This is a genomic window from Paenibacillus xylanexedens (assembly GCF_007680605.1).
GTDB lineage: Bacteria > Bacillota > Bacilli > Paenibacillales > Paenibacillaceae > Paenibacillus > Paenibacillus xylanexedens_B.
Genome location: NZ_VEIO01000002.1, coordinates 173,015 through 230,685, shown reverse-complemented (window position 1 = coordinate 230,685; position 57,671 = coordinate 173,015). Strand labels below are relative to the sequence as shown.

Below are 57,671 nucleotides of genomic sequence, written 5' to 3'. Positions count from 1 at the left end.
CGATTCAGATGCTGAGTGCTGGTTACTTGCACTTTCACTTTTTCCTTCAACGGGGTTATTCTCGTCTTTCTGTACCTTCGAACCTTCAGCAACCTGATCATTTTTCTTACTCTCGTAGCCAAACAGGACCACGCACAAGGCCCCGCCTGCAATCGCAGTCACTACCCCAATAATGTAATACAACATCGGACTCTGGGCTGGCAGTGTGAACACATTAAGGAAGAAATTGAACACAATCAACTTCACGCCGAGATATCCCATCAGACCACCAGCAATGGCTCCAGCGGCTACCAAATAAATCAGTGTTTTGCGATAACGCAGAATGATACCATACAGAATAGGTTCAGTAACTCCGGACAGGATGGCAGAAAGGAAAGACGAACCGCTCAGAGCCTTAAGATCTTTATCCTTTGTTTTCAGGAATACCCCGAGACCGATTCCCATCGAAGCCGCTACAGATGTCGCCGCAAGAGGTGCAATAAGATCGCCGCCAGCGCTCAGATTACCCATAATAATAGGCACCGTCGCCCAGTGTAATCCAAGCAATACAAGAAACGACCACGTTCCCCCCAGAATAATTCCGGCGATGACAGAGTTGCTGTTAATCAGGAAATTAACGATATCCCCAATCCATTGACCTACATACTGTCCGAAAGGACCAATCAACATGGCAGTGAGCGGTACCATAATGACAAGAGAGAAGAACGGGACTGCGAACAACTGCACATTTTTGTGCATGATTTTCTTCAAAAACTTCTCCAGAACCGCGTAGATGCTAACGGCGATAAACATCGGAAAGACCGACGAAGCGTAATTCATTAACGATACAGGTATTCCTAGAAAATGAGTTGTATTTCCTGCAGCTGTCAATGCCGTAAAATTCGGTTCCATCAATGCAGCCCCGATTGCAGCCGCCACATAAGAATTCACATTGAGAACTTTCGCAATCGTGATGCCAAGAAGAATCGGCAGGAAATAGAAGATCGAGTTCCCCGCAGCAGCCAATATAGCGTATGTTCCGCTATCCACGGCAATCCAGCCTGCTCTCTCAAGAACGATTAACAGCGCCTTGACCAGACCAGCTCCCGCAAATACCGGGATTAATGGCGTTAGACTACCCGATATCAGACCAAAGATGGCTGAACGAAGGCTCTTCTTTTCTTTTTCAGAGCCTGCACCGGACCCTGCTCCATCGAATTCCCCTTCGGCAACGATATGTTTGTACACCTCTGACACGTCATTGCCTACAACAACCTGAAATTGACCGCCGCTTTCAACCACCTTCAGGATGCCTGCTGTGTTTTCGAGTGTGTCTGCATCGGCCTTCCGGTTGTCGTTCAAGACGAATCGCAAACGGGTAGCGCAGTGAGTCAGCGATTGGATGTTCTCCCTTCCTCCAACGCGGTCTACAATGTTTTGAGCTAATTTGAGATGATCCATGTTGTTCCCCCCATACTTTGTATAATCCCTACAATTCAGAACTTTACTTCGTCCATTCGCATGACATAATACGATGACAAAATAAAAACCTGAACTGAAGCTTGTCTACTGACCTTAGTCAATACACAAGCCTCAGTTCAGGTTTCGCCTGCCGAACAGTCACAATCCCTAATGTATAAGTTTGTATACGTATTTCTTCATTCTTCCGCCAGATCATACTCACGGTTCGTGACCCGGTGAATGTGGATCATGAAATAAACCATTTCCTCATTCGTTGTTATCTTCTCATAGTTAATCTCCAGATAGTTTCTAATCTTTTTCGCGCACGCGTACGATTCGGGATACTTGTCCTTTACATGATCGTATAAAGAATCTCGATCCTCCGGAATCAGCTCATCATGGAGGATTCGGTACGCAAAATACCGCAAATGTGTGAGGAAACGGCTGTAATTAATCGAGTTTTCGTCCAGTTTGATTCCGAAATGGTATTTCACAATATTCGCCAGATCGTTAACAATCTTCGTCATCTGATAGGTTTGTTTCATATCCTGCCCACGCTGCTGTGCATTCACAAAATGAAGGGCAATGGAACCCGCCTCATCCTCTGGCAACTTCACACCTGTTTTCTGCTCAATAATGTGGAGCGCCTTAAAGGCAACTTCATATTCGGCTGCATAAAATTTTTTGATCTCCCACAGCAAAGCATTCTTTACAATGATGCCTTCAGGGAACCTTCTCAGTGCGAAGCTGATATGATCTGTCAGGGTAATGTAGATGTTGTCACTGAATTTGAGGGCAAGCTGTTGTTCCGCATATTCAATAATTTCGTTCGACAACTCCAGATGTTCGGTTGGAATCTCGCCAATCAGCCCCATCAGTTTGTCAGACGTCGCTTTTTCAACGACGAACTTTTTCTCCACTTGCGAAAAGTCGATAACATCACTGTTATGTTTGTTATACCCGATCCCTTTTCCCATCACGATCATTTCGTGCCCGTTATCATCCGTCAGTAAAATTACATTGTTATTAAAAATTTTCCTAATCTTCATCTGCATCACCCCCAACTCATCATAGGCTCGTCCCGCTATAATATTCCATACAATTCTTCAAAAAATTAAAATCTCCTATAAAAAAAACCTAAATTGAAGCAGTAACATGCACAACACATGTTTACTACGAACAATTTAGGTATCGCCTGCCGAACAGTCACAATCCTGAATATATTCAATTACTACTACATTATCAACAAATGGGTTACTTCTGAACAAAGGATATCATGAATACCCTTTCAGTTCAACATTTAGTTTCTACCCGCCTGTTCCAGCCCGGCGGCCCTGCTTCTACTCCAATTCCTCCGGGTAGCTCCACTGTATTCGCTCCATGGAATCCCGGTATTGAACAGGCGTCTTGCCTGTATATTTTTTGAAAAGCATATGAAAATACTGCCGACTGCCCACACCCACATAGTCTGAAATTTCGGAGATCGGAATATTGGTCTGCTGGAGTAACATTTTGGCCTTCTCCATCCGTAACATCGTCAGATAGTCGGTCGGAGTCCATTGCATATAATTACGGAAAATGCGGTGCAAATACCCTGGATGTAAATTGACTGCTGCCGCGATATCCTTCATCTGAATACTGCGATCCATATTGTGATGCATAAATTCAATCGTACGTTTGACATAGAGCTCTGTCTGATCCAGTGCACTTCGTTCCATCTCGCCTCGCAACCTGGCAATCCGAACGAGCAATTGGATAAAAAGGGTTCGTACCAGCGTTCCCTGCTCCTGTCTCTGCCGTTGCTCCATCAGACCACGCTGATCCAGTTCAAGCACCAGGCTTTTCATGGTGTAATACACCTCTTCCGGGTCAGGTAATACAAGATAAGGCGCCATATGTTTCAGAAAAGCATGAACCGTATCCTCTTCCAGCGCAAGTTGCTTTATGGTAAGTTGTCCAGATGCTGTACGCGCAAAACCGAATTCCACATTGAGCATTCGGCACGGCACGCCGTCCTGCACCATCAGCCGATGGGGAACCCCTGCATCCAGCAGGATGAACTGTCCTTTTTTCAACACCGCCTGTTCCGAGCTTCCGTCTGCCATCATTACATCCACTCGGCACATGCCCGTAATGATATACATAATTTCCGTGGAGTCATGAGTGTGGTAGGACATCTGATAATCATCCCATTGTTTATAATAATAAGCGAAAAAACGCGGCCCCCAATCTTCGGTGCGAAGGCGTTCCTGAAAAAGACTGCCTGAAAAGGATTGTGCATGATTCGTCAACGATCCTGATCCCGTTCCCATCCCTGCAACCCTCCCTTCAAGCGCGATATGGCGTGCAGAAGTATTCGCTCTATTTTTGAATAAACATCGTTAAAATTGACGTTAGATGCTACTAATCCGGTACTGCTCCCCATCCATGACAATAACCTGGGAGTTCGTTATCGGCACGAGAGGCAGTGTGGACTGATACTCATCCATGACCTGAGCTGCCGACTCTACAAATGGGGGACAACCCACATGCGGCACAGGATAAAAATCAATGGCATTCAGCCCTTCGTAACTGGACAAGTCCGGGGCTACCGTGCAATCATCCATAGCTTTCACATATGCAATATCAGGGGCGAGGATGATGGAACCTGCCGACTCTCCGATATATATTTTACCCTCTTGGATGTGAGCCTGTATGTACTTCTCTGCTCCACTTCTGCGAAGCTCCTGTAACAGAAAAAAGGTGTTGCCACCCGACACATAGATCAAGTCACTTTGTTGTAGCTTCGTTGCTACTTCTTCAGAAGATGCCGTGGATACTTCCAACTCTTGTACGATAAGTCCCCACTTCTCAAGCGCCTTTCTGCCCTCGTGTACATATGCATCATATGTCTCGGGAACCGCGGCTGTCGGAATAAAGGTGACGGTTCTTCCGGCTAACGTTGCTTCCAGTGTGTTCAACAAGCTTGCTGTGTCATCAAAAGAAGAAGACAAAAACAATTTTTTCATTTTAATATCCTCCAAATTGTAATGGATCGAAAGGTTAAGTTCCTATAAGCTTAGTATAAAATCATTATATCATGATCTGCCATTTCTAAATCCAATGTTGAAGGAGATTTCATGCGATGAGTACAACCTTTTATCTGGTCAGGCATGGTGTCAAAAAAAGTGATATTGGAGACGTGCCGCTTACTGCCGAGGGTAGCCGTCAGGCCCAATTGACCGCCCGGCATTTCTCGAAAGCTCCATATCCCATCCACCGGATCGTAGCGAGTCCACTCCGGAGAGCACAGGAAACCGCCGAAGCCATTGCTTCCCTTACCGGGTCTGACGTCTCGGAAGATGCACGCTTGCGTGAGCGGGCCAATTGGGGTGATGATCCCGAGCAGACTTTTGAACAATTTGTAGCTTTGTGGGACCAGTGTACCGCAGACCCGGAGTTCATTCCACATGTTGGTGACTCCGCCAAACAGGCAGGTACACGGCTGGCCTCTTTGCTAAGCGAACTGGCAACGCAGGCGCCAACCGGCAGTCATATTGTATTGGCTACACATGGCGGTCTGATTACCGATTTCCTGGTGCAAACTTTTTCCGAACAAGAACTGAACAGATGGCATCCGAATTTCCTGGTTGAGCAGAAACGTCTCGTTCCCGAATGTTCCATCACCAAGTTACTGATTCAGGACGGTCAATACACGCTGGAATCATTCGCTTCCGCAACACACTTGACTGAAGACATCGAGAAGTAGTTGGATGTACAAAAAAGCTCTGGAATGTCTCCGCGTGATCATTACACAGGAGAAATCCCAGAGCTTTTTGCGGTTAGTTTACATCGTTTCTCTTTCTATCTAAGCGGACAGTCTTATTTATCTCCCTTGCCTTTCCCCGGAGTGTAGAATTTCGGCAACGTCACCTTCGACCAATCGATATCGGATGCCATGTAGAAGGAAGGATACGAAGGCTGGTTATACCCGCTGTTCTGCCCGGCAATGCCTACACGGTACATCGCATCGTGCATCAATGTATACAGCTTGCGATCTGTTTTCTCGGTGCTCAGATAGATGCGGATCGCTGAACTGTCGGCTGTACGCACCAACATCTCCTCGCGCCAGTCTCCGAATACATCGGCAACCAGCGATGGCGTCCCTTTTGTGTGGTTATTGGTTAAGGTTCCTGTCGCGGTCAGCACCGTGCCGCGTGTCCAGTCTTTGATCGTAGGCGTGACATCGATGGCACCGTCTACGATTTGGGTGGTCATGTCCGCGGCCCAGCGAATGCTCATATTGGTTCCGGGCGCCTGGTCACTTATTTTTTCACCCTGTGCCGTCCATAATCCGACAGCCCATGTCTCCAGTCCGCGCCGGGTTGGATCGACATCTCCGACCATGCCGCGTCCGGTATCTTTGCCTGTATATCCGCCATAAATGACTTCTCCGGTCTTGGCATCACGCAGGGAATATCCATACGGCGCCCAAGGTCCGCCCTCATGTACCATGAAAATCTCCAGTCCCGGGCGATCCGGGTCGATATCCGCGACATGCAGTGCATCTCCGTGTCCTAGACGGGCAATCGTTCCCGGTGCAGCGCTCTCCGGCGGCATCACATCAGTGGAACTGTATAACACACTACCATCGTGGTCTATGGTAGCCGAACCATAGATGATCTCCTGTTTGCCGTCACCGTCTACATCCGCCACACTGAAATAGTGTGCTCCCTGTGTTGTAATCGAACCGTACTGCGGGTCTGTACCATCTACACCATGCGGCCCGTCATTGAACGGATTTTTCATCGGTGTCCAGCCACTGTCTACCATCCACTCTTTTTTCAGTTTCTTGCCATCCCAGTTGTAGGCAGCCATGGTGGAGCGAGTATAATATCCGCGTGCAAAAATCGCAGACGGTTTCTTGCCATCCAGGTACGCAACTCCGGCCAGAAAACGGTCTACCCGGTTTGCCGGTTCAATGCGTGCCATCGCATAATCTCCCCACATCAGGCCGTCATCATGACGTTCGGGTTCATACGGGATGGTCTGTAATTCTTTTCCCGACTTGCCTTCAAATACGGTAATATACTCCGGCCCGTCCACAATAAACCCTTCGAACTTGCGCAGTTCATTGCGGGCGCTCCGTTGCGGTGCATATACATCTATAAAGTAGTCGGCCAGACTTTCCGCATCCTGCCGGGATAACGGATAGTTGTATTTCTTCTCGATTCCAAATGCCTCTTCCAGTGTCGCAGGCCAGTTTCCTTTTACAACCTCTTCGTGTTTATGCCAGTTCCGGAACATATCGACCACATGGTCATAGTACCCTTCCGCACTGAGGCGATAATCGTCCTCGTGTGTCACCCCCGCCTTGCGATCTTCCTTCGGCAGTGTGATGTACTTTTGTGAGGTTGGTTTGCCCTTTTTGTTGTACTTGATTATTTGTGTGCCCGGGGCAGTCTTGAACATCAGTTCAGCCTTGCCATCTCCGTCAAAATCATAGACAAGCATCTGCGTATAATGTGCTCCCGCACGAATGTTAACCCCGAGATCGATTCGGTACAACAGTTGTCCGTCCAGCGTATAACAATCGACGTAGGTGTTGCCGGTATATCCTTTTTGCGACACGTCCTTGGCGTTGGATGGGTCCCATTTCACAAAAAACTCGTACTGACCATCCCCGTCGACATCACCGACACTCATGTCATTGGCACTGTAGGTGTACGCTTCGCCCGCAGGCGTTACACCGTCAGCCGGCTTTTGCAAAGGAATATCAACATACCCGTTCGCCCAAGGTTTGACGGAGGGACTGCGCTTACTTTCTTTACCTTTGCTATTAACGGCGGCAACTTCATAACGTGACGATGTCGTACCTGTGCTGTCCACATAGTTCGTGCTGTCTGTGACCGTTGCAATTTTTTTGCCATCCCGATAAACGTTGAAATCCGTCCCGGTCAGCCCCTTGTTGCTGTACCCTGTTGCCTCGTCCCCAAGTAATCTCCAGCTTAGAAACACACCTTCGGACGTCGAAGCCGCTACCAGCCCGCGATCCAGCTTCTCCAGTTGAATGCTTTTCCCCTGAGATTGGGGTTGGGATTGTGAAGCATCCGCTCCACTGATCCCGGCGGTTCCGCTAAGAATCAAAGCCAGGCTGAGTGCAGAAGAGAGCACTTTGGCCCCGAGAGGCATGCGTGATCGTTTTGCCCTATGAGTGCTAGTGCTCTTCTTTTGGCTGACATTCGTACTGACATGGGTTCTATCGCCGGTGCTGTTACTATGTTTAATTCGATTATCTTCTACTGAACTTAAGTTCATCAACCTTCACTCTCCCTGGTTAGAATGGGTAATGATACTTCTACCTGAACATGTTGATGGTCTGGTCGGTTTCGTGTTCATACGAAGATCAGATTCATGCTCATGTTAGGTCAGGTTCATTTTCGTACATCAAAGGAAAAATGGTTGCGCTTACATTATGAAGCGAAATGAAATTCAAAAAAGAAATTTAGTGGGTCTGACGTACTTCTTTCTCCAGTTCCTCCGATCCCCCTTCCGCTCTCTTTACATCCTTCGTAGCAAGAGTTACCATCCATCGGGTACTATTATAGACATCCTTACCGCCTAACCATAGGCAAATATCCGTGCAAAACGATCAATATTCAGTGTATATCGGTCAGAGTGTACAACGGTGAATGATGAAAAATGGACCGTCTTCAAAGCCTTATCATTATAGCTCATTCATCCAAACCGTCGGATAGCGCTCCAAGCTCATTCATCCTGTTATGCTTTTTCAACAAACACGTCCTTCTAAAAAATGCTAACGATCTCCACGGAGCCTATTCAGCCGTTTTCAGCCACTTTTGAATTCTAACGATCACCAGTAAGCTTATTCCACGCCAAACAAGGCAAATTACATATAAATCACCGAAATTAATCACAATAGCGTCGCTACGGATCGTTAGAATTTCATCATGCCTCTTTTTCACCAAATAAGCTCTCCTGAGATCGTTAGACAAAAACAGAGCTGCCTCCGGTCAATGGATGACCAGAAAACAGCTCTGTTTTGATAAGTTGTGGGTACACTCACACGTACCTTAGCACTAAATCACCAAATGGATAACCTTTAAGGCTCAATTCCCCATACAAGGCTGCCACCTTGATAGAGTGTGACTTTATTCCAATCCTGATAGGATGTTTTCGTTGGATCATAGGAATAGTCATCGCTCTCGTCAAAGTTGGACCAGTCCGTTTTGAACATACGAAGCTGAATATCGCCTGATTGCCCACCAGCAGCAATGCTTCCTGCTCCAGACTTAAAGCTCAGCTCAACATATCCATCTCCAAAGGTACGGTCGATGTTGGCTGCGCCAACCACTGCCCAGTCAATGGCAGAATCCATTGCCGCCGAACCTTCTTTGGTGAAATAATAACGAAGTTTCAAATCACTCAGATCCACTGCTGTGCTACCCAGGTTTTTGATGTTGAACAACGGTCTGATCTGGTTATCCGTTGCATTGGTATCCCCTGCACGATATTGCACCACCAGATCACTTGTTGGTACAACCACACCCGCTGGTGTTGCAGAGGCTACCGTAGAATTAGCACTTTGCCCGGCTGCATTCACCGCACTCACCACATAATAGTAGGTTGTGCCATTCGTCAGCGAAGTATTAATATACGACGTTGCCGTTACATTGGATGCAACCGTCGTGAATGGACCCGCTGCCGTCAGGGCACGTTTCACGTTATAGCTGGTCGCACCTGCCGATGCCGTCCAGGCCAGACTCACCTGTGCATTGCCAGCTGTTGCTGTCAACGCTGTGGGTGCCGCTGGAGCCGTTGCAACGGCTGCCGGTGTTGCCATAGCAGATGCAGAGTTCACACTCTCGCCTGCTGCATTACTTGCTGTCACGACATAATAGTACGTTGTCCCATTCGTCAAGCCCGTGTTGGTGTAAGTTGTTCCGCTGACATTCGCAGCAACCGTTACAAATGGACCGGATGCTGTCAGGGCACGTTTCACCGTATAACTCGTCGCACCTGTCGATGCCGCCCATGTCAACGTCACTTGAGCATTGCCAGCCGCAGCGGTTAACGTAGCTGGAGCCGCTGGTGCTGTATTTCCACCCGGAGGGTTACCTCCACCATTCTCGGAGAGTACAGGGAAGGAGTTCTTCACCAGTTGTACGAACTGGTCATGGAACCAGTGACCTGATACAGGCGCGTTAGGCAATGCGCCAGTCAGCACGCCATCTTTCGTTGTATACGTTGGATCACACATCCGGTCGAAGCCTTTACCCTCATTATTCGGAATTTCAGAACTGGAGCCATCGGATTCACCTGGCGGTTTCACCCACACATACGCATCCAGATGCGCAGGTCCTGGAGCTGCCTTTGGCGCTTCTCCGATACCTGCTCCGCTTGCATTACACCAGTTACCCCGGTGCTCCCGGCGATCCACACGACCAGAATTCACATAATCATTGATATTGCTGCCCGTAGCCGTAGCTGGACGATTCACCCCGCCCCATCCGTTACGGCTGGTATCAATGAGGAAACCTGTGCTCGCCGGCCATCCTGCCTGTACGAAATCGGCATACAACTTCGCTGTGAAATCGGTTTCGTCAAAGTACGGATTCCATTCATAGAACTTCGCTGAACGGATCGGTTGTCCACCAATGTTCAGATCCGGGTTGGTGAGGTTTGGTTCAGCCAGCGGTGTTGTATTGGCAGTATTCGTAATGAATCCATCCGCACTGCTCAGTCCACCGAGCGTATCCCCTACTACATCGGTATAGAGCGCGACCGCTCCAGAACGGTTGTTATCCCATCCGAGCCAGCCGGAGTGACCGATATCGAGATAGTTGTATACGTTTGGAATCGCATGGAGCTTGTCGAGCGTATATTTAATCCCGGCTTCATAAATCCCCGTTGAAGCCGCTTGACCACAAGCTGGTGTGCTCAGATTGGTTACCAGGTTAGGCAAACTATCTGGCTCAATAACAGCGATAATGCGGATGTCCTGATATTTGGGATCAGCAAAAATATCTGCGATCACGTCAATGTAATCCGTTTTATACGTCTGTAAAGCTGCCTGGGTTAAAGGAAGCTCACCGTTTGAAGCGAGGGCATGGCAGTCCCGACCCGGCAAGTTATAGATGACAAAGGAAGCCGTAATAGGTACGCCTGGCTTCTTCTGAGCGAGAACCGCATCCAGATGCTCTTCCACGCTCTTGCGACCAGCATTCTCGGCCCCGCCGTAGATGGCTGCAATACGGTCAATCCATACCGCGGTAGGGTAAGATTTCACCGTTTCCATCTTCGCTTTCAGCGAAGCATCACTGGTAATTGCAATAGAGGTGTCCACAAGTGCAGAGTAGTCCTCATTGAGATAAGCCGTGGCGCCCACAAAAGGATTGTTCACATGCGCCTCCGCTGCCTGTGTCACACCTGGAGACATGCCGGGGAAAATTCCTGCCGCAAGCAGCGCAGCTGCCATCATTTGTTTTACACCTTTACGCAGCAGCTTCTGGCCTCTTGATTTGGTTTTCAATGTTTTCTTCATAGTTCCACCTTTCCCTTAGATAAGATTGGTCTCGACTCATGTCTGCTGTTCCTCTGTGTAGAAGCAGGATGCATGGCACAAAGTGCATGAAAGAATGTATGGTGTTTCGGTCACCTCCATAATTAAAAGGGCTGAAGTCAAAGAGCAAATAAAAATAAACGTCGGGTGTTTTCAGTAGAATTGCTGTGTGTAAGCTTGTGTGGGGGTTGAATCTTGAGAGTAAACCGTGGTGGAGTAGTTAAATCATCATCTTGGAATTGAAGTGTGAAGAGAACGTTGAATGCAAACTAACTTTGCGTAAGCGCTTTCCATTTAACCTTTAAAAAAATTTGATCTCGCGTATGACTCCTTGTTCACCTCCTTATAGTGTGATTATACGACATGTAAATATTACTGTAAATTGAATTATATAAATTAAATTATATTTTTTTCCACATAAAAAGAAGGAATTTGCTTCTCTCTGTCGCAATAGAAAAAGCTCATTACGGCACAAAACCGCAATAAGCTTTTACCTCCTTCTATGGAATAACAACAACATCCCCTGGCTTCAAACCACTAACAACCTCCGTTTTATCTCCCGATTCCATGCCTGTCTTAACCGCTTGCTGCTCCGTCTGTCCGTTCCCTTTATCCAGTAGCACGTAAGGTTCGGGCTGATCACGCATAATGGCAAGACTCGATACGGCAGTCACCTTGTCCTTGCGCATCGTTTCAATGTCTCCTTCCAGACTGACACCTCCATACATGCGAGCATCCGGCTTCAGATCAATGACAACATCAAACTGAGAGGCCTGCTTCAGATCGGTATCCGTGCTTTTCCGGGCAAATTTGGATACCTTGCTTACTTTTCCGGTAAATTTCAGATCCTTCTGCGCACTCATGCGCACCTGTACTGGCATGCCTTCCTTCAGCTTGAACATCTCTTCCTCACCAACAATAGTATTGAATTTCATTTTGCCCGTGTTCGTGATTGAGCCGATTAACTGCCCTTCCGTAACGGCCCGTGTTTTGTTATCCTGCTCGTTCAACTGAAATATTCCCGTGGTCGCAGCATACACAACTGCCTTGCTCATGACGTCCTGCTTCTTTCGGATCTCCTGCTCTTTGAGAACCAAAGCTTTTCGGCTAAGCTCGTTCGCCAGACGTTTGCTCTCCCGGTCCGCGAATGCTTTTTTACGTTCCTCTTCCGTCACACCTAATGTTTCGGTCATGCCGGCCTGGTCGATGCTGATCTGATTCATCTCCACATCTAACCGGGCTTTATCCAGATCACTCTGCATCTGACTGACTTCTGTCTGCAATGCCGACGTATCGAGCGTGAACAAAACATCCCCTTTGTTCACCTGTTCCCCGTTCTTGACATGCCACTGTTTAATGTTAGAAGTATACGGTGCAAACACATCCGTCTGCTCGGTATAGACCGATTTCCCTTTCACTTGAATGGTCTGTGTCATCGTCTCCTGTGTCACATCAAAGGTGATGGGCGGTGGAATCTCAACAGGCGCTTCGGGCTGGGGTTTGTATTTCTCATACACCCAGTATCCTGCGCCTGCCATAAGTACAATCGTAGTGATGATGCTGATCCATTTCTTCATGCCTATATCCCTTTCACTGATAAGTTTGAGTCTGTTCATATTTCCAAGTGTCCCCACGTTTGGCCCTGCACGCTCGTCTCTCATTGAGCCATCACACATCACATCGATTTAATAACGCTTAGCGCGTTGGTTCGCGATGCACTGATGGCTGGATAGATACCCGATACCACACCGACGAGCACAGCAAAAACAATCCCCAGTGGCAATGCCGATTGCTGAATAATCACCGTCATCGGTCCGCCTGCCTGATCCGCCATCTGACTCGCAAGTAGCTGGTTCACCCCACCGAGTGCGGCAAAGGCAATACCCACACCGGCCACACCGCCAATGAATCCCAGCATGGCAGCCTCCGCAATAAACATCTGACGGATCTGCCACAGGTTGGCGCCAAGCACCTTCATAACCCCGATCTGCTTACGCCGCTGATGCGTGGACATGATCATTGCCACAATAATGGACAGTGAAGCTAGCACCATAATGAAACCGCCAATACCGATGGCCGCTTTCTGATACATCGCAAGCTGTCCTGCCATGGCTTCTTCCTGGAAAAGATTGCTTTGCGTGTTCAACGTCAGCTTTTTGATCTGCTCTTCCACCTGAGCCACATGCCGTTTGTTATCCACTTTCACTAATGCGGAATTGAGACGTTTGAGCGCCGGGCTGTCAGCCTGTTGTAGTCCAAGCTCATCCTGCAAAGCTCGTGCTGTATCCAGCGGCACATAGACTTTCTTGTCATTCTGAGCGCTCATATCATCCAAATTGGATGGTTTGGCTAGTTCACCCGATACACGTATCGTTCCACTCATCCTGGTCTTTCTGCCATTCGTAAAATCCTCATACCGAAATTGTATACGTTGCTGCATCAGTTGATCCTGCTTCATCATCATCTCGTTGTACTGCTGCAAAAGATCATTGTTATAGGGATCGGAATTTAACTGCTCAAACAGCTTCTGAGTTACTTTTGAATCAATAAATCCGTAGGTCGCTCCGTAATTCACAACGGCAACTCGGCCATTGCCAGTTCCGCTGCCCTGTGCATATTTGTATCCGAACCCGCTCAACGTCTGCATCTCGGTTCCAATCACTTCCACGTAGGAGCTGCGTCCATCCGGAAGCACCATATCGAGCGCATCCAGTTTCAGCATAGGAGCCACAGCGACAACATGCGGAAGGCGCTGAATAATCCGAATTTTCTCCATCGTCAGCGCGCCGCGTTCAAACGTACTCTTCGCGCCTCCGCCGCTTCCATTTCCCGTTTTGATTCCCTCGTTCGGGCTGATCGTAATCTCATCCATCTTGTAGTTATCATTTAACGTTTTCTCGCTGTATGTCTGTACCGACTGCCCCACGCTCAGTGCAATAATCATCGCTGCCGAACCGATTGACAGACCGATCATACAGAGTAATGTGACCACTTTGCGCCGAATGATCTGTCCCCAGGCCATGCGCACCACGTCCCGTATTCTCACTGTTCCTCTCCTTTTACGTTAACTCTCATACATGCTGCAACTGGGCAACCTGTTGCTGTTCGACCAATCTTCCCTGCTGTAATGTCAGTACAACCTGCATCTGTTCGGCCACCTCGGCTTCGTGTGTCACAATGACAAAGGTTGTTTTCATCTCTCTGTTCAGTTGCTGCAAAATGGAAAGAATCTCTTCCTCGGTCTCTGTATCCAGATTACCCGTCGGTTCATCTGCAAAGATGACCGAAGGCTCTGTGATGAGAGAGCGGGCGATACTGACCCGTTGCTGCTGACCACCGGATAACTGCGACGGAAAGAGATTCGTCTTGTCGCCGAGTCCCACTTGCTCCAGCAGGCGAAGCGCCTTTTCTTTGCGTTTGGATGGTCTGATTCCCATAAATACCAGAGGCAACTCTACATTTTCCCGGATCGTCAGATTGGACAATAGCTCGTAGGATTGAAAAATAAAGCCAATATGGCTACGCCGAAACTCCGCCAGGCGATTCTCGTTGAAACGCACAATATCTTGTCCCGCGATCCAAATCTTGCCTTGCGTGGGCTTCATTAGACCAGCCATCAGATTCAGCAGCGTGGACTTGCCTGAACCTGAACTACCCAGCAACGCAACCATCTGCCCCTCTTGAATCGTCAGATTAATATCTTGCAGCACGGGAACATCGCCCTGTGCATTGCGGAAGGCATGGGATACCTGTTCAACTTGAAGCATTCGTGCTTGTCTTCCTTTCCATTTCCTGATTATGTATTTCTGTGTATCTCACTTTATTATAGTTCGCAGATGTATCGGGGCAGGACGCAGTTGTATCCAACTTGTAACATGTCAACACAAAAAGCCCTGCGGCAGAGCGTACAACGCTTACCCGCAGGGATATATGTTCTTTCAAATTCAAAACCTACCACGCCTTGAAGCTAAAACGATATAACTCACTCTTGCTGACGGAGCTACTCGCCAGAAACAGTTCTTCCTCAAACCATTTCAGCTTGATAAAGTTGTTGATATTACGGTAGATCACCGTATCGGAGGACAAGCTCTGATCATTCAGGAAGGCAATATGAAGCTCATTTTTCTGATTTTCCAGTGTATTCAGATAAGCAATTCGGGATTCATCCGCGCTCAGATCAAAATTCCAGAATGTGCCCTTGGCCAGCAGGCTCAGCTTATTTTTTTCCGCCTGATATCGATATAGCCCCTGCACCTGATTCACTTCACCCTGAAAGATCATATCCCCGTTTTTCAACAGATGGTATTGCTGAATATCCTTTGATCTCAGGTATAAGGACACGTCCGGATTTTTCTCCAGCGACACGCGATAGACGGCAAAATCATCCTTATGCATGACCAGAACATACGCCTGCTTCATATCCTGACTAATCTCAAAACTGTCAATAACGATGTAATTCTTGCCCGACTTATCCTCATGCGTCTCTACTCCGACTTTCTTCATCATGGCCTCATCGGAAAACAGGATCTCTTCCTTGCCCGTTCTCAGATCGGTCTGAATGAAACCACGTTCATCATGACTGATGGATGTGTCGTTACTGAGAAACTCCCTGAAATAGGAATGTTCCTTGCCCAGTTTGTTTCGTTCGCCACTCTTCATATCGTATATATAAGCCGTGCGCTGGGCTTGTCCCGAGCGATACTGAGCATACATCAGCTTGGTTCGATCCGGGCTCAGTACAACGCCAAAATCGGTGTTGCCACTGATCTCCTTCACCTGGTTATCATCCAGATGCAGTTTGAGCAGCCGCAATCCTGTGTACGAACGTTCGGTACTGTTAACAACAATCGTATTCCGATCCCCGATATCAAAATCATAAATGACAAAATCATTCGGAATCTTAGTCGCTGACTCAATCTGGATTGTACTGCTCGATGGGGGCGCGAGACGACTGTTGAATTGCTCGCCAGGCAATATCACCGTACGTGGTTTAAGGTGACTCATGCTGAACAGACTGCCAATCCCGAATATCCCCCCGACAAAGGCAACGAGTAGCCCGGACAGCATCAGCTTATCGCGATGTTTACGCCAAAAGCCGGTATATTTCATGTGTTTCGATCCCCCGGCAGGCGGATATGGACTTGCGTCCCTTCCCGCATGATGCTTTTCATCTCCACTGTTCCTCCATGACGCTCCACAATGTTTTTCACAATCGACAGCCCCAAGCCTGCGCTGCCTTTTTCGACTCGGTTCACACCCTTATCTTGGTAAAAGGGTTCAAACACATGATTCAGGGCTTCTGCACCAATGCCTTCACCCTGATCTCGAATCATGATGGCAATAGACTGTTCTTCCCGCGAGGACTGCACTTCAATGATCGAATTCACATCACTATACTTGACGGAGTTATCCAGTACGTTCAGGAATACCTCTTTCAGCTTGTCCCGATCCCCCCGTACATATAGCTCTTCTTCAAGTTCATAATGAATGCCGATATTGTACTTGCCTGCCTTGATGGACATGTCCTCACACGCTTCGCGGATAATCTCCGAGACGTCTACCCGTCCGAAGCGATAGTTCTCAATCACTGCCGAAGACACGGACACTTCCAAAATATCCGCAACCATCGTATTCAGACGACGGCTTTCCTTGATGATATAATTCATGCCCTTGTCGAAGAAATCCGGGTCGGTGAATCCATTATCCCGCAAAATCTGTGCATAGCCCAGAATGGTCGTCAGCGGTGTTTTTAATTCATGTGTCACATTGTCAAAAAAAACCTTGCTTCGCGCCTGCACTTGTTTCACTTCGTCCCGTTCTCGCTCAATCACATCAATCTGCTCTCTTACCCGGTCAATCATGACCGTGAAGCTCGCCGCCAGTTCCCCGATCTCATCCTTCGTCGCAATCTGAATATCCGCGTTCAGGCTACCTTGGGCCACTTCGGCAGAACGTTTCGTCAGCACACGAATGGGCTGCGTAATTTTCCGGGAAATAAAAATCGAAGCAATGAAAACAAACACAAATATCGTCGCTGCGAACAGCTTAATCGTATCCTGAAAACGCATATTGCGACGGTAGAGATCCGTATAATCTTTTTCAAGCTGCACAATGCCGACAAGTTGCTGGTCACTCTGAAGCGGGAAAGAGAGGCTTGCTACAACCCGTCCTTGATCGACTTTTGTCGTATAGGCAATGCGGGATTGCATCGCTTCTCTCAAATCTTCTATGTCGGTGTGTTTAACCAGTTTTCCTGCACTCGTACTGGAGCCATACGTGGAGGCATCGGGGCGATAGAGCGTAATGCTTCCACCTACAGCAGAGCCAATCTGCTCTTCCAATTCGCGGCTACCCGCCTCCAGCGAATCTTTGCTGATACGTTTGTTATGGATGAGAAAATACTGATTCAAGGCGATATCCAGATTTTTTTTGGATTGCACCATATCCTCTCGCACTTCACGGTACATATTCTCTTGAGCGACCTTGTTGGACAGAATTAGCAGTGCCGAGAAACCGATAAACACGATCACCGAGAACAGCACAACCATTTTGAACTGAATCGTCCATTTCATGTCTGCACCTGAATATTCAGCTTGTAGCCTACGCCAAATACCGTTTCAATCATCGATATGCCTTGATCACCGCTGTCCAGCTTTTTGCGAATGCGCTGCACATGGATGTCCACGGTACGCGTATCTCCTGCAAAATCAAATCCCCACACTTTGTCCAGCAGCTCCGAACGTGTATGTACTTTGCGGTGGTGGTTCACAAGGAATAGCAACAGGTCATACTCCTTGTTCGTGAGCCCTGCCCGTTCTCCGTCCTTCCACACCTCGCGCTCATCTTTACGGATCTCGATATGTTTGCCTAACCTAACGACTTCGTATGACTGGTTCTCCAGCGTTTCGCTGATGAGATCGATCCGGCGGAAAATCGCCCGGATGCGGGCAACCACTTCGCGGATATCAAAAGGCTTGGTAATGTAATCGTCAGCCCCCAGCTCCATGCCAAGCACCTTGTCCAGCATATCGGACTTTGCCGTAATCATGATTACCGGGATTTTGGAATTCACAGACAACTGCCTGCACACGTCGAAGCCGCTCATATCAGGCAACATCAGATCCAGCAGAATCAGATCGGGCTTGGACTCGCGAAGCAGATTCAATCCTTCCCTGCCCGAAGCCGCCTCTTTGATCTCGAATCCTTCCTTGCGAAGCGAATAGGACAATATATCGCGAATGGACTCTTCATCTTCGATGATCAATATCTCTTTTGGTCTCATAATACATTCGTAATCTCCCTGCTCTATGAATTTCATCTGTCTATATTCTGTATCCCAAGCCGTCTGCTTGAACAGAGGAAATCAAGAAATGTTACAACTCCGATACAACTCTGAACCTTTTGGAAACAACCTCCCGCTATACTGGCATTAATAGAACGCCAAACGGACCGGAACCAAGGCTTGATCCATATCCAAGGGGGATTCACATCTTATGAACCACTCACAAATTAACGATGCTTACATTAACTATAAATCAGAAATCACCAGGTATCTATCCCAAATCGTCAAACAGCCGCAGGATGCGGAAGACTTGGCACAAGATTGTTTTATTCGTCTCATGAACGTCACTGTCCATATCCCTGAAGACCGAATTCTCTACTATCTCAAACGCATCGCCCGTAACCTGGCTATGGACAGCTTTCGCAGACGTACGCGCACTTTACGCCGTGACAGCAGGCTCGAATCCCCTTCATACCATGTTGATACCCCTGAGATGGAGATTAATGAAGGGGTTAACGAAATCGTCTCCCATATCCACAACACCGAACATCGCCAAATTTTGGAACTGCGCCTGATCCATGGGTATTCCATCAAAGAAACAGCCCAGATGGTGAACCGCAGTGAAGGCATGATCAAATCTTCCGTTTTCCACGCCGTCAATCGTATTCGTGCCAAAGTCATCTCGTAGAGATGGCTTTTTTATTTTTACTTTTAAGCCTTTTAATCGTACATATTTAGGCTATATAAGTTGAACTAAAGATTTTACACAGTCCACTCCGATGACAGAAGAACCTGGAGAGTAGCGGTTATCCCCAGATTTTTTTGATTCCCTTTTCCAAAGGGAAAAATCCAGTGATAAAGGCGCTAAGCTTATGCTTCCGATGTAGCTTTCTTTCAGAAAGCTTTTAGTCGCTTTTCCAGGTTTTTTCTGTCCTCTCCGTTATTGTGTAAAAGAAGTGTTCAACTTTTATAGTACTTATTTTTACTCTTATGTACTCTTACTTCGTACCCTTGCTTTCCACGACATTATTATTTCCATTCCTGTAATAATCAATAATCCAAATGACCTATTCGTATGCCAAAATGCCTAATTTTACAAAGTTCGATCTAATTTTTACAAATTGTTATGACTATGTGAGATTTTCATGTGGTAGAATATGGACGAACTTATGAATCAACTAATATTTGGGAGGGATTTGGTTGGGTAAAATGAAACGTTTACGGGGAGTCTGGTTAAAATCGCTCCTGGCATTATCCGTGGCTTTGCCACTTCAAGTCGGATTATGGAACGGAGATGCTTCGGTTCATGCGGAAGGACCGACAGACCCGGCTCCATTCATTCAAGCCAAGGTCGTTAACGAGAACGCTGGCAAGAAAGTGTTGTTCGACAATTCGCACGGTCAGACTGCCGGAGCAGCCGACTGGGTCATTGATGGCGGTTTCTCCGACTTTGCCAACGCTTTGGCAAACGACGGTTATTATGTGAAGGAGCTGCGCAAAGCGACACCGTTTACCTATGATGATCTGAAAGAATACAACGTATTCGTCATTGCTGAACCTCAAATTCCTTTCAAAACGTCTGAACAGGCAGCTTTAAAACAATATGTAGAATCCGGCGGCAGCATCTTCTTCGTTGGAGATCACTACAACGCCGACCGTAACAAAAACCGCTGGGATGGCTCGGAAGTCATTAACGGCTATCGCCGCGGTGCATATGAAGACCCAACCAAAGGCATGAGCGCAGATGAGCGCAATTCAGCGGCCATGCAAGATGTAACCAGCACGGACTGGTTGTCGGATAACTTCGGCGTACGTTTCCGTTATAACGCACTCGGCGATATTAACGCCAATATCATCGTACCTGCGGATCAAGCATTCGGCATTACGGAAGGCGTCTCTGCTGTAGCGATGCACGCAGGCTCCACGCTGGCGATCACAGACCCGGAGAAAGCCAAAGGTATTGTGTACTTGCCAAAAACGAATGCCAAATGGAATAATGCCGTAGACCAAGGTGTATATAACGGCGGCGGGATCGAAGAAGGTCCATATGTGGCTGTATCCAAACTGGGTGCAGGTAAAGCGGCCTTCATCGGTGACTCTTCCCCGGTGGAAGATGCATCCCCGAAATATTTGCGCGAAGAAACAGGCACACGCAAAACAACATATGACGGCTTCAAAGAAGTCGATGATGCGGTATTGCTCGTCAATACGGTAAACTGGCTGGCGACACAAGAAAACTATACTAAACTGTCCGAAGTAAACGGCCTTACATTGGATACAGCTACAGCGCTGTTGCCTTTCGAGGAGCCAGCGGCTTCGACTGAACCGCAAGCTGAACCTTGGGCTGCCCCGGCTGCCGGATACAAGTGGTATGATCGTTCCACGTTCAAGCCAGGCTCTTATGGCGGCCCTGCGTCCAGTGCTAACGCGGCTTACAGCTTCGTGAAGCAAGATACGCTGCCTAACGCAGAAGACTTCCAGATTCGTGTGGTTGTAGAAAATATGGCTCCCAACACTACCGTTTCCGGTTACAGCGCCGGTATTTATCTGACAGGTGGAACACAGGTAGCAATGATCCAGAATGATAGTGGAACATGGCCAACTTCATACGGATACAGCTCGGCGTTTAGCGTAACATCGGATAGCAACGGACGCGGGATCAAAGATCTGAATGTACGCATCAAACCAGGCACGAATGGTAACGCCAGCCTGCGTCTGCGCCTGAACGGAAGCAACCTGATTACTAATGCGGTAAGCATTGCTAACGTACCTGCGGAGCCACTGCCAGAAGAACAAGGTCCAATTCCAGCAACCATTAGCGTAGCCGAAGCGCGCACCAAAGCGGTTGGCGCTACAGTTACTGTTGAAGGTGTTGTCACAACCAAACCGGGTTCTTTCGGCGGACAAGCCTTCTATCTTCAGGATGATACAGCGGGAATCTACGTGTTCCAGCACACGAGCGGATTCGATGTAGGTGACAAAGTGAAAGTGACCGCACCAACAACGATCTACAACAGCGAGTTCGAGTTAACCGATGTGGTTGCGATTGAGAAAACAGGAACCGCTTCTGTTCCGGCTCCAGCACTGGTTACAGCCATTAACGATACCAACCAAGGTCAACTCGTCAAATTGAAAAATGTAACGGTGCAGAATATCATCAGCGCTACGCCTGCCGGTTCATTTGAATTTGATGCGGTGGCTGCGGACGGAACAAGTACACACGTGCGTGTGGATACGCGTACCGGTGTGAGTGAAATGACTTTCCCTTATGTTGCTGGTGACAAGATTGATATCACAGGTGTGTCTGCCATTTTCAAAGATGTCTATCAATTGAAACCAAGAAGCTTGGGTGACATTGTAGCTTCGGAAGAACAAGGTGGAGGCGAGAACCCTTCCACTCCAGCCGAAGGAGCGCCGGGTAAACCGGTGCTTTCTTCCGATAACGGACATACCACCGGGCTGTCTGACGGTTCGTTCAACGTTAGCATGAATCTGTGGTGGGGCGAGAATGCAACCGAGTACAAGCTGTACGAGAACGGTGTCCTCGTAGACACGCAAAAGTTAACGGCGGCTTCTCCTTCTTCACAGTTTGCTAAAACGGCTATTAAAGACAAGGCTAACGGAACCTATACGTATGTTGCCGAGCTGATCAACGACAAAGGCGCTACTCGCAGCGATGAGTTAACGGTTCAAATTGCGAACGCGGCTCCAGGTAAAGCCGTTTTGTCTCAAAACAACTGGGACGGCGATGGTAACTACACCGTAACGATGAACCTCTGGTGGGGAACCAACGCAACCGAGTATCGCCTCTATGAAAATGATGTACTGATTGATACGCAAGCATTGAACGCCGCTACACCATCTGCTCAAACGGCGAAAACCGACCTTAGCGGTCGTGCGAACGGAACGTACACGTATCGTGCCGAGCTTGTCAATGCCGCAGGTGTGACCAGTACGGAAACCGTTACGGTACAAGTGAGCAAAGCAGCTTTGCCTTTGGCGAGCTAGGATAAACTAAGATCAGGATTAGATGTAGATGCAGGAATAGAGTAGGCGCAAGTGCCGAACCGAAGTAGCAATATAAGTAGAAGTAAACACATCGAAAATGAACAAAAACTTAGGCATAACGTAGATCAAACCGAATATAGTAACCACCGATAGAAACGAATCCGGGAACGGAAGTAATTAATACCGTAAGTAGAAATCAAACAGTCACGAAAGTAGCAACGTAAACAATAACGAAAAACCGAAACCAACCCAACGGCCAGGAAAGAGGCTGAGGTGATTTCGGTTTTTTGTAGTCTTTTTTAGATCCTTGTAGTTTATGGAATGTTCTATTGTAGTTTTATTATGGTTACATGGTGTTTTCATTTCTAACGTATCATTGAACCAACCATTGAACCCCCACTCCCTCAGCGCTAACGATCCTGAGAGAGCTTATTCCCCCCTTTTTGCCACATTTGAAATTCTAACGATCACCAGCGACGCTATTTTGCTATTTTTCAATATTTGGAGGGATAAATCGGGCTAATTGCAACAAATAACGTCTGTGCGGATCGTTAGAATTTTAATGTATACTTTTTCGGCTAAATAAGGCTTCTGGTGATCGTTAGCGATTCAAGCTAGGTTCAACAGTACCCTGCACCCTCAATCCATTAGAGATAACTTACCTACTTGTACACATATCTCTACACATTCCCTACACGTAACGTCAATCGGTTCATCTCAGTCGAGGTTTCTCATAACCTTCTCTTACAAAAAGAATGCTGTTCCACACCCCACTATATGCCGCTAAGGCCATGATACCAATAACAAAAATGAGGTTCATCTGCGTAAATGAATAGCCGCTCCCCGTAAAAATTATCAGAATCGCGCTGAGTCCGATATTCTCCCGGTTATGTTTTTTAAACTTCTGAAAGATCATTCGGTACAGCAATATAAGCACCATAAAGACGATCCATACCAAATAAAATTTTTCCATAGAATAGGTCTCCCCTCAAATCCCTTTAATTCCTTTTAATCCTTATAAATTTCGATCATTTCGATCTCCAGCAAACTCTACTTAATCTCGATAACTGCTACAAGTGTAACACAGATAACACTCTAATTTTACCAATATACTAATTTTATGGATAATGAATGGAGTCTGAGTATTTAAAAACAACAGAAAAAAGACTACCTCATGCCGTATCATCCAGCAAAAGATAGTCCTTATCTCTACCGCTTCATTCCGTTAGCTACACCAGCTTCTTTCGAATATACCCCGAGATCAGGTCAATGATCGTGATCATCACGATAATGCCGAGCAGGATAATGCCGACACGCGGCCAGTTGCGTGTGCTGAGTGCAAAGATCAGCGGTGTCCCGATACCACCTGCGCCGATCACACCGAGGATCGTGGCAGAACGAACATTAATTTCGAACCGATACAACGTATAGTTAAGGAAGCCCGGGATGACCTGCGGCAAGATGGCAAACCAGAGTTGCTGCAGCCGGGTTGCTCCGGAAGCCAGTAACGCTTCGGACGGGCCGTAGTCAATATTTTCAACCTCATCCGCGTACAGTTTACCCAGCATCCCGATCGAGTGAAGTCCAAGGGCTAACACCCCCGCGAATGATCCGGGGCCTACGGCCTTAATGAACAACAGAGCCATGATAATTTCAGGAAATGTACGGATGAAACTAAGCATCATTTTACCCGCACCCGAGATCGCCCGATGTCCACTCATATTCCGTGCAGACCAGAAGGCAAACGGGATACAGAGCACAGCAGAGATTACAGTACCTAGCACAGAGATCGCCAGAGTATCCAGCAGTCCGCGCAACAAATCCTCGCCTTCAGGCAAATAAACGAAATTCCAGTCGGGCGAGAAAATACCCGCAATAATAGCTTTCATGATCTGTCCCGCAGTTTCCTTGAATCCGGTAAAGGGTACGCCCGCAAGCGCCCACGCATAGACCAGAATTAACAGCAGAATGATAAGCCAGCGCAGCGGATTTTTCCGTGGCTTGGGTCTTGGCCGAATACGGCTCGCTTCATTTTTCATCATAACAATTTCTCCCGCAGCTTAGTGCTCACATAGTCGATAATCAGAACGATGGCCAGTGTGAAAATAATAATGGTATTCGTCTTGTCATACTCCAGGAATCCAAGTGTCGCTTCGTAATAAAGTCCGATACCACCCGCTCCAACGAGTCCAAGGATGGCGGCGGCACGTACGTTAATTTCGAAGGCATACAGTACATAGGACGTGAACTGGGCTGCCAGTTGCGGCACCACACCATAGACAATAAGCTGAATACGGTTCATGCCCACAGCAGTCATCGCTTCAAGCGGCCCTTTGTCAATCGTCTCCAGCGTTTCATAGGTGAGCTTGGCGATCAGACCTACCGAGAATACAGCCAGCGCAAGAATACCCGGAACCGGCCCCAGTCCAAATACAGCAACGAACAACGCAGCCAGCAACAAGTCCGGAACCGTCCGAATCAGATTCAGCAGAAAGCGTGCCGGATAATAGATCCAGCGACTTGGCATGAGATTCCCCGCACAGATGATGGAGATCGGAATGGCAAGAATCGCACCAATCGTTGTTCCGATCAAAGCCATCCGGATCGTCTCCAGCATGCCCTGCACGATATTGTCAAAATAACTCCAGCGCGGCGGAAACATCTCCTTCAGCAGCTTCCACATCTCCGGGCCACCGGTGAACAGTTCTGCAAAGCTCGCATCCGTCTGCTTGGCACTCGCCCACAACAGTAGCACAATGATGACTAGCGTCAGCAGATGTTTGGTCTTCCCCGGTGGTTTGGGGCGATTCACGATCTGCTTCGGGCTTGAGCCAGGTTCCTTGCCTGCGCCTGCACGCCCTTCATGTTCAAGTGAAACGTTGGTTTGTCCTTTCATACCAGTACTTCTCCCTGCTCATGCACTGCCTGCTTGTCCAGCAATTCATCCGCCAGAATCGGTCTGCCGTAAATTTCAGCAAAACGCTCATCCGTTGCCTCTTCCACCGGACCGTCGAATACAACTTCGCCTGCCCGCAAACCAACAATACGTGTCGCATACTCTCTCGCCAGATCAATAAAGTGCAAATTAACAATCGTGGTAATCCCAAGATCCTGATTAATCCGTTTCAGGTCATCCATGACCTGTTTCGTTGTCAGTGGATCGAGTGAGGCCACCGGTTCATCGGCCAAAATAATTTTTGCTTCCTGAGCGAGTACACGGGCAATCGCCACACGCTGCTGCTGTCCACCAGACAACTGATCTGCACGAGAGTAAGCCTTCTCCGAGATATTCACCCGATCCAATGCATCAAAGGCCAGTTCTACATCCTCTTTTGGAAAACGACCTATTATGGTACGAAGTGTAGAATGGTATCCCACCCGACCAGCCAGTACATTGCGTAATACGCTGGATCGTTTCACCAGATTGAAGCTCTGGAAGATCATGCCGATATCCCGGCGGATCAGACGCAGGCGTTTGCCTTGTGCCTTGGTAATGGAGCTGCCGTTAATCAGAATTTCACCTTCACTAATATCATGCAGCCGGTTGATCGACCGCAGCAATGTGGATTTGCCTGCACCAGACAATCCAACCACCGCGATGAATTCTCCCTGCTTGAATTGCAAATTTATGTTATTGAGGCCTTTCGTGCCGTTTGCGTACGTTTTGGTCACGTTATGAAGCTCAATCATCGCGTTAATCCTTCTTTCATCCATAATATTTATCGATATAAGTTGAACTAAAGGTTGATTTACACAGGCACCTCGATCGCAGAATAATGTGTAAATTAAAAGTTCAACTTATATTGTTTTCGCTGCTTCTATATAAATTGAACTATTCATTTACACTTGAACGGAGAGGACAGAAAAAACCTGGAAAAGCGGAGCTAAAAGCTTTCTGAAAGAAAGCTAGCATCGTGAGCATACGCTTCGCCTTTATCACCGGATTTTCCCTTTTCGAAAAGGGAATCAAAAAAATCTGGGGATAACAGCTACTCTCCAGGTTATTCTGTCATCGGAGTGGATTGTGTAAAAATTTTCACTTCAGCTTATATAGTTGAAACTTATAATAACGGCACAAGCCAGAACAGCGTCAATTACGCTGAACTGGCCTGTTCACTGTGCAAAGTCATGAATTGCTTTTGGAACGAAAAACTACTCGGTTTTCACTTTCTCGTTATACTGGCGAACGATATCGAACTTGCTGTCATCGGACTCCACATAACCTTCGTGCGTGTAGATTTCTTTGATGATCTTGTGACCTTCCGTATCTTTACCGATATCGATGAAGGCTTGTTTGATCTTCGCTGTCCAATCTGCGTTCATGTCGGTACGAACGGCGATCGTATCGTTAGGAATAGGCTCAGTGAAGGCAAGAACGCGTGTGTCTTTGAATACATTCGGGTAGTCTTTAGATACTGTGTTACGGGCATCCTGGAAAATAGCGGCTGCATCGACGTCACCGTTCAACACGGCCAGAACAGCTTGGTCATGACCTTTAACGGTCACAGGCTGTACATCCTTGAGCGGATCAATGCCGCGATCCAGCAACAAGGCTGCCGGCCATACATAACCAGCGGAAGACGTTACGTTCTGGTAAGCCATTTTCTTGCCTTTCAGATCCTCGACCGATTGGATCGGGGAGTCTTTTTTGACAATAATCATCGATTTATACGAATCTGCCAGTTGCTCTGTCGGAGCGCCAGTCTCATCATTCACACCGAAACGTTGTGCTTGCAAAATCACTTGTGCTGCTCCTTTTTCTTTCGCAAGTACATAAGCTGTCGGAGGCAAGAAACCTACATCTACTTTTTTGGAAGCCATCGCTTCGATAATCGTGTTGTAGTCCGTGGATACGCTGACTTTTACCGGGATACCCAGCTTGTCGCCAAGCAGTTTTTCCAGCGGTTTTGCTTTTGCTTCAAGGGTGTCTGCATTCTGTGAAGGAACGAATTGCACCGTCAGTTCCGTAGGGACATAACCTTCAGCGGTTTTGTCTTTCTCTGCTGTGTCGGTTGATGTGCCGGACGCGCTTGAATTGGCTTCAGCGCCATTTGACGAATTGGATGTAGCGTTAGACCCACATGCACTCAGGAACAGTACCAAAATCAACAATGGTAAAAATAAAGCAGACTTCTTCAATCGAACACCCTCCAAAAGTTTTTCTGATTTTCAATACTTGTCTACTATAATTGGCAAATATTTGCGCGATGTGAAACGAAATTTGGAGTTTTGTAAAGTTTCCTGGCAGGCTGTCAGCGTCACATTCTTCTGTTAAAATAGGCTCATTATGGTCGATGAATTCAGAGGAAATACGCCTGGATTAAGGCTTATCACCTGTTGTTAAGACGGTTTCTTCTGCTTCTTTCTGCGGTTCAAGCCATATATCTAAACTTATATATTAGAGGAGATTGTAAAATGACACGCATTCCCCCTACGACAAACTTCGATATCCTGTTCACCAGTGACCTTCACGGAGCGATTCGCCCGATCCATTACAATACCAACGCATATCGTCATGCGGGTCTTGCTTTGCTGGCTTCCCTGATTCGGCAGGAACGTGAACGGTCGCCCGAATTGCTATTAATCGATAATGGAGACTTGCTGCAAGGCTCCCCTCTGGCTTCATACGCAGCTTCTCATGCACCCCAAGCGCAGTCGCATCCTTTTATTCACGTCTTAAATGAGCTTGGATACGATGCGGCTGTGATGGGCAATCATGAGTTTAACTATGGTCAGGAGTTGCTACGCGGCGCGGTGGAAGGTTCCTCCTTTCCTTGGCTGTCTGCCAATATTCTGATGAAACGGGAAAAGCAACAAATTGTAGGACTGCCGCTTGCCCCTGAAGGAGCAGGTATTCCGGCTTTTGGCGAACCGTATCTGATCAAGACGCTCTCGACTGGCGTAAAAATCGCCTTGCTCGGCGCAACCACACATTACATCCCGAACTGGGAGCATCCCAAAAATATTGAAGGACTTCATTTCATGGATGCACTGGATACGGTTCGTACGTGGGTGAAATATATACGGGAATATGAACAACCCGACGTACTGGTGGTCAGTTATCATGGGGGATTTGAGTGTGATCTGGAAACGGGTGAACCCGCGGAGCGTTTGACTGGAGAAAATCAGGCATATGCCATCTGCCGAGAGATTGATGGCATTGACGTACTACTGACGGGTCATCAGCATCGCCAATTGACGGGCGAAATCCATGGGGTAACTGTAATTCAGCCAGGGTTTAATGGCAGTGGATTAGGTCAAGTGTCCGTGCAACTTCAGCAATCGCCGGACACGGGCAAATGGGTGGTAACGGAGAAAAAAGCGAAGCTGCTGTTGCTTGAGGATTACCCCGATCTAAAGCCTGATCCAGTAGTAATGAAGTTAACCACTGAGCTGGAGGCTTCGGCACAATCGTGGCTGGATCAGCCTATAGGCGAAGTAGCCGGAGACGGGGATCTATCGATTTCCAGCGCGACACAGTTGCGGCTTCAAGCGCATCCTTTTATTGACTTTGTACATCAGGTTCAGATCGAAGCGACAGGGGCACAGCTTTCCAATACCGCAATGCTTAGTGAAGAAGCCCGTGGATTCGGCCACCAGATTACGGTGCGTGATGTGTTGTCCAACTTCATTTACCCCAATACCCTGACTGTGCTCGAACTGAGCGGTAGGGATATTCAGGAAGCTTTGGAGCAAACGGCACGATATTTCGAACTGGACACCTCCGGCAAAGTAGTCGTTAACCCGGCGTATATGCACCCTAAACCTCAGCACTATAACTACGACATGTGGGCTGGCATCGATTATGAACTAAACATCTCACAGCCTGTAGGTAGCCGTGTGGTGAAGCTGGAACGCGAAGGCAAGCCGCTGGAGATGGACGGTACATACTCTGTCGTGATGAACAGTTACCGCGCGGCAGGCGGCGGAGATTATGCGATGTATCCCGGCAAAAAGGTGCTGCACGAAGGCGCCACAGACATGGCCGCTCTGGTGGAAGATTTCATTCGCAGGCACCATCCGTTACAAGTTCGGGAAGTGAATAACTGGAAGGTCACCAACTAAAGTTGGGATTAAGAGAACACGAGAAATTAAACGAGTACGTGAAAAAGGACGGAGCCGGGTTTATCCGGTTTCGCCCTTTTAAAACAATGAATCCGAGAGAAGCAGTACAATAAGAAAAGCCCCTAACCAAACTAGAAACAAATTCGCAGTGAGGGTAGCCCATTTGCTTTTGCCCGAATGATAGAACGCCCAGCATACGAAGGAAAATAACACACCCATGGGATATGTCGCCATAAGGATTGCTGCTATCGTATCTAACAAGGGGTGGCCGCCAGACTCCCGATCGGCATAAAAAAACAAACTCATGATCAGTACATACGGATAGGCTATAAGAGTTAATCCATAAATAATATTGAAGAATATAAGCCGATGTGCAAGTTTTGGATTTTTCAAAACAGATGAACAACCTCCTTGTGAACACCAAACTCATTTCAGTATATCCACCTGTTTCTATCGTGTAATGGTATAATTTTCCATTAATTAATCAGTACATATCCACGTATATCTCCTTTCAAACAGCAACCTGTTTGTGCATTCTATTGATGCGTCTGTAGTGGTAAGCGAACAGGATCAGTCCCAGCGCACTTGTAATGATCTCTGTTACTGTCATAGACCAGATAATGCCTGTAAGACCGTAGAATTGATGAAACACGATAATCACCGGAATAAACAGCGTGCCTTGGCATATTGCCATCACATTGGTCGGGATGCCTTCTCCTGCCGCTTTGAAAATACCCGTAAACAGTCCTGTTAATCCAGTGAACAGAGCAGAGATCAACATGGCCACCAGAATCGAACTTCCCGCCTCCAGTACGGCTATATCCGAAGAGAATAACCGAATGACAGATTCCTTGAACATATAAACGATGCCTATGAAAAGAACACCAATACCGATGATATACAGCGAAGCCTGCTTATACGTAGCCTTTAAACGCCCAAATTTCTTACTCGCGAAACTGTGTGCCACCAGTGGGATAATCCCCATAAAGATACCCATCGCCAGAAATTCGGGAAGCTGCACAACCCGTAAAGCAATACCGAATCCAGCGACTACGCTTTCTCCATAGATCATGGCATAATGGTTCAGTAGCAGCGTAGATACGATTAGAAACGAGGTCTGCAACAACTCGGAAACTCCAATTTTGAATACTTCCATCTGGTCTTTGACTCGAAGTTTCCAATGTCCCAGAAACCCTCTCAAATTCTCGCTGCGGCGGGACAGAAACCAAACATAATAGGCTGCGGAACAAGCATTCGCTAATACAATGGATAATGCGGCTCCAATCACATGCCAATTCAATACCAGGATCAACAGCACATCCAGAACGATGCTGGCTGCGATGCTAATAAACATGCCGATCATGGATTCTTTCGAAGCCCCCTCCGACCGAACGAGCTGTTCCAGCGCAAAATTAAGAATAACGATAGCCCCGCCTGCCAAAAGTGTAATGGCATATTGACTGGTGTATTCATATACAGCCTGATCCGCTCCCAGTCCCTGAACGATGGGTGTGATGAATAACCAGGCAATCAGGGCAATGAGCAAACCGATTCCCAAGCTTGAATAAAAGGAATACCCTGCGACCCGTTTTGCTTTTTGCTTCTCTCCCGTTGCCGCCAAGCGTGTAATGAATGTGCCACCGCCCACCCCGAACATATTGCCAAAAGCCATTAATACCGTAAAAATCGGCAGTCCCAGCGTGATAGCGCTAAACATGCCCGTATCATGAACCAGACCGATAAAAAACGCATTGATAAGGTTATACAATGTCCCCGCAGACATACCAAGCATCATCGGAATGGACAGATGCATAATCGACTTGTGGACAGGCGCTTTGTCCAGATAATAGGAGTTTGAATGTTTTTCTTTCATGGTAACCTCCACCTTTCTTAACCACTTAACAATTAGATTTCTAAGTATTACCGCAAAAAAACACCAAGTTAAATTCATCATCATCTGCAAGGGAAATGAAAGCTTGATACACTTAATTCCATAATTCCATGATTACATGTAGAACTACGGCCACAATTACAGCTATATTTACAGTTTGATTAATAGAACACTAATAGTTCGAATTCTAAGTTTTTACCTAAGAGCAGTTCATCTGCTCTATATATCCCCAGTCATCGTAATCAGCCTTATAAATTCTGATTAACCTTGGTCAGCAAACGCATCAATGTTGCCTGCTCTTCCTCTGACAGGCTTTTCACGATCTCGTTCTCCACGGTCGAAAACATCTGCTCTATATCCTGAATCACTTTCTCGCCCTTCGGCAATACATACAGATTCTTTTGCCGCTCATTATTCGCTGGAATTTTACGAACGATATAACCGTTCTTCTCTAGTCCTTTTAACATACTTGTAATCGTTGCATCTCTGCGGTTGAATACGTCAGCCAGATTTTTCTGAATTAATCCTTCGTCCTGGTGCTCGTAGATATATCCAATGATTCTTCCTTGCTGTGCGTTCAATCCCAGTTCGTTCACCTGCTCATCCGCTTTGCGTTTGATCTTGATTCCGATCGTTTGAAACAGATCCGAATACGGCGTATTTTCGCGCATAATTCTCTCCTTCCTGTTCTGCTTCCTCTCTAATTTGTTTCATCACTGTTCTCTTACTTACTCAATCCCTCACTCAGACTCAGACTCAAATCTAAATGTTAGACATCTAACTATTCGCAAACTAAATATACAACTGTGGCTTCCTCTCTGTCAAGAATCAATTTTTCTTTCTTTACTGCACATATCAACATATCAAAAAAGGATTGAAGCCCCCTTCCGGGCTCCAATCCTTCCGCAGTTACACCGCTAGCCTGAGTCTGCATTACCGTCTTTACACCGGAAGGAACAGTCCCCCTCCTCGCTTCCTACGACTCTCCTGTTTGCTTCAAGCTACCCGCACTCTATTGCGCCTTCTTCCGTAGTTGACTGTTATACAGCTCACTATAAAATCCACCCTGTTTCAGCAGTTCATCATGTGAACCCTGCTCCAGTAGTTTCCCGTCCTTAAGTACCAGAATCCGGTCGGCCTGACGGATCGTATTCAGCCTGTGGGCAATGACAAAGCTGGTGCGGCCATGCATCAGACGTTCCAATCCCTCCTGAATTTTGATCTCAGTCACCGTATCAATGCTGCTGGTCGCCTCGTCCAATACCAGAATGGACGGATCAGCCAGGATGGCCCTGGCAATAGCAAGCAATTGCTTTTGTCCTTGGCTAATACCGCTCCCATCCGCCTGAAGCACCCGGTCATACCCGTTCTTCATTCGCATAATAAAGGAATGTGCATTCGCCAGCTTGGAGGCAATCTCCACTTCTTCATCGGTTGCATCCAGACGTCCGAACCGGATATTTTCACGAATCGTTCCCTGGAATAAAAATGAATCCTGCAATACAAACGCCATGTGCGACCGCAGGTTTTCCCGCCGAATGGTTGTCATCTTGTGCCCATCGACGGTAATTGTTCCACTTGTCGGATCATAAAAGCGGGACAGAAGCTGAATCAGCGTTGTTTTGCCTGCTCCTGTTGGACCGACCAGCGCGATCATCTCGCCCGGCTTCGCTTCAAAACTTATATCGCGCAGAATGTCACGACCCTCATCATATCCAAAGGACACCTCATCGAACCGAACGTTGCCCTGAATGTTATCCAAGGCAATGGCAGCCCCTTCATCCTTGGATTCCTCATCCTCATCCAGCACCTCGAACACCCGCTCTGCCCCCGCGATCGCAGACAACAGCGTGTTCCACTGATTCGCCAGATCATTCAACGGACGTGTGAATTGACGCGCATACTCCACAAAAATAATGATAACCCCGACCGTAACCGACCCCTGAATCGCCAAAATGCCACCGATACCCGCTACGATTGCAAAGCTCAGGTTGTTGAGTCCGTTCATCAGTTTCGGGATGAAACCCGAAATCGTCTGTGCCCAGAATGCGGAAATACGGATACGCATATTACGCTCCTCAAAGCCGCGGATGACCCGCTCTTCCTGAGAAAATGCCTTGATGATCCGCTGCCCGGATAACGTTTCCTCAATATAACCGTTGAGTTCACCCAGATTGCGTTGCCGCTCTTTGAAAAGCGGACCCGTTCTGCGCGTTATCCAGCGCATCCCCACAGCCATTAGAGGTACAACAATAAAGGTGAGTAACGTGAGCAACGGACTGAGCCACAACATCACGCCTAATGTGCCGATTAGCGTTAACACACTCGAAAAAATCTGAATTGCCGAGCTGTTCAGCGTACTGCTGACGTTCTCAATATCGTTGGTGACCCGGCTCATAATCTCACCTTGCTGACGCTTGCCAAAGAACGGGATCGGCAGCTTATGCAGATGAGCAAACAGATCATAACGCATACGGAATACCGTCTCCTGAGCAATCTCAATCATCCAAATATTCTGGAGCCAGGATGTAAGCGAAAAGAGTACATACACCGCTACCAGTCCGAGTAGAAACCAGGTCCAGCTTGAACTGGTCGACTCTCCTGCGATAAATTGGTCAACGGCTACACCGACCATATAAGGTCCAAGCAGAGCAAGGGCTGAGCTGGCAAATACCATCAGTAACACAAGTGAAAGCTTGATTTTGCGGCGTGAGAGGTAACTCCAGATCCGACCAAGCGTGCCTGACCAGTTTTTGGCTCTCGCTTTCGGCTTACGCTGGCCCCCTGAACGGAGTGACTCGGAATCCAGAACGGGCCGTGGCTGACGGAAAGGCTCAATGAGTGCTTTGAACATATTGTGCGCCCTCCCCATATTGTGATTCATGAATTCGGCGGTATAACTCCGACGACTCCATCAAGTCTTCGTGTTTTCCCTGTCCAATCAAGCGTCCATCATCCAGAAGCAGAATCAGATCGGCCGAAGTGGTTGAACTGATCTTCTGTGTAATCAGAAACGTCGTGCAGGAGAGGTCTTCCAGTGCACCTAGAAGCCTGCCTTCAGTAGCTACATCGAGAGCACTTGTACTGTCATCCAGAATAAGAATGCTTGGACGGCGTACCAAAGCTCTCGCAATGGAGAGGCGTTGCTTTTGTCCACCCGAAAGGTTAACACCCCTTTGACCGAGCAACGTATCGTATCCGTTCGGCAACTGCTCAATGGTCTCGTGAATCTGAGCCCGTTTTGCCGCTTCCACAATCTCTTCCATCGTGGCATCTTCTCGTCCCCAAGCAATGTTTTCACGCACAGAGCCCGTGAACAGTACGACTTCCTGAGGAACATAACCAATGGCTTTACGAAGGGTCGGCAGATCCAGCTCGGATGCATCTGTAGCATCAATACGCACCTCACCTTGTTCTTCCGTATACAGGCGTGGAATGAGTTGCACCAGAGAGGATTTTCCTGATCCGGTAGCCCCCATAATAGCAATTCTCTCACCTGCTTTTGCCGAGAACGTGATATCTTCGAGCACTTTAATCTCACTGTTGGGATAACTGAATCCTACACTGCGGAACTCCACTTCACCTTGTACGGTACGTTGGTCCTGCTCATGCACATGCTGTATGGAACCAGAACTATGCAAAGGAGCCAACGAACTTTGGGTATCCGTATCCGTATGTCCGGCCTGTTCCCGCTGACCCGTACGCTCCGTCTCTGACGTATCCTCGGTTTCAAACACTTCATTCAGACGCTGTGCTGAAGCACTCGCCCGTGAAAATGTAACCAAAATCCAGGAAAGCGCCGACATCGCCCCAATGGTACGCAATAGATAGTTAATCACCGCAACGACTTCACCAACGGTTGCCGAGCCTGATACGATGTCCTTCCGGCCAAACCAAAGTACGGCGATAATACAACCGTTCATCATCAGTAGCATGAATGGCATCGTGGTCTCCGTCAGGCGCAGCGCGGAGATCGTGCCTTTCATCAGCTTGCCGCTGAAGCTGGCAAAGCGTTCAATCTCATGGCCCATCCGTACAAAAACACGGATCAGCCGGATGCCTGTCAGATTCTCCTGGATGACACCATTCACGGCATCCAGCCTGCGCTGCACATTACGGAACAGCAGCGCTGCCTTTTTAATCATCCAGATCACAACAACCAGCAACACCGGCACCATAACAACAAGCAACAATCCCAGCCTCGGACTGACCACCACTGCCATGATCATGCTTCCAATCACCACGAGCGGAACACGGGTCATGAAGCGCAGACTCATAAAGATGGTATCCTGCACCTGGGTCACATCCCCGGTTAACCGGGTGATTAGCGATGAGGTCGCGAAGCGATTAAACACCGCATAGGAAAACGTTTGCATCTTGTCATACAGCTTCTCTCGCAGATCATACCCGAATCCAAGACTCGCATGCGAGGCAAAAAACGAACTTGCAATCCCGGCGGCAAATGCGATGACCGCACTGCCAACCAGCACGCCCCCCCACATCCATACGACGGCCAGGTCTCCCTGCTGGATGCCATTATCAATGATTTTCGAGATCAGATAAGGCTGAGCCAGCTCCACTGTTAATTCAATCAGCATCATAACTAACGCTGCAATGGCGGCGACCCGGTACTTTTTCAAGTGAACGAACAGCTTGAGCATTCCCATTCCTCCGGCCCGGAGCACGTTACTGGCGGTACCGCATTACAATCACACCATCAGCTCCGTTATTCTCTTTCTTTAAAGCTATGTAAAATTTCACGTAACCAATACGACTATTATATCGCATTTTCCATCTGCACACCGTTATGTTCTTCTCATTCTTAGTATTAACCTCAAATTACAACCTGCAATCGACTGCTCAAAAACATGCTATATTCCCTTTTTCAAGGGGAAAATCCGGCGAAGCTTGTGCTTACGATGTAGCTTTCTTTCAGAAAGCTTTCAGGCGAGCGCTTCGCTTTTCCAGGTTTTTTCTGTCCTCTTCGTTAATGTGTAAAAAGAATAGTTCAACTTATATAACTTATTAAAATAAAATACCCGAGGCAGCGTCGCCCGTTGCCTGGGCATCCTTTTACAGCTGTTTCAACGCGCTGCCCACGTACTCACGGCGCTCTTTCACATACGTGCGAATCTTCTCCGGTTCATTCAGAAAGACATTCATGGGCCACTTCATATAAGGGTCGTTCCCTACATCTTCCCGAATTCCATCGTGTAATCTATATACTAGCGGCATGATTCTTTTCTCCGTGAAGGCACGCTCCAGATGCTGTTTCATCAGTCTTTTATACTGCTCACGAAACGTACGAAATGCGAGTATTCGCCCCGTAAGTTTATTGTACCCCTGAATGCGAACCAGATTCGGATTGACCTTGGCCCCGTAACAGTTCCTACCCCAGGTTCCTTCGTAATCCCAAGGCAGAATGCCATATTTTCCACTTTTCACTTTTTCGTACCATGTATAGTTCTGATGAAATCCGTCAAAATTGCCTGTCAGCACAGCTCCGCTCAACCAGCGCAAATAGTTGTCAATATCCACCCGTGATTGTAAAAAACGAAACAGATCCATCTTGGACTTCATATTCAATTGTTGAATAAACCTGCGTAGTCTTTGGCGGTCCTCCACATTGCCGCGAATCAGGCTGTATCCGGACAACTGGCTGTTTTCTAAATGAGTTGATCCGGTTGATAATGCAAAATTGGCGTTGTCGTTGACGGCGTAGAAAATACTCCGGACAGGCATTCTCCGCTGGCGAAAATAAGAAGACTTCACGCCTTCGATTCTTACATACACCCCCGCGAGTTGATCATTGAGATACAGCACACAGTGGCGCGTAGCAGGCGCCGGAACTCGAATGGATTCAAAGAACTGAAATGAAAGTGCGTTCCGTAGCAGTGAAGGGTCATCATATTCCGCATTGAAGTGGAACGTACGGCTTGCCGTGCGAATCTCGAATGATTTTTTCTCATAAGCGCGTGTATGTCCACCCCGGTACCGAATTCGAATGGGAAGCTGCTTGCCGTCCATCTGCATCGTGCCGTTCACAAACGTTTCTGACCATATGTTCGATGTTAATCGCTGGTATTCATTCGTCGACACATGGATGTGGTAGACAGGTAGAGTCATTTCCATCCGCCTTTCGGTCACCTGTGAGTTAAGCCCGTAGGCTATTACATCATCCTATGCACAAGCACAGCAGGCCGTAAGGGCGAATGCACAGCCCATTTATGGAACCATCCGCGAAGTCACAATGTAAATTTGCTGAAAATATATCACACTAATCTATAAATCACCATTTTTCTCATAGATTACTGCCAATTTGCTATACAAATGGTTGTCTGCTGGTTCCTCAGATGCTAGGTACACATATGATTAAACTACAGACAGACTCCAATGACGAGTGGCAGGGATTCAACGAACATCAACGAACAACCGTCAGCGGCCTATCTGAACTTATATCTGGGAAGGGGCAAAATACAATGTCTATGAATGGTCAGGGAATGAGAGGTTTGGTTGGAAGAGAAGTCAAGATTAATCGCGGTGGACCCGATTCAATCCAAGGCACATTAATGGATGTACGCTGGGACTACATGGCTGTGAGCTGCAAAGAAGGTATGGTGTATGTGAATGATGCTCATGTCAAAAGTATTACTGACACAGGTCGTTCCGGCGGAGCCAGAGGACCTATGGGGAATCCGATTCCGGCGAACACATTCCTTGGCGTGATGCAGGCACTTCGCTTCCGTCCTGTACAGATCAACCGCGGAGGCCCGGAAAAAGTGGAAGGCATCCTGGCCGATGCCAACCAGAGCCAATTGATTCTGACTTTGAAAAATCAGGAGATCATCCGCATTCCTTTACAGCATGTGAAATCCGTCTCCCTGGTTCGCGGAAGCAGCAACAACAATAGCAATAACAACGGCAACAACGGTAAAAACACAAGCCAAGGGAATAAAACACAAAATACGCAGTCCGGCGGCAATCGTTCCCAAGGGAATCGCAGTGCAGGCAACCAAGCGTGCGGAAACAAATCACAGGGAAACAAATCGGGCAACAACAAGTCGCGTGGCAATCAGTCACACGGGAATAAATCGGGTGGTAACAAATCTCGGGGAAATAAGTCCGGAGGCAGACGGTAATTTGTAAACAACAACAAACGAAGCTACTACCAGTTTAAAGGGGGGAATGATCATGCTGATCTTTATCGCAATCGTCTTGACAGGTGTGCCTTTGTATTGGATTGTTATGCCGGGAAGGCCCACTTCGACTCATGAACATCTGAAACAGTCTTCACAAGGACTTCTCCCCCTGGGAGGTGAATCACAGTAAATGCCTGATTACCAGTTGTGGTTAACCTTCGGGGTATTTATCATCACAGTCATTTTCCTGATGTGGCGGCCTGGCGGATTAAATGAATCGATTCCCACTTCGCTTGGGGCGCTGCTTCTTATCCTGACCGGTGTAAGCAGTTTGGGACATATCCTGGGCATTTTCGAAATTGTATCCGGCGCAGCGATTACGATTCTCTCCACCATTGTCATGTCCATTATTCTGGATAGCATCGGCTTCTTTCGCTGGATCGCTGTGAACATGATTGAAAAGGCAAGAGGTTCCGGCTTCCAATTGTTCTGGCTTATTCTATTACTTTGTTTTCTCATGACCATCTTCTTCAACAACGACGGCAGCATACTGATCACTACCCCCATCATCATTCGAATCTGTTCCATGTTACGTCTGAAAATCCACCAGCAGTTGCCCTACCTAATCTCCGGTGCACTCATTGCTACGGCTTCCAGCGCTCCGATCGGACTCAGTAATCTCGCTAACCTGATCGCCTTAAAAATGGTTGGATTAAACCTAAACACCTACACTCAGATGATGTTTGTGCCATCCATGCTCGGAATTATCGCCATGACTTTGCTGTTACTCTATTATTTTCGCAGAAGCATACCCAAGGTTATTCACCAGTTCCCCGTATCCATGCAAAGTTCATCTGGATCAAGTTATCACCCACTGAAGACAACAGAATCCGAATCGGATAACTCCAAAACGAATGTAGACTGGTGGTTGTTCCGTGTCTGTATCGGGATTGTTGTATTGATCCGGGCAGGATATTTTCTCGCTGAACAAATCGGTGTACACATGGAGATTGTCGCCATTACCGGTGTGGTTCTGATGCTTGCTGTACGGTGGTATCGTACACGATCCGGACTGAAAGATGTCGTCACACAGACGCCGTGGCATATTCTTCTCTTTGCCTTCAGCATTTATATTATTGTGGACAGTCTTCACCGAGCCGGGATGACCACATGGATTACCGAATTTACAGGCCCGATTGCCGAAAGAGGCAATGCCAGTCTGATTGCCGTATCCGGGTTATTACTAACGGTGCTGTCTAATTTGTTCAACAACTTGCCCTCGGTCATGATCGGAACATTCGCCGTTACTGATCTTCATTTGAGTGATACTCAACTTCATCTGGCATATCTCGCTAATATACTAGGCAGTGACATCGGAGCATTATTGACACCCATAGGCACACTTGCCACCTTAATCTGGATGTATATATTACGGACCCACCATATTCGGGTCTCATGGAAACAGTATATGAAAGTAACCTTCATTGTGATACCCATCAGTTTAATTATCAGCCTATTTTCCTTATATATTTGGGTGGCTATGCTTTATTGAGAGGAGGTATACTGTGAAATCTGCAACGACGTGGTTAGGTAAAACGATAGAGTTTGAATTATCCGGCTGTAAACTACCGATCCAAGGCGAGGTTATTGATGCAGGAGAGGACATTATAGTGGTTTATGGTAATCAACGCTACATTTATGTGCCGCTTCACCATATTCAAACGATGCATTTTACGAAATCAGAGGAAACTTCAACTAGCCCGGACGTGCCTGCACCTGATCCCGAAATGGACCATGACAACATCTCTTATCGAAAAGTACTCATGAATGCCCGCGGAAGATTTAGTGAAATTTCCATTGGTGGGCGAACGCTACACGGTTATATTACCAGCATCATGAACGATTATTTTATCTTCTATTCTCCGTTGCACCATTCGGTCTATGTCTCCATCCATCATCTGAAATATATTATCCCTTCTCCCTCCAATAGCAGACCGTATGCGATGGAACATCAACATTTCCCCATACAGCCATCATCCATCTCACTCTCTCGCACACTCGATCAACAGCTGCAAAAAATGGCCGGAGAACTCGTCATCTTAAATCTGGGTTACAAGCCCGAACAGACAGGATTGCTCAAAAGTATCAACGACAAGTTGCTTGAAGTCATTGATGCTGAAGGTCGTGCACGGTTCATGCACACCAGCCATGTTCAAACGCTTCATTTACCGTAATGGTTAAAATAGAACGCAAACAGGGATATTCCGGGGATTGGCATTGCGACCTGGAATATCCCTGTTTCATTTGTCTAGTGACTCATTATTCCATTCTTCCGCTCGCATCTTTACTTGTTGATCTGCGTCCTTGCGGTTTGATTTTTCATAAATTCCCTATTTAATTCCTTTAGCTTTCGCCATATGCTCGGCCCGAATCTGATGATCCGTTGAATTCACTGTGTTCAGCATGTTCCAGATCGCCTGAGTGTCCTGTTCTTGATACAAGGTCTCCGGAAGTTCTGTCTCCAGTCGTTCTGTTTTGCGCTGAATGGTCTCCACCAATTCATGATCATAAATAATCATTTCATCGGAATTGACATACCTTACGGCGGGATCAACACTAATCCGGCAACGATTCGTGAACGTCACCATGGAAACCAGCCGAACACGCTTGTAATCCCCAAGATGTGCCTGAATCGCTTCAACATGGGCACGATGCTGCATGAGCGGATTATACATTTTGACCCTGCTGCTGCTCACGGACCAATTTGCTTCGCGGCGGCCCCCGCGAATCTCTCCTGTTGTCAGGTTTCGGGTTTCGATGACAAATATCGCCCGCGGGCCAACGACGACATGATCAATCTGGGAATATCCCGAACGTGATTTCGGATTGGTAACCAGCAGATCGTTCAACACTTTATATTCACTGGGCAAACCAAGCAGTAATTCGGCGGTTGTAGGTTCTTGCGGCGTGCTGATCCAATCGGGTTCGGACTTCTTCTTTTTGCGCCGACTACGGGCCAGACGCGGAGGAATTGCTGTAACTGGCGGCAGAGCCGGAGCTGCAACAGAATCGGTAAGCGGGCTCACAAGCTCTGGCTGCGTCTTGAACAGAGACCAAATTTTCTTGAACATGGGCAAGCTCCGTTCTATTGGGAATGGGTACATTAAATATGATTTATGCATTATGAATTATGTAGGTGTTTAATCCTTTTAGATGAAAACTTCTATACCTTATGTCGGATAAAGTCGAACAAAAATAAAGAGACATTGCTCAAATTCATTGTTTCGTTAAATGCGCACGACAGTATATACCCAAACCCGAGACTTTAGACGCACATCAAACCCACAATAAGTCCATATCCAATCCATACCCAGTTCATTTCAATACCATTATATATAGAAAAAGCAGCATTCCCTTTTCCCTAAGCAAAAGAGTCCGCTGCCGTCTTCCCATGTTCATCTTCTAAGCCTGGAGATAGTATGTGTACAGCACTTGCGTACCTTTCTCATCCAAGCCATTCTTCGATATTTCCTGATAGAGCGACTCCGCCAGAGCCAGTCCCGGCGTGTTCATGCCCATCGCTTGAGCAGACTCCAGTGCAATTCCCATGTCTTTGATAAAATGTTTCACATAGAATCCAGGCTCATAGTCGCCTGCGATCATGCGCGGACCCAAGTTGCTGAGGGACCAGCTTCCGGCTGCGCCGGTCGCAATACTCTTCAGCACATTCTCCGCGTCCAGTCCCGACGTCTTGGCATAGGCGAGTGCTTCGCATACGCCGAGCATGCCAGAGGCGATAGCAATCTGGTTGCACATTTTGGTATGCTGTCCGGCGCCCGGCTTGCCTTGTAGCACAATGTTGGTGCCCATCTGTTCAAAAATCGGACGCACCGCTTCAAAAGCTTGCGCGTCACCACCCACCATAATGGACAGCCTGCCGTCCCGTGCGCCGATATCGCCGCCGGATACAGGCGCGTCCAGAGCATGCAAACCTTTAGCCTCCGCAGCTTCGGCAATGCGCGCAGCCAGCAGCGGGCTGGAAGTGGTCATGTCAATCAGTGTTGAACCTGGTTTGGCATGAGCAACAAGCCCGCCTTCTCCGAGATATATCTCCTCGACATCCTTCGGATAACCGACCATGGTGATGATTACATCACAAGCAGCAGCGAGTTCCGCAGGCGTTTCATGCCAGACAGCTCCTTCCTTTACGAGCGCTTCTGCCTTAGCGGCAGTGCGCGTGTAAACATGAAGCGGATAGCCTGCACGCTGAATGTGACCAGCCATGCTTTTTCCCATAACGCCTGTTCCAATAAAGCCTACATGAATCTCTTCAGGTGATTTAGTTGATTGTGTCATCGCAAGTTTCCTCCCTTTTATCTTGAGTGATCCATAGTGAATTTGATTGATCGATAGTGATATTTAGTGCTGTATAGTTTATTTGAGTGCTACATAGTTCATTTGAGTGCTACATAGCGTTGTTGAGTGATGCAAGTGCTTGTCCATACTCTGTTGAAGAGAATGTAGATACGGAGTCGAGTGCGGATAGGGACACCGATGTGGGCGAGTAAGTGGATACTGATGCTACCATTCGCTAACGATCACCAGGAACGCTATTTGAGCAGAATCACACCTTTTTATACTCTAACGATCTCAGGAAAGCTTATTTTCGGGAATTGGTTCAAAAACGGGCGTTAATCTTCTCTTTTCAGTAAAATAAGGCTTCTGGTGATCGTTAGAATTCCAAAACTCCCCATTTCGCTTAAATAAGCTCATCTGAGATCGTTAGAATATTTAAGTGGTGAGCGAGTGCTCACTTCTCATACCTTCTACCCCATACCTTGACCAATACATTATATCGTATATGTTATATCTTTCTTTCCCCTCCGTCCATCTCGGGCGGCTTTTTCTGTGAAAAAAACTGAAAAACGAATCATTTTCTCATAGACTGTACAATCTAACGAAAACACATTGAATGGGGAGGGGATGGACATGGGGCAGGAAAAAGGACAGATCACTATCTGGTTATCCATCTCCATTATTTTGCTAAGTGCCGGACTGGTCTGTCATGTCTTGTCTGTCCCCGCCATTCTGGATGTGGCCGGAAGGGATGGCTGGCTCTCTGTTCTCGCGGCAGCGCCATTGTTCCTGTTGTTCCTGGGTATGATGTACATCATCATCCGGCGTATTCGCGGACAGCGACTGACCGATTGGATTACCCGTGAGTTTGGCTTGGTGCCCTCCTGGATCTTTCGCATGACTGCGGTCTTGTTGCTCTTCTCGCTAGGTACACACACCTTATATGAAACAACCAATTGGACGGTATCCACCTATCTCCCTTTTACACCGACCTATGTGCTAGCTGGAGGAGGTGCATTGGTAGCTGCCTGGTCGGCAGCCAAGGGCATTCGCTCGATTGCGATGACTTCCAGCATCCTGTTGCCTCTGGTCATTCTGCTTGGCTACTTTGTCATGTCAGCCAATATGAAATACAAAGATTACAGTCAGCTCTTTCCCATCATGGAACACGGCTGGGCTCCCGTTGTCCGAGGAATGATCTACTCTCTAGCCGGACTCATGGAGATTTGGGTGCTGATGCTCTTCCAACATGACATTAAAGGCAAACTACGCTGGTGGCATGTGTTGTTGCTTGGCCTCTTCATGATCAGCATGGCGCTGGGACCTACCCTCGGAGCCATTGTCGAATTCGGGCCAGAAGAAGCGGCGAAACAGCGGAATAGTCCATACGAACAGTGGAAACTCGTCAATATCGGCAAGCTCTTTCAGCACGTTGATTTTCTCTCGATCTACCAATGGCTCAGTGGTTCCTTTGCGCGTGTCGCTATCTCCATGTATCTGATGGTTGATCTGCTGGATATTCGAAAACCCAAAAAGAGATACATTGCTATCCTCTGTCTCACGCTGATCATGTGTGCTTTTGCTATTCAGTGGTGGCGTATTGATTACGTTGATTATTATGTCGATCACATTCAATTTCCGGCCATGCTCGCTTATGTGGCAACCATCACCACTCTTCTGACACTGGCCGCTCTTATTCATAAAAAGGACAAGGAGGCTCCTGCTCATGGTTCAGACGCCGCGAACGATACCACCCCGTCCAGGAACTAAACCGTTCCGTATCGATCAGCATCATCTGGAAACCTATTTCGCAGGCTCCGATGATGTTATTATCGACAGCCACCGGCTTGGTGACGGACAGATGAAGCTCGTTGTCGCTTATTGCAGTGGCATGGTCGATACACAGATTATCCATGACATCATCTTGCCGGAAATGAAACGAACCTACGAAATCACACATTTCATTCACAAGCCTGACATTGAAAAAAATATTAACCTGCAATGGAACAACGTTGACCTTAATGATGCGCAGTATGGAACGGAGCTAATATCGCTTCGTGTTTTTGAAGGGCATCTGCTCCTATGCCTCCCCTCTCTGCAGAGCATGTGGAGCGTCGATATCTCCAACATGGCTACACGAACACCAGAAGAATCAACGACAGAGGTCTCGATCCGCGGAGCAAGGGATGGTTTTATTGAACCACTCGCTGTCAATGTATCCTTGATCCGTAGCCGTTTGCGCACTGCCGAACTTGCATGCAGCATCGAACTCATCGGATCACGTTCAGCAACCAAAGTGGCTCTGATGTATATGAAGAACATTGCCAATCCAGAGTTAATCAAAGATATAAAACATCGTCTGAGTGTAATCCAAACCGAACGCCTTATGACGGCAAATGATCTGGAAGAGTTGCTATCACCCGCCAAAATCACCTTGTTTCCCTTAACGCATTACACGGGTAGACCGGATTTTGCATCGGAATGCTTGCTGAGCGGTCGATTTGTTCTAATCGTAGATGGCAACCCCAGCGTGATCATTGGCCCTGTGAATCTGTTTCTGCTACTCAAGTCACCAGAGGATGCCAGCTTTCCCTTCCTTCCGGTGAACATGGGGCGCTTGCTTCGATTCATCGGTCTATTTGTCACTATATTTCTGCCCGGTTTCTATATCGCTCTGACATCTTTCCATATGGATCAAATTCCGTTTCCACTCGTCGCAACGATATCTGTCGGTCGCATGGGACTTCCCATGGAGTCTGGCATTGAGATGTTTCTCATTATGCTGCTCATGGAGCTGTTCCGGGAAGCAGGCGTCCGTTTGCCCAGCGCCATTGGACAGACGTTAACCGTGGTCGGTGGTCTGATTATCGGAGATGCCGCCATAAGGGCCGGTATGGTCTCTCCGCTCATGATTGTCGTCATCGCCGTCACTGTTGTAGCCGGAGCAACCATTGTCAATCAAGTCATGACCAGTTCTATACTCATTTTGCGCTTTCTTTGCTTTATCTTGGGAGCGACACTGGGGATTTACGGGTTCATCCTGTCCATGATCCTGTTCCTGATCTATCTGACGGACTTGAAATCGTTTGGCATCCCTTATCTTACGCCCTTAACACCGCTGAATTTTAAACAAGCCATTGCCTCTCTGTTCAAAGTCCCGACGGGTTTGGGGAAACGCAGACCTGTCTACCTGGAGACACAAAAACCGCGCAAGGATGGCAAAGGTCGATGAGCCGCTTACTACACCGCTGGTTGCTAGGTGTGTTAAGTCTGGTATTTTGCCTTATGACCACGGGGTGCTGGAGTGCATATGAGATCCAGCAGGTGGATTATGCGAAGGCGATTGGTATTGAATATAAAGACGGCATGTATCATATTTACGTGCAAACTCTTGATTTTTCAAGTATAGCCAAAACGGATAATTCAGGGAAAACAGCCGAATCCCCTCCCATCTGGGTCGGACATGCTCAAGGGAAAACGATGAGCCTTGCCATGAACGAGTTATGGCGTGCATCACAGCTCCACATTGCCTGGGGGCATGTGACAGCCATCGTTATGGCAGAGAGCGTGCTGAACAACCAGCACATCAAGGATGTGTTCGACATGCTCGGACGATTTCCGGAAGCACGATATACGACATGGGTATACGGTACGCGGGAGCCTTTGCTGGACATTCTGAGCACCGCTTCGATCTATAACCTGTCTCCACTGGACAGCATCCTGCATAATCCGTTGCCCAGCTACCTGGAGAATTCGCTGTTTGCACCTGTGCTCAGCTTCGAACTGATTGCCAAGCATAATGATCCTGCAACTACGACGTATCTGCCTGTCATTGCCTTAAACAAGGACTTATGGCTGCAAAATAAAAAAGAACATGACTTGTTCCTGATTGAAGGAGCTTATTTTGAAAAAATGGGAGAGAAGTTTAAATTTTTGTCGCGAGACGAATTGTCCGGCTATCATTGGTTGATCAAAGGTATGCGCCGGGCTCCTCTATTGGTTCAAAAAAACGGTGTAATCTACGGGGCACTCAGTGTCGGTCTGCCCACAATAAAAATAGAACCGATCATCCGCGGAGAGAAAGTTACCTTCAAAATTGACGCCAAATATCTGACCGCCCTGTATGAATATCTCGTTCCCATGTCATATGACGAAATGACCCGAGTAAGCGAGGATACGCTTAAAGAGCAGATCATGGAAACTTATCGAAATGGATTACAACGGGGAGTGGATGTCTATGGTCTACAAGAAAAACTGTATCGCAAAAATCCAAAACTGTGGCACAAGTTATCCGGAGATGGGGAAAACCTCATTCTTACGGAGGATTCCATTGAAACTTTAAATATTCACCTGACCATTCCGTATACTGGGAAATACAAAAGGAAAGTGTAAAGGAAGAAACCCTTCTGCCGATAACAAAACATGTTCAGCAGGAGGGCTTTTAGGCATCTTTTTTTCAGATCAGATGGTTACGAAAGCAGGTTTACCGCAACCAAGCGCTGCAATCTGACAAGTAGTAAAATGTTGCTATCAGGCCTTGGAATTGGTGCGTAATCGATGCACCTGCTCCAGCACCCAACCGATGATGACTGCGAAAGATACGCCAAACAGCAAAATCGGGAAGTTGTAGTATAACGTATTCGTATATTGGTTCAGCCAGCCAAAACGATACACTGCCGATTCCGGGTCATGTGTATAACCGTTAAGCTGCACACGCAGGTCTTCAAAGATGTAGATTTCCCAGAAGACAGATAATACACACAACGCTGCAGCAACAATACTGACCGCCGCATTGCCCCATTTGCCCCAGTACTCGCGTTGGTCATAGAACCACCATTTCGTGACATATGCCGTCCAGAAACATAAGATCAGAAAAGTAAGCACGGATGGAAATAAAGCAAGAATGCCCAAATTGCCATTCCCAGATACCCCTTTCCCCATTTCATGCTTGATCGTCATTCCATCTACGGCAAAAACCATGAGCACATTCCATATCAGGAAGATCAGATACGGCTTGTTAATGCGTTTGATTGCCTTCATTTTACCCTCTCCTCTCCTATCCCGACTCACTTCCAATAATAGTCCATCACTCGTAATCGAGTAACGAGAATCATAAGTTGTGGGATAAACACAAAGGCAATATACACCAGAATAATTAACCACAGATGGGCGGCAAAATGTTCAGCACCAAACGATGGCTTTGGTCGCTCCACAAAGTACCACCATATTGGAATAGCCACGACCCATGTTAAGGATGTCGAAGCCAGCATGTCCTTCACACCACTCCAGAGAAAGCAAAATAACGTAGCAAATAAGATTGGAACCGTCCATGAGTTCAATATAGGGCCCCAGCTCTGAAAATAGAAAATGATGGCGGGATACAGAAGAATAGTCGTCCATCTCCAGATTGGATTTTTATAAATCCTCATATTTGACCTTCCTCCTTGTTTAACCTATGTTTAACATCGATGCCCTCATGCCCCGCCTTGTTACTTCCTAATCATTCCGAATAGGGATGCATCGCATCCTTAAAAGTCAGGCATGTTTTTGGAAAAAATAGCTCATACTACCTTCAGGAAAATATTGAAGGAGTGACAACATGAGTTTAAAACGTATCGTTGCTATTGGAGCGATTCTGGCATGTACATCTCTAGTTTGGGGATGCGGTAACGGCAACAACAGCAATAACATGCCTACTGCCGAGCAAACGAACCCGAGCGAACAACAAACCCGAAGCTGGGGAGATCCCAAACGGTTAGAAGCTTCTCACCTGGAAGCTCTGGAAAGAATGGAGAAGGATCATATCCATCGCATGGTTTCTCTGAGCGTCAACACGGATGGCGATCAGGTCATGACAACGCTGGAGCGTTCAAGTCAAAAACTTGAAGAGATGAGACCACTCGCCGAGATGCTCCAATATGAAGGCCACCCTGCTTTGTTACAACGAATTCAGGAAATGTCAGGAGATATTGAGGGCTCCAAAAATGCAGTCACCGAAATGAAAAACAATCCTCCGTCCGGAAAAATTAAAATCCAGTCTGCAAAAACAGATGCCCTGCAACACATCAACAGCTTTCGTGACTACCATGAATATGTACAAGGTCAGGTCAAGGTGATGAATAAGTAACAACAAGCCTCTGTTATCTCAGGCCAACCACATATATTATAAATAGTTAGACTCGGAGCCTTTGATCTGCCGATTCTAACTATTTCTTCGTTATCGTCATATCTATTCTATGGTAATTGAGACATACGCCTTGCTTTGCGATCTTCCCGATCTGCTTCCTCCATCTTACGAATATATCGTTTAAGTTCCTCTTTATGGGCTTCAAGTTCGGCAAGTTTAGTGGAGGCTCCTTTTACGAAGGAATGCATTTTGGAGGTCAGCTCTGTTGCTGACGTGCCAACCCAATCCTGCTGCAATCTTCCATGGATCGTTCGCATTTTCTGCTCCTGTTGCATAAGCCGTTGTTGTAACTGTTCACATTGCTGAACTGCTCTTCTTAAGTCTGATAAGGATACGGAAATTCTGCCCATGTCCTTCCTCCTGTTAGTCTGAATAAGATGCCTTGTGCTTTACTGCTGGTCTGCAATGACAAAATCTTCTCGCTTACGCTCAATGTAATCTGCAATCTCACTAATCGATTCCTGGTACCAACGATTGATCCGTTGCAGAGTCGCTGTCGCGTTATAAGCAATCGGAGTAAAAGACTGACTTTCGCTTGTGGAAATATGCGTCTGAAACATCTGAATCGAAGCTTGCGCATCGCTGGAAAACCCAGTTAGACTCATTCTCATTTCACGAGCAGACTGTGCTAACTCTTCCGGTGTTAATTGTATCTTTCCTCCGCCTAGTCCCCCTTGGTTGCCAGCAATAGCAGATATCAAAGTGCCTACTGCTCCTGAGGTAATTTTAGAGAAGGCAGCAAGAGCCTCTTGGTGTGCAGTCCATCTTGGAGAGATATCCAGGGTAGCCCCTGTTTTCCGATCAATTAATGGACCAATCAAATTCCCTTGTTCATCAAAACGATATTGTTTCATGGAGTGATATCCTTTCCCCTCATCCTTGGAAAAAGAATCCATGAGTCTGACAATGTTGCCCATTTGCAGTTTATCCAGATCAAAACCGAGTTTTAAATCATGCACCAGCATCGGTGATCCAGCCCCCAGAGGTTGAAACGGGATTTTCAGCTGTAATTGGAATTTCCAGTTTTGATACATCGCGTTGGCCGTCTCGAAATCCTGCCCTTTATATACGGTAACACCGACATGTCTGTCATATTCACTTAATCCGCCCGCACCTACAGAGTCATTGGGATGAACGACATTAAGTATTTTGTTGTCGAAGTGGCCTTCATTGACTTTAGCAATACTGGCATCATCCAGCAGATTCATCACACTTGGGGCACTGTAGGTCATCCCGGATACATCATTCCGAGCGGCAACATATTGAGCCAAGCCACCACCAAGAGAATGACCTGTTACCGTAATATCGGAGTCAGGATATGCCTTCTGTACCACCTCATATAGTTCCTCGGCTTGGTGAAACTGGTTGTTCTCCCAAGACATTTTATCCATAAGAAGTTTGAAGGGACTATTTTTAAAAATGTTATGGCGTTCCGGGTCAGTTACTGCATCTTCGAGTCTTCTAGTTCTGCCACCTAAAACATCGAAGGCATCTGTTTCCCAATCTGCAGCCTTATCTGTAAGCTTGCCTGCCGGTTCTGTACCACGATAACCTATAACAATCTGGTCTGTATGATCATTCTTCAAAACGACAGCATCAAATCCGGATCTACTATGAAGTTTGGCTCCATCCGGTTCAATCACTTTCCAGTTCCCCGAGTCAACTGTGTCCGGGTAATCTCCTGCTTTCATATTAAGATAAGCCAGCTCCGAAATTTCCTTATAGGTTTTATCACTGATATATGTATCCATTAGCTTCTCCTTCCTGTGTTTACTGATTTCAAAAGTTAAAGTATATTATTAAGTGTCAAGTTCACATATATAGGGGGTTGAAGAATATTTTTAAAAAAATTAAATATATATCAACTTTATTAATCATCTTGGCCTTTATAGTCGGTGGATGTAATACAGTGCCGAATCAAGAGCAAGTTATTGAAAAAGCCACACAAGTGGGGCATCAATATTTCATTGACCATTACAATACAGAAGTACATTTCACAGATCATAAATTTATGCCTAAGGATCTTAGTCACAATCTGAATTTGAGTGGATATGTTACAGCTAATAAAGAAGTATCGATCAGTATACTTATTGATTACGATACGTTTGAGGTACAAACAGCTGTTGTACCCAAAGAACTTTTAGATAAGAAAATCAAGTAAACAATCTATTCAACGTTTAAGAGGCTCTAAAATTTATAACAGGAAGCTGATGCTAGAAATGCACTCTTATCGTTTTCGCCCTTATTTACGGCTACTCCTCACGTTCCTGAGTCTCACCATAATTTGTGGTTGTATGTCCAGCGAAAAAAAGGAGATTATCCAAAAGGCCGAGGAAGTAAGCTTGGCTTATTTCAAAGAAACCTACGACATTGACGTTGTGTTTACAGATCATAAGTTCATCCCCGCGGATCTATCTCATACAGTTTCACTGACAGGGTATGTACAAGGACACAAAGATCAGGAAATTTTTGCAATGGTTGATTATGATACGTATACGGTAAAGACCAGGTCAGTACCTGATGAGATCAAATCTGCTAAATAGAATATAATGTCACCAGCTTGATCCTGCGTAAGAGCCTGATACTCCATCAGGCTCTTTTTCGTATAAACGTATAGGATTGAAGCTATCCTGCATTTTCCAAAGAAGTAGAATCATTATAGATCATCTAATACATATCGTGTATAACAACGCCCATAAATGAGTAAAAGGTCATTATGCACATCCTAATCTAAACCTAGTTTATTTGGTTTATCCATAGGACGTTGTTACCAGAATATTAATATCATATTGCATCTTTACACGTGCTCTATCAATACTTCTTCATCGACCACATCTTGCGCTTCACTCCACCCAAAGCGATGCCCAGATTAATAAGCAGAAAAATACAACGGGAGCCAGCGCTCCAGCGGCAATCCAGATCCATAACTTAACTGGCCTAGCGTCCCTCCAATACTGCTTTAGCCCATTCAAACGTGCATTGCGCCAGTTGGCGGACTTTAACTGACGAATCATTCGCCGCATCGCTTGCTCTCGTTCTTTCCCTTGCGGTATGCCTTGCAATGCACGACGAAGCTCCTCATATAAACGAGTCTCTTCCTGACTTGTTTCTTCTATATGTGGATTACTCATCTTCTAACCTCCCCAAATCATGGTCCCTATACCTACTCAACATACGAACCCAGCCTAAAGTTTGGTCCATTTCATAAAAAAGACAAGTGAATGACACTAAATCCAACATTAAAAAAAGAAAAAAGCCCAAGTGTTCCTGGGCTTGTTCACTTCTTCTCAGGCATATTGAAATTTTAGCAAATCCAAGTTAATTCACATTTGGTTCTACCATCTCTTGCGCGGATGATCTCCAAAATGATGACCGTTAATATCACCCAGACTTTCAATGGTATCTTTATAGATCTTAATGAGAGACTGAACCTTGCGAAAGTCAGGATCTTCAGGCCCAATTCCCTCCATAAACATTCTCTGAATGATCTGTTGAAAAAAGTCCACCCTTGCACCCAGCTGCTGTTTCTCTAGTTCAAGCACCTCTTCAAAACTATGATTCTCTATGTAATCCATTAACTCATCGTTCTGTGATGACCGATCATCCCACCGATGATCCCTCTCGAACTCTTCCGAATCATCTGGTTGAAGATTAACCGTGGTTCGCAGACGCGATAATACGATTTTTTCTTTGGCAAGCATCACATGAAAGTCCTTGTTTTGTAACAGATCCGAAACGATCAGGCGACACATCTCCCGATTCTCAATCAGAATGCCATCAAACGGATGCAGCTTCCATTCTCCATTGGAACAGAACAGATTAAAGTTAAAAAACTGACTACCATACTTGTATTGAATGTTAATTTTGGCCTCGTCAATGATTTCGAAAGTAAACTCCAGCATGTTAGGCGGCTCCTTCTTCGACTTCCAAAGTTTACCTTCATCTTATCAAAGACTTCCCGGAAAATACAGCATATTAACGTTCATTTAATTCCGCAACAGACTCTGCCTTTTCACTGCTTGCTACGACGATCAGAACACCCACGATACCGGCAACAATGAGAGATAACATGTCCTGCCTGCCCCCTTCACGATGAAGATGTACATGTACACAGTGTATGCAACAAACTTCAATCTATGCCCAGTATCGTCCGCTAGAGATTCGAATAAACCTGTGCCAATTTCGGACTTGAGAGTTTCTACTCTTCGATGCAACTACAGAAAAGCAAAAAGAGACGCCACGGCGCCTCCTTCTTACAAACTATGATAAATACATAAGCTAACTTACTAAATAAGTTGAACTATTCTTTTATACATTAACGGAGAGGACAGAAAAAACCTGGAAAAGCGAAGCGCTCGCCTAAAAGCTTTCTGCAAGAAAGCTACATCGGAAGCATACGCTTATCACCGGATTTTTCCCTAAGGAAAAGGGAATCGAGAAAATCTGGGGATAACCGCTACTCTCCAGGTTATTCTGGCATCGGAGTGCCTCGTATAAAAACCTTTAGTTCAATTATTTTAATCCAGATAAGAGCTTAACGCGTTCGCATCCGGTTGCTTTTTAGTCTGAATACTTCCGGCTTTGGGAGACTCCAGACCTAACCGTTCACTCATGCCTGCATTGAGCGCAGTCATCTTGGCTGTATAATCATTGCAACTTTCGATAATACGGCGGTTCGACTGCTCCGAGAGATCCAGAGCAGACATCAAATCTCCAATAGCCTGATTAACCGATTCCATCGACATCGCCGGTTTGGCTAACAGATCATTTGTCTTTTCGGTCGTGGTGCGTAGCAATCTTGCATTCTCCTTGAACTGTTCCTCAATCGTTCTATTGGTAGCTTCCACAGCCGAAATGACCTTTTCCTGATCATTCAACGCCATCGCAATCATGGCCGATACCGTGATCAGATTTGCCGTTTTATCAATCGCATTGTTTACGGAATCGATCAGTTTATCGTTGTTATCATTAATAATATCGGTAGCTGCAATGGCCTGATTATAGAGCATAATCATCTCGGTCATGGATTGCGTACGCGTAACGACCTTTCGCAATCCACGCTCCAGGTGAGCCTTACGGTTCTCATTTTCCGGCTTGGCAATCTCTGCCTCGAATAGTTCCTTCAACTGATTACCAAAAGCAATTTTGGTTTGCAAGTTATAGATTTCCTGAATCGAAGAGCGTTTTAATTGACGCATGCTTACAATGCTCTCTTCCAGATTGTCCTTACCATCTCTCAACCCATTAATGATACTATCAATGTTGGTTCTGACAGACTGGTAGCGATAGACATAGTTTTTCAGAGGACTTTTGCGCAGTAATCGTCCTACAAAACTCACATTTTTGCTCTGTTGCAAGCTTTCACACTCATCACGTAGCTTCAAGATCATCGTTGACACTTCTGCACGGTTACCAGACATCAGATCATTGACAGGTCGGTCCAGCATTTTTAGCGTTTGGCCCGCTTTTTCTTGCGTTTTGACACCCAGTTTGCCGATATCGTCCATTAACAGATCCAGCTGGACAACATCCGTCTGTGACACCTTCTGGATTAATTGGCTTGCTTCCTGGTTAATTCGCTGCTGATCATCCTGCTTCAGTTGAATATATTCCGTTGCCATCTCTGACCATCCCTCCTATAATTCGGAGCTACTATACCTCTGATGAATAAGCTCCGCTTTATTCTGAAGCTCCATTAAATCCTTATGTTCAATGGTAGATACAATCTCTGAAACTTTGGAATCTACATCCTTCAAACCATTTAACAACATCCGGCGATTATTACGCTTCGCTTCTCCACTCAAACGCAGGAAGGGATTAATAAATCCATTGAGATCTTTCAAAATCAATCTGCGCATCGTATGGTTAATATCACCGTTGTTTAACTCTTTCAGTGCCGGAATGACTCGTTGCAATCTGGCAAACAAAGCTAACGACTTCTCTACAATTTCATTGTCCAGTTCATTCTTTTGCCCTTCGGAGATCACCATATCCTCGAGCACCTCAAGATACTCAATGACCGGCCCAAAAACAGGGTCCATATCCGTGTGTTTATGCTTTGAACTGACTTCGGAAGCGCTGGTCGTCTCTGCTTGTCCGGTTGTTGGATGGATTCGCTGATTAGACGAACGCTCAACACGTTCAACTGTCCCCTGTTCACTGGATGCATTATTCAACGCCGAAGGTTCAGGGTATCGATTTGAATCCAATGTCTTTACTACGGGCTCATGCGGCCTGGATGGAATCAAGGCACCGACCATTGTCGCCAAAGCCGGGATGGCCCAGGTTACAAATTCAGGGACAAAAAAGCTGCTTATAGCGGCGAGTCCATACCCGATCAGTGCACCTAATCCGATTTTTGTTTTGCGTAACATCTGCTTTCCTCCTGCCTGTAACAACACTATCGTATACAATGAACAAATGAAGATTACACTTGATCACTTCGCTGCGGTGTACCTCTCAAGATCATCTATATAATCGTATTGTAAAAAAATCAGTCAGAAGGTGTCAATCTTTGGAAACGGTTCTTTAATGATTCCTAACCTTCTGCTCATCCATAATGAGTGGCTGCTCTACATGACTTCCCAGTATGCCATACTGTGGGTGTAGTGGCCCCACCTCATAACCTAAAGCTAGCTTTACAGCCAGATAAGGGAAATTGATTCCTGAAAGACAAGACACATGTAGCCCTCCGGACATCCTTGGATTAATCTCTAGCAGTTTGGGCGTTTCATTCTGATACTTCATCTGAATATTAAAGTTATATGGAATGCGATATGCGCTAGCCACCTCACTCGCGATGTTCAACAGGTCTGCATTTTCCTCAAGTTTTCTTAAACGCCCGCCTGCTTTGCGGCGAGGCACAGCTGCCAGCAGATTCCCTTCGCTGTCAGCCAGACAATCGATACTGTACTCATATCCCTGAAGTCTCTCCATAACCATAAGATTCGGAAAAGATTCTACAGAGGAAAACGCTCGAAATGCGTCTTCAAATGATATACGATTCTGCGTATGTCCAGACAGTTCTTCCAGCGGATTACGACTATTATCAATCACCCTAAATCCCATACCGCCCTCACCGTTACACGGTTTGAAGCATACTTCATGTCCTGCGTTAGTGAGCGCTTCATAAGCATGTTTGAATTGAGAGGCATTGCTGACCGTAAAGTAATCTGGAATGCTCATGATTCCAAGTTCACGAACAGATTCGTAGAAGTGATCCTTCTCCATTAACTGTTCCATTAATTCTGTATCTCTGCAAACCAAGACCTTGGTTCCAACCTCCTTAAAGAGGTGTATATTCCGGCTGATATCCAGCATGTGGAGACGTGGGATAAATAGATCAATCCGATGTCTGCGGCAAAAATCAACACAGAAATCGATATACTCTTTTCCTGTCACCTTCGGCTCCAGCTCTGCATGATCACATGCCTGAAGCGCCATGTTATTCGGATCAGAATGTGTGCCATAGATTTCGAACTGCATCCCGTCTTCGTTGTTTCGAATCATATTCATATAGTGATATGCCACCGAAAACCAGCGATTAAAATATATACGAGTCTTGGTCATGAGACAACATCTCCTATCGCAGCGTGGTGTATAGAGCGAACATAGTTTAATATCTCGTCAGCGGCAAAAATACCGGATTTTTCGGTGAACTGGTAGTGAACTGCATCAGGATTCCGCTGTTTCTCGCGGTATAACTCTCCATGGCGTGGAGCAATCGCATAAGCTGCATAATCGAGCAGACAACGATCCAGTAAAGAATCACCGGATGCAACAACGGGTACATCGCCGATTTGATGGCGAATATGTTCTACCGCAGCTCGTTTATTCACCGCCGAAGGAACCAGATATAACTTGCGTCCTTGAACGGAAGCCTCCCAGCCCAGGGATTCCACAAGCTTGATCTTTTCTGTAACCTCTTCTACCGGCATGCGATCACGATGGATGACAAAAGCAAAAAACAACTCATCACATAGTCGCTCTCCTACAACCCATTCCTTGTTCAGTACACCGTCAAATATCTGGCGCACCTCGGCAGCCGTTGCTGAATGCTCTTGAAGCTTGGAACGAACATGTTCGTTCCAAAAGGGATCAACCTTGCCATTCATCAGAATGTTGCCACCATTGCTAGTTATCGCATAAAACGGAATAACCTCTTGCTGAAAGATCTGTATCCGCTGATACTGCGCCACTGTCCGTGTCGTTACAGGAATAAACAGGATATCCTTGGGGAGTGTCATCAGTTGATTCAACGTCTCGGCTGACATAAAGGCAGACAACTCACCACGGATCCATTCTGCAGGAACCAACCCGGGCGCATCCTCGGCAACGCCCATAGAACGGCGAGAATAGACCAGTGTCTGATCCAAATCACTTGCGTAGATCATTCGCCGCCCCCCTTTACAGATCGAATAATGCCACAACATGAATAACTTAGCCCAGGGAATACCTCAACGGGAACTCCACGATCTTGAGCAAGTAACATGATATGTTTCAGGTTCGGATTGTTCGGACGGTCAATCAGTATTTTCCAAGGCACACGGCGCAGCAGTACCCGCGTCGTCTCTCCAATTCCTGGTTTGATCAGATTTACATCCTGGATATCAAACGCCTGTTGAATGGATTGAATATCCTTCATTCCCTGCCATGTGACTTCCGGAGGATCGGCTAGTGCATCCTTTGCTTGAAGCGAGGCCTGCGCTTCAACTGTGGTAAAATATTCTGAAATCTTGTCT

Annotated in this window: 50 protein-coding genes (2 of these 50 running past the window's edge); 14 read left to right on the top strand and 36 right to left on the bottom strand. The window is 46.8% G+C overall.

Features of this window, described 5'->3' with window-relative positions; genetic code table 11:
- The 4 genes from FS818_RS15670 to FS818_RS15655 form a co-directional block, all read right to left on the bottom strand.
- On the bottom strand, positions 1-1,440 hold the 5' portion of the coding sequence (locus FS818_RS15670) for a beta-glucoside-specific PTS transporter subunit IIABC (RefSeq protein ID WP_145333093.1). 510 nt of this gene lie to the left of the window's left edge; 1,440 of the gene's 1,950 nt are visible here — the first part of the coding sequence; it begins with the start codon at positions 1,438-1,440; the stop codon falls past the left edge of the window.
- A 197-nt stretch (positions 1,441-1,637) separates the two neighbouring features.
- Complete coding sequence (gene licT / locus FS818_RS15665; RefSeq protein ID WP_145333092.1) at positions 1,638-2,489, bottom strand: BglG family transcription antiterminator LicT; 852 nt, start codon at positions 2,487-2,489, stop codon at positions 1,638-1,640.
- A gap of 291 nt (positions 2,490-2,780) precedes the next feature.
- On the bottom strand, positions 2,781-3,752 hold the full coding sequence (locus FS818_RS15660) for an AraC family transcriptional regulator (RefSeq protein WP_145333091.1): 972 nt from the start codon (positions 3,750-3,752) through the stop codon (positions 2,781-2,783).
- Positions 3,753-3,833: 81 nt separating this feature from the next.
- Positions 3,834-4,448, bottom strand: a complete 615-nt coding sequence (locus tag FS818_RS15655; protein ID WP_145333090.1) for a Type 1 glutamine amidotransferase-like domain-containing protein — start codon at positions 4,446-4,448, stop codon at positions 3,834-3,836.
- A 116-nt stretch (positions 4,449-4,564) separates the two neighbouring features.
- Between FS818_RS15655 and FS818_RS15650 the strand changes: the two genes are divergently transcribed.
- Entirely contained in the window at positions 4,565-5,188 is a 624-nt protein-coding gene (locus FS818_RS15650; protein WP_145333089.1) for a histidine phosphatase family protein, read from the top strand.
- 113 nt (positions 5,189-5,301) lie between these two features.
- Here the strand turns inward: FS818_RS15650 and FS818_RS15645 are convergent, their stop codons facing one another.
- The 8 genes from FS818_RS15645 to FS818_RS15610 all read right to left on the bottom strand — a co-directional run bounded on the left by FS818_RS15645 (position 5,302) and on the right by FS818_RS15610 (position 18,284).
- Entirely contained in the window at positions 5,302-7,611 is a 2,310-nt protein-coding gene (locus FS818_RS15645; protein WP_145333479.1) for a rhamnogalacturonan lyase, read from the bottom strand.
- A 931-nt stretch (positions 7,612-8,542) separates the two neighbouring features.
- Entirely contained in the window at positions 8,543-10,984 is a 2,442-nt protein-coding gene (locus tag FS818_RS15640) for a glycoside hydrolase family 6 protein (RefSeq protein ID WP_186375507.1), read from the bottom strand.
- Between the two features lie 518 nt (positions 10,985-11,502).
- Entirely contained in the window at positions 11,503-12,663 is a 1,161-nt protein-coding gene (locus FS818_RS15635) for an efflux RND transporter periplasmic adaptor subunit (RefSeq protein ID WP_222128822.1), read from the bottom strand.
- Positions 12,664-12,677: 14 nt separating this feature from the next.
- Positions 12,678-14,048 (bottom strand): ABC transporter permease, encoded by a 1,371-nt coding sequence (locus tag FS818_RS15630; protein WP_145333087.1) that lies wholly within the window; start codon positions 14,046-14,048, stop codon positions 12,678-12,680.
- Positions 14,049-14,073: 25 nt separating this feature from the next.
- A complete protein-coding gene (locus FS818_RS15625; protein WP_145333086.1) occupies positions 14,074-14,769 on the bottom strand; it encodes an ABC transporter ATP-binding protein in 696 nt (231 codons plus the stop codon).
- A gap of 184 nt (positions 14,770-14,953) precedes the next feature.
- Positions 14,954-16,111, bottom strand: a complete 1,158-nt coding sequence (locus tag FS818_RS15620) for a hypothetical protein (protein WP_145333085.1) — start codon at positions 16,109-16,111, stop codon at positions 14,954-14,956.
- Positions 16,108-17,574, bottom strand: coding sequence for a sensor histidine kinase (locus FS818_RS15615; RefSeq protein WP_145333084.1), 1,467 nt, complete (start codon positions 17,572-17,574; stop codon positions 16,108-16,110). Before FS818_RS15615 ends, FS818_RS15620 begins: the two co-directional genes overlap by 4 nt.
- Positions 17,571-18,284 (bottom strand): response regulator transcription factor, encoded by a 714-nt coding sequence (locus tag FS818_RS15610; protein ID WP_145333083.1) that lies wholly within the window; start codon positions 18,282-18,284, stop codon positions 17,571-17,573. Before FS818_RS15610 ends, FS818_RS15615 begins: the two co-directional genes overlap by 4 nt.
- A 211-nt stretch (positions 18,285-18,495) precedes the next feature.
- On the opposite strand from FS818_RS15610, the gene FS818_RS15605 reads away from it, so the two are divergent.
- Entirely contained in the window at positions 18,496-18,972 is a 477-nt protein-coding gene (locus FS818_RS15605; RefSeq protein ID WP_145333082.1) for an RNA polymerase sigma factor, read from the top strand.
- A gap of 521 nt (positions 18,973-19,493) precedes the next feature.
- A complete protein-coding gene (locus FS818_RS15600) occupies positions 19,494-22,292 on the top strand; it encodes a chitinase N-terminal domain-containing protein (protein WP_145333477.1) in 2,799 nt (932 codons plus the stop codon).
- Between the two features lie 712 nt (positions 22,293-23,004).
- Here FS818_RS15600 and FS818_RS15595 read toward each other — a convergent pair.
- The 5 genes from FS818_RS15595 to FS818_RS15575 form a co-directional block, all read right to left on the bottom strand.
- On the bottom strand, positions 23,005-23,265 hold the full coding sequence (locus FS818_RS15595; protein WP_145333081.1) for a hypothetical protein: 261 nt from the start codon (positions 23,263-23,265) through the stop codon (positions 23,005-23,007).
- Positions 23,266-23,521: 256 nt separating this feature from the next.
- Positions 23,522-24,334, bottom strand: coding sequence for a phosphonate ABC transporter, permease protein PhnE (gene phnE, locus FS818_RS15590; RefSeq protein ID WP_090917666.1), 813 nt, complete (start codon positions 24,332-24,334; stop codon positions 23,522-23,524).
- Entirely contained in the window at positions 24,331-25,188 is an 858-nt protein-coding gene (gene phnE / locus FS818_RS15585; protein WP_260984857.1) for a phosphonate ABC transporter, permease protein PhnE, read from the bottom strand. Before phnE (FS818_RS15585) ends, phnE (FS818_RS15590) begins: the two co-directional genes overlap by 4 nt.
- Positions 25,185-25,982, bottom strand: coding sequence for a phosphonate ABC transporter ATP-binding protein (phnC, locus tag FS818_RS15580; protein WP_145333475.1), 798 nt, complete (start codon positions 25,980-25,982; stop codon positions 25,185-25,187). Before phnC ends, phnE (FS818_RS15585) begins: the two co-directional genes overlap by 4 nt.
- 462 nt (positions 25,983-26,444) lie before the next feature.
- Complete coding sequence (locus tag FS818_RS15575; RefSeq protein WP_090917662.1) at positions 26,445-27,431, bottom strand: phosphate/phosphite/phosphonate ABC transporter substrate-binding protein; 987 nt, start codon at positions 27,429-27,431, stop codon at positions 26,445-26,447.
- 276 nt (positions 27,432-27,707) lie between these two features.
- On the opposite strand from FS818_RS15575, the gene FS818_RS15570 reads away from it, so the two are divergent.
- Complete coding sequence (locus FS818_RS15570) at positions 27,708-29,357, top strand: bifunctional metallophosphatase/5'-nucleotidase (protein ID WP_145333080.1); 1,650 nt, start codon at positions 27,708-27,710, stop codon at positions 29,355-29,357.
- Positions 29,358-29,435: 78 nt separating this feature from the next.
- Here the strand turns inward: FS818_RS15570 and FS818_RS15565 are convergent, their stop codons facing one another.
- The 6 genes from FS818_RS15565 to FS818_RS15540 all read right to left on the bottom strand — a co-directional run bounded on the left by FS818_RS15565 (position 29,436) and on the right by FS818_RS15540 (position 37,374).
- Positions 29,436-29,663 carry a hypothetical protein gene (locus FS818_RS15565; protein ID WP_186375505.1) on the bottom strand — a complete coding sequence of 76 codons (228 nt, stop codon included), beginning with the start codon at positions 29,661-29,663 and terminating at the stop codon, positions 29,436-29,438.
- A gap of 205 nt (positions 29,664-29,868) precedes the next feature.
- Positions 29,869-31,230: an MATE family efflux transporter gene (locus FS818_RS15560; protein WP_145333078.1), complete on the bottom strand. Its 1,362-nt coding sequence runs from the start codon at positions 31,228-31,230 to the stop codon at positions 29,869-29,871.
- A gap of 266 nt (positions 31,231-31,496) precedes the next feature.
- Positions 31,497-31,919, bottom strand: a complete 423-nt coding sequence (locus FS818_RS15555; RefSeq protein WP_145333077.1) for a MarR family winged helix-turn-helix transcriptional regulator — start codon at positions 31,917-31,919, stop codon at positions 31,497-31,499.
- 341 nt (positions 31,920-32,260) lie between these two features.
- A complete protein-coding gene (locus FS818_RS15550) occupies positions 32,261-34,102 on the bottom strand; it encodes an ABC transporter ATP-binding protein (RefSeq protein ID WP_145333076.1) in 1,842 nt (613 codons plus the stop codon).
- The gene (locus FS818_RS15545) at positions 34,083-35,915 is read right to left on the bottom strand and encodes an ABC transporter ATP-binding protein (protein ID WP_145333075.1); all 1,833 of its coding nucleotides are present in this window, start codon (positions 35,913-35,915) and stop codon (positions 34,083-34,085) included. Before FS818_RS15545 ends, FS818_RS15550 begins: the two co-directional genes overlap by 20 nt.
- 406 nt (positions 35,916-36,321) lie before the next feature.
- On the bottom strand, positions 36,322-37,374 hold the full coding sequence (locus FS818_RS15540) for a CotH kinase family protein (RefSeq protein ID WP_260989885.1): 1,053 nt from the start codon (positions 37,372-37,374) through the stop codon (positions 36,322-36,324).
- 227 nt (positions 37,375-37,601) lie between these two features.
- On the opposite strand from FS818_RS15540, the gene FS818_RS15535 reads away from it, so the two are divergent.
- Genes FS818_RS15535 through FS818_RS15525 form a run of 4 tightly spaced genes read left to right on the top strand, consistent with a single transcriptional unit; the run spans position 37,602 to position 40,621 of the window.
- Positions 37,602-38,387, top strand: a complete 786-nt coding sequence (locus FS818_RS15535; protein ID WP_222128821.1) for an LSm family protein — start codon at positions 37,602-37,604, stop codon at positions 38,385-38,387.
- A gap of 52 nt (positions 38,388-38,439) precedes the next feature.
- The gene (locus tag FS818_RS28805; protein ID WP_167375667.1) at positions 38,440-38,577 is read left to right on the top strand and encodes a hypothetical protein; all 138 of its coding nucleotides are present in this window, start codon (positions 38,440-38,442) and stop codon (positions 38,575-38,577) included.
- Positions 38,578-39,939: an arsenic transporter gene (locus tag FS818_RS15530; RefSeq protein ID WP_145333072.1), complete on the top strand. Its 1,362-nt coding sequence runs from the start codon at positions 38,578-38,580 to the stop codon at positions 39,937-39,939. It begins immediately after the preceding gene.
- Between the two features lie 13 nt (positions 39,940-39,952).
- Entirely contained in the window at positions 39,953-40,621 is a 669-nt protein-coding gene (locus FS818_RS15525) for a DUF2642 domain-containing protein (RefSeq protein ID WP_145333071.1), read from the top strand.
- Between the two features lie 156 nt (positions 40,622-40,777).
- Here the strand turns inward: FS818_RS15525 and FS818_RS15520 are convergent, their stop codons facing one another.
- The gene (locus FS818_RS15520) at positions 40,778-41,518 is read right to left on the bottom strand and encodes a nuclease-related domain-containing protein (RefSeq protein ID WP_186331892.1); all 741 of its coding nucleotides are present in this window, start codon (positions 41,516-41,518) and stop codon (positions 40,778-40,780) included.
- A 331-nt stretch (positions 41,519-41,849) separates the two neighbouring features.
- Positions 41,850-42,743: an NAD(P)-dependent oxidoreductase gene (locus FS818_RS15515; RefSeq protein ID WP_145333069.1), complete on the bottom strand. Its 894-nt coding sequence runs from the start codon at positions 42,741-42,743 to the stop codon at positions 41,850-41,852.
- A 633-nt stretch (positions 42,744-43,376) separates the two neighbouring features.
- On the opposite strand from FS818_RS15515, the gene FS818_RS15510 reads away from it, so the two are divergent.
- Genes FS818_RS15510 through FS818_RS15500 form a run of 3 tightly spaced genes read left to right on the top strand, consistent with a single transcriptional unit; the run spans position 43,377 to position 47,135 of the window.
- Positions 43,377-44,513, top strand: a complete 1,137-nt coding sequence (locus FS818_RS15510; RefSeq protein ID WP_186375503.1) for a GerAB/ArcD/ProY family transporter — start codon at positions 43,377-43,379, stop codon at positions 44,511-44,513.
- Positions 44,470-45,975, top strand: a complete 1,506-nt coding sequence (locus FS818_RS15505; RefSeq protein ID WP_145333067.1) for a spore germination protein — start codon at positions 44,470-44,472, stop codon at positions 45,973-45,975. Before FS818_RS15510 ends, FS818_RS15505 begins: the two co-directional genes overlap by 44 nt.
- Positions 45,972-47,135, top strand: coding sequence for a Ger(x)C family spore germination protein (locus FS818_RS15500; protein ID WP_145333066.1), 1,164 nt, complete (start codon positions 45,972-45,974; stop codon positions 47,133-47,135). The genes FS818_RS15505 and FS818_RS15500 overlap by 4 nt, the downstream gene beginning before the upstream one ends.
- 138 nt (positions 47,136-47,273) lie before the next feature.
- Here FS818_RS15500 and FS818_RS15495 read toward each other — a convergent pair whose 3' ends face one another.
- Together FS818_RS15495 and FS818_RS15490 are read right to left on the bottom strand one after the other, a co-directional pair.
- Positions 47,274-47,783, bottom strand: coding sequence for a hypothetical protein (locus FS818_RS15495; RefSeq protein WP_145333065.1), 510 nt, complete (start codon positions 47,781-47,783; stop codon positions 47,274-47,276).
- A 26-nt stretch (positions 47,784-47,809) separates the two neighbouring features.
- Entirely contained in the window at positions 47,810-48,172 is a 363-nt protein-coding gene (locus FS818_RS15490; RefSeq protein WP_145333064.1) for a hypothetical protein, read from the bottom strand.
- Positions 48,173-48,342: 170 nt separating this feature from the next.
- On the opposite strand from FS818_RS15490, the gene FS818_RS15485 reads away from it, so the two are divergent.
- Positions 48,343-48,870, top strand: a complete 528-nt coding sequence (locus FS818_RS15485) for a hypothetical protein (protein WP_145333063.1) — start codon at positions 48,343-48,345, stop codon at positions 48,868-48,870.
- A gap of 107 nt (positions 48,871-48,977) precedes the next feature.
- On the opposite strand, the gene FS818_RS15480 is transcribed toward FS818_RS15485, so the two are convergent.
- Together FS818_RS15480 and FS818_RS15475 are read right to left on the bottom strand one after the other, a co-directional pair.
- On the bottom strand, positions 48,978-49,280 hold the full coding sequence (locus FS818_RS15480; protein ID WP_145333062.1) for a WXG100 family type VII secretion target: 303 nt from the start codon (positions 49,278-49,280) through the stop codon (positions 48,978-48,980).
- Positions 49,281-49,319: 39 nt separating this feature from the next.
- Positions 49,320-50,681: a lipase family protein gene (locus FS818_RS15475; RefSeq protein WP_145333061.1), complete on the bottom strand. Its 1,362-nt coding sequence runs from the start codon at positions 50,679-50,681 to the stop codon at positions 49,320-49,322.
- 77 nt (positions 50,682-50,758) lie between these two features.
- On the opposite strand from FS818_RS15475, the gene FS818_RS15470 reads away from it, so the two are divergent.
- Complete coding sequence (locus FS818_RS15470; protein WP_145333060.1) at positions 50,759-51,091, top strand: hypothetical protein; 333 nt, start codon at positions 50,759-50,761, stop codon at positions 51,089-51,091.
- Between the two features lie 133 nt (positions 51,092-51,224).
- Positions 51,225-51,473 carry a DUF1433 domain-containing protein gene (locus tag FS818_RS15465; protein WP_145333059.1) on the top strand — a complete coding sequence of 83 codons (249 nt, stop codon included), beginning with the start codon at positions 51,225-51,227 and terminating at the stop codon, positions 51,471-51,473.
- A gap of 300 nt (positions 51,474-51,773) precedes the next feature.
- Here the strand turns inward: FS818_RS15465 and FS818_RS15460 are convergent, their stop codons facing one another.
- The 7 genes from FS818_RS15460 to FS818_RS15430 form a co-directional block, all read right to left on the bottom strand.
- Entirely contained in the window at positions 51,774-52,061 is a 288-nt protein-coding gene (locus FS818_RS15460) for a hypothetical protein (protein ID WP_145333058.1), read from the bottom strand.
- Between the two features lie 204 nt (positions 52,062-52,265).
- Complete coding sequence (locus FS818_RS15455; RefSeq protein WP_145333057.1) at positions 52,266-52,832, bottom strand: hypothetical protein; 567 nt, start codon at positions 52,830-52,832, stop codon at positions 52,266-52,268.
- 615 nt (positions 52,833-53,447) lie between these two features.
- Entirely contained in the window at positions 53,448-54,551 is a 1,104-nt protein-coding gene (locus FS818_RS15450; protein ID WP_145333056.1) for a toxic anion resistance protein, read from the bottom strand.
- Positions 54,552-54,566: 15 nt separating this feature from the next.
- Positions 54,567-55,304: a hypothetical protein gene (locus FS818_RS15445; protein ID WP_145333055.1), complete on the bottom strand. Its 738-nt coding sequence runs from the start codon at positions 55,302-55,304 to the stop codon at positions 54,567-54,569.
- 154 nt (positions 55,305-55,458) lie between these two features.
- Entirely contained in the window at positions 55,459-56,499 is a 1,041-nt protein-coding gene (locus FS818_RS15440; protein WP_145333054.1) for an ATP-grasp domain-containing protein, read from the bottom strand.
- Positions 56,496-57,323 (bottom strand): HAD family hydrolase, encoded by an 828-nt coding sequence (locus FS818_RS15435; RefSeq protein ID WP_145333053.1) that lies wholly within the window; start codon positions 57,321-57,323, stop codon positions 56,496-56,498. Before FS818_RS15435 ends, FS818_RS15440 begins: the two co-directional genes overlap by 4 nt.
- Positions 57,320-57,671, bottom strand: partial view of a cysteine protease StiP family protein gene (locus tag FS818_RS15430; protein ID WP_145333052.1) — the 3' end only. It continues 800 nt past the right edge of the window; 352 of the gene's 1,152 nt are visible here — the last part of the coding sequence; the start codon falls outside the window, past its right edge; it ends in the stop codon at positions 57,320-57,322. Before FS818_RS15430 ends, FS818_RS15435 begins: the two co-directional genes overlap by 4 nt.

What these genes read in the sequence shown, in the direction of transcription:
- FS818_RS15595 (WP_145333081.1), bottom strand. Translation starts at nt 23,265, where the DNA reads ATGGAAAAATTTTATTTGGTATGGATCGTCTTTATGGTGCTTATATTG.
- FS818_RS15540 (WP_260989885.1), bottom strand. Translation starts at nt 37,374, where the DNA reads ATGACTCTACCTGTCTACCACATCCATGTGTCGACGAATGAATACCAG.
- licT (WP_145333092.1), bottom strand. Translation starts at nt 2,489, where the DNA reads ATGAAGATTAGGAAAATTTTTAATAACAATGTAATTTTACTGACGGAT.
- FS818_RS15560 (WP_145333078.1), bottom strand. Translation starts at nt 31,230, where the DNA reads ATGAAAGAAAAACATTCAAACTCCTATTATCTGGACAAAGCGCCTGTC.
- FS818_RS15650 (WP_145333089.1), top strand. Translation starts at nt 4,565, where the DNA reads ATGAGTACAACCTTTTATCTGGTCAGGCATGGTGTCAAAAAAAGTGAT.
- phnE (WP_260984857.1), bottom strand. Translation starts at nt 25,188, where the DNA reads ATGAAAGGACAAACCAACGTTTCACTTGAACATGAAGGGCGTGCAGGC.
- FS818_RS15475 (WP_145333061.1), bottom strand. Translation starts at nt 50,681, where the DNA reads ATGGATACATATATCAGTGATAAAACCTATAAGGAAATTTCGGAGCTG.
- FS818_RS15555 (WP_145333077.1), bottom strand. Translation starts at nt 31,919, where the DNA reads ATGCGCGAAAATACGCCGTATTCGGATCTGTTTCAAACGATCGGAATC.
- FS818_RS15500 (WP_145333066.1), top strand. Translation starts at nt 45,972, where the DNA reads ATGAGCCGCTTACTACACCGCTGGTTGCTAGGTGTGTTAAGTCTGGTA.
- FS818_RS15570 (WP_145333080.1), top strand. Translation starts at nt 27,708, where the DNA reads ATGACACGCATTCCCCCTACGACAAACTTCGATATCCTGTTCACCAGT.
- FS818_RS28805 (WP_167375667.1), top strand. Translation starts at nt 38,440, where the DNA reads ATGCTGATCTTTATCGCAATCGTCTTGACAGGTGTGCCTTTGTATTGG.
- FS818_RS15605 (WP_145333082.1), top strand. Translation starts at nt 18,496, where the DNA reads ATGAACCACTCACAAATTAACGATGCTTACATTAACTATAAATCAGAA.
- FS818_RS15645 (WP_145333479.1), bottom strand. Translation starts at nt 7,611, where the DNA reads ATGCCTCTCGGGGCCAAAGTGCTCTCTTCTGCACTCAGCCTGGCTTTG.
- FS818_RS15635 (WP_222128822.1), bottom strand. Translation starts at nt 12,663, where the DNA reads ATGAGAGACGAGCGTGCAGGGCCAAACGTGGGGACACTTGGAAATATG.
- FS818_RS15440 (WP_145333054.1), bottom strand. Translation starts at nt 56,499, where the DNA reads ATGACCAAGACTCGTATATATTTTAATCGCTGGTTTTCGGTGGCATAT.
- FS818_RS15445 (WP_145333055.1), bottom strand. Translation starts at nt 55,304, where the DNA reads ATGTTACGCAAAACAAAAATCGGATTAGGTGCACTGATCGGGTATGGA.
- FS818_RS15485 (WP_145333063.1), top strand. Translation starts at nt 48,343, where the DNA reads ATGAGTTTAAAACGTATCGTTGCTATTGGAGCGATTCTGGCATGTACA.
- FS818_RS15450 (WP_145333056.1), bottom strand. Translation starts at nt 54,551, where the DNA reads ATGGCAACGGAATATATTCAACTGAAGCAGGATGATCAGCAGCGAATT.
- FS818_RS15610 (WP_145333083.1), bottom strand. Translation starts at nt 18,284, where the DNA reads ATGAGACCAAAAGAGATATTGATCATCGAAGATGAAGAGTCCATTCGC.
- FS818_RS15535 (WP_222128821.1), top strand. Translation starts at nt 37,602, where the DNA reads ATGCTAGGTACACATATGATTAAACTACAGACAGACTCCAATGACGAG.
- phnC (WP_145333475.1), bottom strand. Translation starts at nt 25,982, where the DNA reads ATGATTGAGCTTCATAACGTGACCAAAACGTACGCAAACGGCACGAAA.
- FS818_RS15655 (WP_145333090.1), bottom strand. Translation starts at nt 4,448, where the DNA reads ATGAAAAAATTGTTTTTGTCTTCTTCTTTTGATGACACAGCAAGCTTG.
- FS818_RS15550 (WP_145333076.1), bottom strand. Translation starts at nt 34,102, where the DNA reads ATGTTCAAAGCACTCATTGAGCCTTTCCGTCAGCCACGGCCCGTTCTG.
- FS818_RS15530 (WP_145333072.1), top strand. Translation starts at nt 38,578, where the DNA reads ATGCCTGATTACCAGTTGTGGTTAACCTTCGGGGTATTTATCATCACA.
- FS818_RS15515 (WP_145333069.1), bottom strand. Translation starts at nt 42,743, where the DNA reads ATGACACAATCAACTAAATCACCTGAAGAGATTCATGTAGGCTTTATT.
- FS818_RS15465 (WP_145333059.1), top strand. Translation starts at nt 51,225, where the DNA reads ATGTCCAGCGAAAAAAAGGAGATTATCCAAAAGGCCGAGGAAGTAAGC.
- FS818_RS15510 (WP_186375503.1), top strand. Translation starts at nt 43,377, where the DNA reads ATGGGGCAGGAAAAAGGACAGATCACTATCTGGTTATCCATCTCCATT.
- FS818_RS15505 (WP_145333067.1), top strand. Translation starts at nt 44,470, where the DNA reads ATGGTTCAGACGCCGCGAACGATACCACCCCGTCCAGGAACTAAACCG.
- FS818_RS15455 (WP_145333057.1), bottom strand. Translation starts at nt 52,832, where the DNA reads ATGCTGGAGTTTACTTTCGAAATCATTGACGAGGCCAAAATTAACATT.
- FS818_RS15600 (WP_145333477.1), top strand. Translation starts at nt 19,494, where the DNA reads ATGAAACGTTTACGGGGAGTCTGGTTAAAATCGCTCCTGGCATTATCC.
- FS818_RS15660 (WP_145333091.1), bottom strand. Translation starts at nt 3,752, where the DNA reads ATGGGAACGGGATCAGGATCGTTGACGAATCATGCACAATCCTTTTCA.
- FS818_RS15520 (WP_186331892.1), bottom strand. Translation starts at nt 41,518, where the DNA reads ATGTTCAAGAAAATTTGGTCTCTGTTCAAGACGCAGCCAGAGCTTGTG.
- FS818_RS15480 (WP_145333062.1), bottom strand. Translation starts at nt 49,280, where the DNA reads ATGGGCAGAATTTCCGTATCCTTATCAGACTTAAGAAGAGCAGTTCAG.
- FS818_RS15545 (WP_145333075.1), bottom strand. Translation starts at nt 35,915, where the DNA reads ATGGGAATGCTCAAGCTGTTCGTTCACTTGAAAAAGTACCGGGTCGCC.
- FS818_RS15625 (WP_145333086.1), bottom strand. Translation starts at nt 14,769, where the DNA reads ATGCTTCAAGTTGAACAGGTATCCCATGCCTTCCGCAATGCACAGGGC.
- FS818_RS15615 (WP_145333084.1), bottom strand. Translation starts at nt 17,574, where the DNA reads ATGAAATGGACGATTCAGTTCAAAATGGTTGTGCTGTTCTCGGTGATC.
- FS818_RS15490 (WP_145333064.1), bottom strand. Translation starts at nt 48,172, where the DNA reads ATGAGGATTTATAAAAATCCAATCTGGAGATGGACGACTATTCTTCTG.
- FS818_RS15620 (WP_145333085.1), bottom strand. Translation starts at nt 16,111, where the DNA reads ATGAAATATACCGGCTTTTGGCGTAAACATCGCGATAAGCTGATGCTG.
- FS818_RS15495 (WP_145333065.1), bottom strand. Translation starts at nt 47,783, where the DNA reads ATGAAGGCAATCAAACGCATTAACAAGCCGTATCTGATCTTCCTGATA.
- FS818_RS15460 (WP_145333058.1), bottom strand. Translation starts at nt 52,061, where the DNA reads ATGAGTAATCCACATATAGAAGAAACAAGTCAGGAAGAGACTCGTTTA.
- FS818_RS15565 (WP_186375505.1), bottom strand. Translation starts at nt 29,663, where the DNA reads ATGAGTTTGTTTTTTTATGCCGATCGGGAGTCTGGCGGCCACCCCTTG.
- FS818_RS15640 (WP_186375507.1), bottom strand. Translation starts at nt 10,984, where the DNA reads ATGAAGAAAACATTGAAAACCAAATCAAGAGGCCAGAAGCTGCTGCGT.
- phnE (WP_090917666.1), bottom strand. Translation starts at nt 24,334, where the DNA reads ATGATGAAAAATGAAGCGAGCCGTATTCGGCCAAGACCCAAGCCACGG.
- FS818_RS15435 (WP_145333053.1), bottom strand. Translation starts at nt 57,323, where the DNA reads ATGATCTACGCAAGTGATTTGGATCAGACACTGGTCTATTCTCGCCGT.